Annotated in this window: 48 protein-coding genes (1 of these 48 only partly in view); 44 read left to right on the top strand and 4 right to left on the bottom strand. The window is 48.2% G+C overall.

Annotated elements, in window-relative coordinates; translation table 11 throughout:
- The 23 genes from fumC to A6049_RS06880 form a co-directional block, all read left to right on the top strand.
- On the top strand, window positions 1-214 hold the 3' end of the coding sequence (fumC, locus tag A6049_RS06990; RefSeq protein WP_063563935.1) for a class II fumarate hydratase. Its footprint begins 1,175 nt before the window's first position; 214 of the gene's 1,389 nt are visible here — the last part of the coding sequence; its start codon lies off the left edge, out of view; it ends in the stop codon at window positions 212-214.
- 179 nt (window positions 215-393) lie between these two features.
- On the top strand, window positions 394-3,138 hold the full coding sequence (locus tag A6049_RS06985; RefSeq protein ID WP_063563934.1) for a CHASE3 domain-containing protein: 2,745 nt from the start codon (window positions 394-396) through the stop codon (window positions 3,136-3,138).
- Between the two features lie 254 nt (window positions 3,139-3,392).
- A complete protein-coding gene (locus A6049_RS06980) occupies window positions 3,393-5,015 on the top strand; it encodes a PucR family transcriptional regulator (RefSeq protein WP_063563933.1) in 1,623 nt (540 codons plus the stop codon).
- A gap of 295 nt (window positions 5,016-5,310) precedes the next feature.
- Window positions 5,311-6,816: a factor-independent urate hydroxylase gene (gene pucL / locus A6049_RS06975; RefSeq protein WP_063563932.1), complete on the top strand. Its 1,506-nt coding sequence runs from the start codon at window positions 5,311-5,313 to the stop codon at window positions 6,814-6,816.
- Window positions 6,813-7,193 carry a hydroxyisourate hydrolase gene (gene uraH, locus A6049_RS06970; RefSeq protein WP_342671812.1) on the top strand — a complete coding sequence of 127 codons (381 nt, stop codon included), beginning with the start codon at window positions 6,813-6,815 and terminating at the stop codon, window positions 7,191-7,193. Before pucL ends, uraH begins: the two co-directional genes overlap by 4 nt.
- Window positions 7,194-7,233: 40 nt before the next feature.
- Window positions 7,234-8,649: an allantoinase AllB gene (gene allB, locus A6049_RS06965; RefSeq protein ID WP_063563930.1), complete on the top strand. Its 1,416-nt coding sequence runs from the start codon at window positions 7,234-7,236 to the stop codon at window positions 8,647-8,649.
- On the top strand, window positions 8,636-9,937 hold the full coding sequence (locus A6049_RS06960) for a Zn-dependent hydrolase (protein WP_063563929.1): 1,302 nt from the start codon (window positions 8,636-8,638) through the stop codon (window positions 9,935-9,937). Before allB ends, A6049_RS06960 begins: the two co-directional genes overlap by 14 nt.
- A gap of 6 nt (window positions 9,938-9,943) precedes the next feature.
- Entirely contained in the window at window positions 9,944-11,185 is a 1,242-nt protein-coding gene (locus A6049_RS06955) for a pyridoxal-phosphate-dependent aminotransferase family protein (RefSeq protein WP_063563928.1), read from the top strand.
- Complete coding sequence (gene ggt, locus A6049_RS06950; RefSeq protein WP_063563927.1) at window positions 11,179-12,777, top strand: gamma-glutamyltransferase; 1,599 nt, start codon at window positions 11,179-11,181, stop codon at window positions 12,775-12,777. The genes A6049_RS06955 and ggt overlap by 7 nt, the downstream gene beginning before the upstream one ends.
- 107 nt (window positions 12,778-12,884) lie before the next feature.
- Window positions 12,885-14,207, top strand: a complete 1,323-nt coding sequence (locus A6049_RS06945) for a 5'-deoxyadenosine deaminase (protein WP_063563926.1) — start codon at window positions 12,885-12,887, stop codon at window positions 14,205-14,207.
- Window positions 14,208-14,336: 129 nt separating this feature from the next.
- Window positions 14,337-15,512, top strand: a complete 1,176-nt coding sequence (locus A6049_RS06940) for an XdhC family protein (protein WP_063563925.1) — start codon at window positions 14,337-14,339, stop codon at window positions 15,510-15,512.
- Window positions 15,478-16,122, top strand: coding sequence for a nucleotidyltransferase family protein (locus A6049_RS06935; protein WP_063563924.1), 645 nt, complete (start codon window positions 15,478-15,480; stop codon window positions 16,120-16,122). Before A6049_RS06940 ends, A6049_RS06935 begins: the two co-directional genes overlap by 35 nt.
- Before the next feature lie 308 nt (window positions 16,123-16,430).
- A complete protein-coding gene (locus A6049_RS06930) occupies window positions 16,431-17,345 on the top strand; it encodes an FAD binding domain-containing protein (RefSeq protein WP_063563923.1) in 915 nt (304 codons plus the stop codon).
- 67 nt (window positions 17,346-17,412) lie between these two features.
- On the top strand, window positions 17,413-19,746 hold the full coding sequence (gene pucD, locus A6049_RS06925; RefSeq protein ID WP_063563922.1) for a xanthine dehydrogenase subunit D: 2,334 nt from the start codon (window positions 17,413-17,415) through the stop codon (window positions 19,744-19,746).
- Window positions 19,743-20,246, top strand: coding sequence for a (2Fe-2S)-binding protein (locus A6049_RS06920; protein WP_063563921.1), 504 nt, complete (start codon window positions 19,743-19,745; stop codon window positions 20,244-20,246). Before pucD ends, A6049_RS06920 begins: the two co-directional genes overlap by 4 nt.
- Window positions 20,247-20,486: 240 nt before the next feature.
- Complete coding sequence (locus A6049_RS06915; protein ID WP_063563920.1) at window positions 20,487-21,434, top strand: helix-turn-helix transcriptional regulator; 948 nt, start codon at window positions 20,487-20,489, stop codon at window positions 21,432-21,434.
- A gap of 66 nt (window positions 21,435-21,500) precedes the next feature.
- The gene (locus tag A6049_RS06910) at window positions 21,501-22,067 is read left to right on the top strand and encodes a DinB family protein (protein ID WP_063563919.1); all 567 of its coding nucleotides are present in this window, start codon (window positions 21,501-21,503) and stop codon (window positions 22,065-22,067) included.
- Window positions 22,064-22,615 carry an EVE domain-containing protein gene (locus A6049_RS06905; RefSeq protein ID WP_481852327.1) on the top strand — a complete coding sequence of 184 codons (552 nt, stop codon included), beginning with the start codon at window positions 22,064-22,066 and terminating at the stop codon, window positions 22,613-22,615. The genes A6049_RS06910 and A6049_RS06905 overlap by 4 nt, the downstream gene beginning before the upstream one ends.
- Window positions 22,616-23,290: 675 nt before the next feature.
- Window positions 23,291-24,367 carry a class II fructose-bisphosphatase gene (gene glpX, locus A6049_RS06900; protein ID WP_063563918.1) on the top strand — a complete coding sequence of 359 codons (1,077 nt, stop codon included), beginning with the start codon at window positions 23,291-23,293 and terminating at the stop codon, window positions 24,365-24,367.
- A gap of 260 nt (window positions 24,368-24,627) precedes the next feature.
- Window positions 24,628-25,674 carry a LacI family DNA-binding transcriptional regulator gene (locus A6049_RS06895; protein WP_205411993.1) on the top strand — a complete coding sequence of 349 codons (1,047 nt, stop codon included), beginning with the start codon at window positions 24,628-24,630 and terminating at the stop codon, window positions 25,672-25,674.
- 36 nt (window positions 25,675-25,710) lie between these two features.
- Complete coding sequence (locus A6049_RS06890) at window positions 25,711-26,883, top strand: Gfo/Idh/MocA family protein (RefSeq protein ID WP_063563916.1); 1,173 nt, start codon at window positions 25,711-25,713, stop codon at window positions 26,881-26,883.
- Between the two features lie 162 nt (window positions 26,884-27,045).
- Window positions 27,046-27,774 (top strand): ThuA domain-containing protein, encoded by a 729-nt coding sequence (locus tag A6049_RS06885; RefSeq protein WP_063563915.1) that lies wholly within the window; start codon window positions 27,046-27,048, stop codon window positions 27,772-27,774.
- A 113-nt stretch (window positions 27,775-27,887) separates the two neighbouring features.
- The gene (locus A6049_RS06880; protein WP_063563914.1) at window positions 27,888-28,994 is read left to right on the top strand and encodes a Gfo/Idh/MocA family protein; all 1,107 of its coding nucleotides are present in this window, start codon (window positions 27,888-27,890) and stop codon (window positions 28,992-28,994) included.
- Between the two features lie 76 nt (window positions 28,995-29,070).
- Here the strand turns inward: A6049_RS06880 and A6049_RS06875 are convergent, their stop codons facing one another.
- Together A6049_RS06875 and A6049_RS06870 are read right to left on the bottom strand one after the other, a co-directional pair.
- Complete coding sequence (locus A6049_RS06875) at window positions 29,071-29,889, bottom strand: SPL family radical SAM protein (RefSeq protein ID WP_063563913.1); 819 nt, start codon at window positions 29,887-29,889, stop codon at window positions 29,071-29,073.
- Complete coding sequence (locus A6049_RS06870; protein ID WP_342671813.1) at window positions 29,886-30,482, bottom strand: bifunctional transcriptional activator/DNA repair enzyme AdaA; 597 nt, start codon at window positions 30,480-30,482, stop codon at window positions 29,886-29,888. The genes A6049_RS06875 and A6049_RS06870 overlap by 4 nt, the downstream gene beginning before the upstream one ends.
- Window positions 30,483-30,656: 174 nt before the next feature.
- Between A6049_RS06870 and A6049_RS06865 the strand changes: the two genes are divergently transcribed.
- From A6049_RS06865 to A6049_RS06855, 3 genes are all read left to right on the top strand, one after another.
- Window positions 30,657-31,637, top strand: coding sequence for a Gfo/Idh/MocA family protein (locus A6049_RS06865; RefSeq protein WP_063563911.1), 981 nt, complete (start codon window positions 30,657-30,659; stop codon window positions 31,635-31,637).
- Between the two features lie 24 nt (window positions 31,638-31,661).
- Window positions 31,662-32,378 carry a class I SAM-dependent methyltransferase gene (locus tag A6049_RS06860; protein ID WP_063563910.1) on the top strand — a complete coding sequence of 239 codons (717 nt, stop codon included), beginning with the start codon at window positions 31,662-31,664 and terminating at the stop codon, window positions 32,376-32,378.
- Window positions 32,379-32,473: 95 nt separating this feature from the next.
- Window positions 32,474-33,367 (top strand): NAD-dependent epimerase/dehydratase family protein, encoded by an 894-nt coding sequence (locus tag A6049_RS06855; protein ID WP_063563909.1) that lies wholly within the window; start codon window positions 32,474-32,476, stop codon window positions 33,365-33,367.
- A gap of 139 nt (window positions 33,368-33,506) precedes the next feature.
- Here the strand turns inward: A6049_RS06855 and A6049_RS06850 are convergent, their stop codons facing one another.
- Window positions 33,507-34,517, bottom strand: a complete 1,011-nt coding sequence (locus A6049_RS06850; RefSeq protein WP_063563908.1) for a LacI family DNA-binding transcriptional regulator — start codon at window positions 34,515-34,517, stop codon at window positions 33,507-33,509.
- A 409-nt stretch (window positions 34,518-34,926) separates the two neighbouring features.
- Between A6049_RS06850 and A6049_RS06845 the strand changes: the two genes are divergently transcribed.
- The 13 genes from A6049_RS06845 to A6049_RS06785 all read left to right on the top strand — a co-directional run bounded on the left by A6049_RS06845 (window position 34,927) and on the right by A6049_RS06785 (window position 51,187).
- Complete coding sequence (locus tag A6049_RS06845) at window positions 34,927-36,717, top strand: L-fucose isomerase (protein ID WP_063563907.1); 1,791 nt, start codon at window positions 34,927-34,929, stop codon at window positions 36,715-36,717.
- A gap of 41 nt (window positions 36,718-36,758) precedes the next feature.
- Window positions 36,759-38,261 carry a rhamnulokinase gene (locus tag A6049_RS06840; protein ID WP_063563906.1) on the top strand — a complete coding sequence of 501 codons (1,503 nt, stop codon included), beginning with the start codon at window positions 36,759-36,761 and terminating at the stop codon, window positions 38,259-38,261.
- A gap of 53 nt (window positions 38,262-38,314) precedes the next feature.
- Complete coding sequence (locus A6049_RS06835) at window positions 38,315-38,977, top strand: class II aldolase/adducin family protein (protein ID WP_063563905.1); 663 nt, start codon at window positions 38,315-38,317, stop codon at window positions 38,975-38,977.
- A gap of 263 nt (window positions 38,978-39,240) precedes the next feature.
- Entirely contained in the window at window positions 39,241-39,993 is a 753-nt protein-coding gene (locus A6049_RS06830; RefSeq protein ID WP_090950051.1) for a FadR/GntR family transcriptional regulator, read from the top strand.
- Window positions 39,994-40,009: 16 nt separating this feature from the next.
- Window positions 40,010-42,055, top strand: a complete 2,046-nt coding sequence (locus tag A6049_RS06825) for a hydantoinase/oxoprolinase family protein (protein ID WP_095205996.1) — start codon at window positions 40,010-40,012, stop codon at window positions 42,053-42,055.
- Window positions 42,052-44,025, top strand: coding sequence for a hydantoinase B/oxoprolinase family protein (locus A6049_RS06820; RefSeq protein WP_063563902.1), 1,974 nt, complete (start codon window positions 42,052-42,054; stop codon window positions 44,023-44,025). Before A6049_RS06825 ends, A6049_RS06820 begins: the two co-directional genes overlap by 4 nt.
- Before the next feature lie 75 nt (window positions 44,026-44,100).
- Window positions 44,101-45,237, top strand: a complete 1,137-nt coding sequence (locus A6049_RS06815; RefSeq protein WP_063563901.1) for an ABC transporter substrate-binding protein — start codon at window positions 44,101-44,103, stop codon at window positions 45,235-45,237.
- A 71-nt stretch (window positions 45,238-45,308) separates the two neighbouring features.
- Window positions 45,309-46,442, top strand: coding sequence for an ABC transporter ATP-binding protein (locus A6049_RS06810; RefSeq protein WP_095205995.1), 1,134 nt, complete (start codon window positions 45,309-45,311; stop codon window positions 46,440-46,442).
- Complete coding sequence (locus A6049_RS06805; protein ID WP_063563900.1) at window positions 46,439-47,356, top strand: ABC transporter permease; 918 nt, start codon at window positions 46,439-46,441, stop codon at window positions 47,354-47,356. Before A6049_RS06810 ends, A6049_RS06805 begins: the two co-directional genes overlap by 4 nt.
- Complete coding sequence (locus tag A6049_RS06800) at window positions 47,349-48,188, top strand: ABC transporter permease (RefSeq protein ID WP_063563899.1); 840 nt, start codon at window positions 47,349-47,351, stop codon at window positions 48,186-48,188. Before A6049_RS06805 ends, A6049_RS06800 begins: the two co-directional genes overlap by 8 nt.
- Window positions 48,185-49,402 (top strand): M24 family metallopeptidase, encoded by a 1,218-nt coding sequence (locus tag A6049_RS06795; RefSeq protein WP_063563898.1) that lies wholly within the window; start codon window positions 48,185-48,187, stop codon window positions 49,400-49,402. The genes A6049_RS06800 and A6049_RS06795 overlap by 4 nt, the downstream gene beginning before the upstream one ends.
- A gap of 78 nt (window positions 49,403-49,480) precedes the next feature.
- Window positions 49,481-50,674, top strand: coding sequence for an MFS transporter (locus tag A6049_RS06790; protein ID WP_063563982.1), 1,194 nt, complete (start codon window positions 49,481-49,483; stop codon window positions 50,672-50,674).
- Between the two features lie 162 nt (window positions 50,675-50,836).
- Window positions 50,837-51,187: a hypothetical protein gene (locus A6049_RS06785; RefSeq protein ID WP_063563897.1), complete on the top strand. Its 351-nt coding sequence runs from the start codon at window positions 50,837-50,839 to the stop codon at window positions 51,185-51,187.
- Window positions 51,188-51,300: 113 nt separating this feature from the next.
- On the opposite strand, the gene A6049_RS06780 is transcribed toward A6049_RS06785, so the two are convergent.
- A complete protein-coding gene (locus A6049_RS06780) occupies window positions 51,301-51,927 on the bottom strand; it encodes an FMN-dependent NADH-azoreductase (protein ID WP_063563896.1) in 627 nt (208 codons plus the stop codon).
- Between the two features lie 184 nt (window positions 51,928-52,111).
- Between A6049_RS06780 and A6049_RS06775 the strand changes: the two genes are divergently transcribed.
- The 5 genes from A6049_RS06775 to deoD all read left to right on the top strand — a co-directional run bounded on the left by A6049_RS06775 (window position 52,112) and on the right by deoD (window position 57,479).
- A complete protein-coding gene (locus tag A6049_RS06775) occupies window positions 52,112-53,050 on the top strand; it encodes a sugar-binding transcriptional regulator (RefSeq protein WP_063563981.1) in 939 nt (312 codons plus the stop codon).
- A gap of 253 nt (window positions 53,051-53,303) precedes the next feature.
- Window positions 53,304-53,954: a deoxyribose-phosphate aldolase gene (gene deoC, locus A6049_RS06770; protein WP_063563980.1), complete on the top strand. Its 651-nt coding sequence runs from the start codon at window positions 53,304-53,306 to the stop codon at window positions 53,952-53,954.
- 273 nt (window positions 53,955-54,227) lie between these two features.
- Window positions 54,228-55,418, top strand: coding sequence for a NupC/NupG family nucleoside CNT transporter (locus tag A6049_RS06765; protein ID WP_053780590.1), 1,191 nt, complete (start codon window positions 54,228-54,230; stop codon window positions 55,416-55,418).
- Between the two features lie 31 nt (window positions 55,419-55,449).
- Window positions 55,450-56,628 carry a phosphopentomutase gene (gene deoB, locus A6049_RS06760; RefSeq protein WP_063563895.1) on the top strand — a complete coding sequence of 393 codons (1,179 nt, stop codon included), beginning with the start codon at window positions 55,450-55,452 and terminating at the stop codon, window positions 56,626-56,628.
- Window positions 56,629-56,771: 143 nt separating this feature from the next.
- Entirely contained in the window at window positions 56,772-57,479 is a 708-nt protein-coding gene (gene deoD / locus A6049_RS06755; RefSeq protein WP_063563894.1) for a purine-nucleoside phosphorylase, read from the top strand.
- The last annotated feature ends 192 nt before the right edge of the window (window positions 57,480-57,671 follow it).

Here is a 57,671-nt window from a genome sequence, read left to right as displayed (position 1 = left end):
CCTCAGTCAGATTGAACATAATCTGAATAACTCGCTTATGCTGGTTACCGCTCTTAATCCGCACATCGGTTATGAGAATGCAGCCAAAATTGCCAAGCTTGCACATAAGGAAGGACTGTCTCTGAAAGAAGCAACATTGCAGACAGGTCTACTTACAGAAGAGCAATTCGATCAGTATGTTGATCCAGCGAAAATGATTGCTCCGAAAGCCTAATCAATCATTATCATGCGAACTTCATTCTAATAAACAAGCGACCTGCATCCGCAGGTCGTTTTTTAGCTCATGAGGTTTCGTGAACTAATACTTGTCAGTCTATACGTATACATATAAACTACATATGCGACTGTTTTTTTAATCAATCGGAATTGTTTATTTCATTGGAGGTTTCTGCGTTGTCGAAAAAGAGAAGATTCACGATACGCTCCAAAATTCTATTGGGCTATCTAGTGGTTGTGTTGTTATTTGGTGCTGTTTTGCTGGTGTTATCTGCCCAAATTGATGCATCGCAGAAGGAAATCGATTTTATCAGCCACCACGACCTGGAAGTGCATAACCTGACCAACGCAATTGAGAAAAATGTTCTGAATATGGAAACAGGACAGCGGGGATTCATGATTACTGGGGAAGAAAGTTATTTGGAGCCATACACCCAAGCGATGACCCAATGGAACTCCAATTATGCCCAACTGTATGAGCTGGTTAGCGATAACCCATCCCAGCAGAAGAGCCTGGAGAACATCAAATCACATATTGTCCGCTGGATTGATGTTGCCGGAACAGCCTCGGTAGCCCTAAAAAGACAAGGGGATCAGGAGAAAGTTATTGATTTTTTCCATTCCGATCCGGGTAAAAGCGAAATTGATCTGTTACGGTCCCAGTTTGAAACCTTCCGCAACACAGAGATGGGCCTCACGGAGAGTCGGGTGACCGAGCTCGCCGAACGAAGCTCCACACTGCTTACAATTATGTACACCTTATGGGCTGTCGTTGCTGGACTATCTGTTGCCGCAGCGCTTGTCATTTCGGGTAATATCGTCAAAACCCTGCGTGAAGTCAAACAAACCATCACTGACATATCCCAAGGCGGCAATCTTACACAGCGTATTGTTGTCCGAACGCATGATGAAGTCGGTGATTTGGGCCAAGAGACCAATGTATTGCTGGACACGGTACAGGAACAGAATCGACTTAAGGATCAGGTCGCCAACATCGCCACGCTCCTACAGAACCCTACGAGCCTGGAGGGACTGTCACGCTTGTTCCTAAACCAGGTCGCGATCCTGTTGGAAGCCCCTTATGGCGTGTTATATGCGATGAAAGAGAATCGTCTCATTCGTGTAGCTGCGTATGCAGCAGATGGCGAGAAAGAGCGTTCCCTTGGTAAAGTGTCCGTTGCACCGGGTGAGGGATTAGTTGGTCAGAGTGCAATTGAGAAGCGGGTTCTGCAAATGAACGACTTGCCTCAAAATTATATTCGTATCTCATCGGGTCTTGGTGATGCGTCAGCTGCATCACTCACGGTAGCCCCTGTGGTATTTGAAGGTAAAACGATAGCTGTAATCGAACTGGCTTCCATGAAGCCAATCGAACCTAAGGAAACAAAGCTGCTAACCGAACTGATCGAAATCTTCGGGGTGTCGCTTCATTCCACCGTCACACGCATGGAATTACAGCATTTGTATGATGAATCCCAGGTACTGAATGAAGAATTGCAGACACAATCAGAGAAATTGCAGGCACAGACCGAAGAGATGGTGTCTCAGACGGAAGAGTTACATATGCAGACAGAAGAACTGCACATGTTGAACGAGCGTCTGGAACTGCAGAAAAATGCGGCTGAGACCTCTGCCAGTGAACTTGCAGAAGTAGCGGATCAGTTACGGACAAGCTCTGGTTACAAATCTGAGTTCCTGGCGAATATGTCGCATGAACTGCGTACTCCGCTGAACAGTATGCTGATTCTGTCCGAGATTTTGGCTGAGAACAAGCATCAGCACTTAAACAGTGAAGAACAGAAATATGCTTCGGTGATCCATGCATCAGGCAAGGACCTGTTGAATCTGATTAACGATATTCTCGATCTTTCCAAAGTGGAGGCCGGGGAGATGGAAGTGGACTTGGATGATGTCTATCTTGGAAGCCTGCCCGAAGCGATGAATCAATATTTCCTGAAAACGGCTGAGCAAAAAGGAATTGATTTCCGTATTCAGCTTCAAAGCCCTCTGCCGGAAACGATTTTTTCCGACGAGATGCGGTTACATCAGATTCTGAGAAATTTGCTTTCCAACGCATTCAAATTCACCAATGAAGGAGAAGTGGCCTTAACTATTTCCAGAGTGAGTCTGTCCAATCCTGAAGGGAACGGAGCAGAGACGGATGTTATAGCTTTCTCGGTTAGTGATACCGGAATTGGTATTTCGGAGAACAAACTGCTGCAGATCTTTGATGCGTTCAAACAGGCCGATGGAGCCACAGCTCGAAAATACGGTGGAACCGGACTGGGACTGTCGATCTCTCAATCCCTTGCCAATCTGTTGGGAGGATCAATCTCGGCAACGAGCCGCGAAGGACAAGGAAGTGTCTTCACCCTATTCCTCCCGCTTAGAAGGGAAGAGCCTGAGGTTATGCAGAACTCCAGATTGTTCTTGAATGAGGTTGCTGTGACTGCTCCTGAAATAAACAGTGCTTCAGGAATGAATTCAACCAAAATCGAGATGTTGCTGACTCCACTTGAAGAATCATTATTGAATGGTCGTCAGGTTCTCGTTGTCGATGATGATATTCGAAATGTTTATGCCTTGGCAAATGCCCTTGAGCAGTATGACATGAAAGTGATAACAGCTCAGAATGGCTACGAGTGTCTGGAGATGTTAGAGAGCGGAGAAGCGAATCCAGATATTATCTTGATGGATATCATGATGCCAGAGTTGGATGGGTATGAGACCACTCGCCAGATCCGTGATAGATTGAATCTCAAGAAGCTCCCTATTATTGCTTTGACTGCCAAAGCCATGAAAGAAGATCGTGATAAATGTATCGCGGCAGGAGCTTCGGATTATATTAGCAAACCGCTCAATATGAAAGAGGTACTCTCCCGCATGAAATTATGGCTGAGTCATGAAACATTGGGTATCTGATCTTTTCCGTTTGAAATTCAACAGTATTAACTCAAAAATAAAACCTATGCCAGTTGCGCAACGATTGCTGCAATTGTGTCATGGGTTTTATTTTTTTTCATGTAAGCTATTAAAATAAAAATGATGTTATAATACTTAACAACAATCAAGGTTTATTTCAATAAAATGGTTAAAACCAAGTGTGGAACTTTTGTTCAATTCCAAATAAGAGATATAAACGGCTTCATGCGTTATATATATGGGAGGTAATGTCCATGCAGCTCACGGTTAAAGAGGCTTTACAGGTATACCCGTTGTCTGAGGCCAAACTGGTTGCAGGTGGGGAAGGGACTTCGCGGATGATGAAATCCGTTAACGTCATGGACGCTCCAGATATAGCGGATTGGATCAAATCCGGAGAACTGCTGTTCACAACCGCATTTATTATGAAAGACAACGAGACCGATGCACTTCGTTTGATGCGCCGCCTGAACGAACGCGGTTGTGCTGGGCTTGGCATTAAATTGGGCCGCTTCTGGCAGGCCATTCCGCAAGGGATTATCGAGGAAGCAGATCGACTGCGGTTACCGCTACTGGAACTGCCGTTTCAGTTTACATTTTCCGACCAGATGAATGCGTTATTCAAGGCTGAACATGAACGCAGCAATCGTTTACTGCACGAGGTGGTGCAGAAACAAAAAAAATTGATGCAGTTTGCATTGCAGCAGCAACAGCATCGGAATGTATTTGCCGAACTAGCTACCGTGTTGAATTATCCACTTGCGGTTATTGGCTCCCGCGGACATGTGCTCTATGGTAGCGAAGGTATTGCGGGAGATGCTGTAGTACAAGGTTGGCCTTGGAAATCCGTCATGCACCGAGTGAAATGGAATCAGGGAAGCTGCCACCGGGTACCCATCAAGCAGAATGATGAAGAATACGGATTTTTGCTTGTCTTCACAGACTCGGCGCTGTCACTTAGAGCGGAGGAAGAATTGTTTCAGCAGGCTGCGGATGTCTTGGCATTCTATATGGATATGACCTATCGAGAACACATTAACCCCACCGTTCAGGATGAGATGCGTACGCTGTTAACCCAATATCTGGATAACAAAATGACGGTAGATGAACTCACCAAGCTCAGCGAGAATAAAGGCGTTCATCTGTTCCAGGGGACCTACCAATGCGTGTTGATTACGCTGGAACCGTCTGTTTTTGCAGAAGGAAAACTGCTGAAGCAGATCCACCGCGAGTTGCAGTACAATCCGCTTATGCAATTCACGGCCTCACAGCATTTTCAGATCGAAGATGGCATATTATCCATCTATACCTGTCCAACGGGGCGGGATTATGGAGAGGAATTATCAGCATTCCTGCTTAATCGATTCGGGGATGTTCTTGCAGCACAGGAAGCCAAGGGAGCATCTTCACCGCGTTTCTGGATCAGCAAAATGAAGCATGAGCCGAAGTCGCTACGCGAAGCCTATCAGGAATGTCTGGATACTCGCCAACTGGCTCGCCGATTCGGTATGAAGGATCGGGCTCTCCAGTTTGAGATGCTGGAATTCGCCTATGTGTTCCAACATGTTCCAGATAACATCATGGAGAATTACTGCAATAAAGTACTTGAGCCTTTACTGGCCAGGGACGGCGATCCCAATCAGGTACTGATGAATACGTTGGAATCTTTTATCGAGAATGACGGACTCATTAACGAAGCTGCGAAGCAACTATTTGTGCATCGGAATACCGTTACCTATCGGATGGAGAAAGTCGGAAGTTTGCTGCAAATGGACTTTAAGAAGACTAATGATTTGCTGAAATTAAAGCTCGTGTTCACCTTCCGTAAGTTTGTGCGGGACAAAACTACGGCTAGGCCGTATTCGCAGCATTATTAACTGAAGAGTGGACCTACTTAATACGTAAATACTTTTATGATCATAATCATTATCCAGAACAAGTGTTGTGCAGCATGACAATGAAACAGGCATGTCAGATAAAACCGTATTTCCCTTGAGGAAGTGCGGTTTTTTAGCTTTTCATTACATTTGAACAACCAAACCCCGTGCATTGCTAACAAATCACATAACTGATGTTATGTTATATTACAAAATTACGTAAATATTGTTGTCGCAGTATCGAGAGACACTTAAAATGAAAAACAACAATCCACAGAAGACCGGAGGTTCTAACATGGGCGACTTCATTAAACTCGTTAACAACTGGTCTATCACACAGTTCGTGCATACGTTTGGCGGACTATTCGAAGAATCACCTTGGGTGGCGGAGCGTTCCTGGCCTTCACGGCCATTTGACTCTTTTGAACACATGATGAATGTCATGAAGAACACAGTTCAGACATCCGATGAGAAGGTCAAGTTGCAGTTGCTTTGCAATCACCCGGATCTCGGTGCGCGGATCAGCATGAGCAGCAATTCTGTTCAAGAACAGGCTGGTGCAGGGCTTAATTCACTTTCGTCGGAGCAATATCACGAACTTAGTAAACTAAACAAAGAATATACAAGCCAATTTGGCTTTCCTTTTATATTGGCCGTGAAAGGTCACACAGCTCAGTCCATCCTGGAGTCCATGCGGAAGCGCAATGGGAGAGGAAGAGAGGAGGAATTCCAGACCGCCCTGAAGGAAGTGTTCAAGATTGCTTCCATTCGATTGGAACAGTGGCTGGTGCAGATTGGTCATGAACATGAGTTTGAATTTAAGCCATCCGAAGTAAAGCAACGGACCATGTATTACGGCAAAGGAGATGTAAGGATGTACCGCTCATACGCCAAACCGTTGACGGGTATTCAGCCCATCCCGGAATCTCCATTCACCGGACGGAATAATATCCTGTTCGGATTAAACATTAAAGTAGCCGTGCAAGGCGACGAATTTCTGCCTTCTTTTATTGAAGGAGATAACTCTCGCATCGTTGCAACGGATTCAATGAAGAATTTCATCCTGAAACATGCTGCGGATTACTACGGAGCTACGGTGGAGGGTTTTCTCGCTTACGTTAGCCGACGTTTTCTGGAGACATATCCGCAGATGACCAAAGTGCAAATGACGGCAGATCAGATTCCTTTTGAAGATGTGCCTGTTCGCAGAGAAGGAAGCCTTCGTGCAAGCGAGCTGGTATTCCGTTATTCCCAGAATGATCGCGCGACGGCTGCAATTGAAGCGCAGCGAAAAGGAAATCAGGTTGAACTGAACAATCATTTCAGTGGTGTCGCAGATATCAGGCTGATTAAGGTCAAAGGCAGTGAATTTGCCGGTTTCGTCAAGGATGAGCACACCACCTTACCCGAGACATGGGACCGTCCACTGTTCATTTTCCTGAATATCAATTGGCGTTACGAAGACCCGAGAGATGGCATGGACGATCAGCGCGGACGTTATGTAGCGGCGGAGCAGGTAAGAGATGTAGCTGCAGCCGTGTTCCATGCGTGTCGTTCGGCATCCATTCAGCATCTAATTTATCAGATTGGACTAAGGCTATTGCGACGATTTGGACAGCTCAGTGAGGTTTCATTTGAATCCAACAATCGGACATGGGAAACGGTGCTGGAGGAAGTAAAAGAAGGAGAAGGCAAAGTATTCACCGAGGCCAGGCCTCCTTATGGGTTTCAGGGTTTCTCAATGACAAGGGATGATCTAGAGGCTGACCAGAGGGGCTCGAAGAGAGAAGGTGAGGCATGATGTCGGTAGCTGGAGGACGGATTACTACGCATGTGCTGGATACTTCCAAGGGCGTTCCGGCCGCAGGCGTGCGGGTTGAACTTTTTGTATTACACAGGAATGGCGAGAAGGAAAGCAAAATGAAAGTTGCTGAATCGTTGACCAATGCCGATGGGCGTCTGGATGCACCTTTGCTTGAAGGCGGGAAGCTTGAGCAAGCGGTCTACGAGCTTCATTTCAACGTTGAGGGATATTACGCACAGCGATCTCTTGAAGAATTAGGGCAGGTATTATGGACGGTTGTGCCGATCCGGTTTGCCGTATCCGATGCTTCAAGTCACTACCACATTCCTCTGTTGATTGCGCCTGGAGGTTACAGTACATACCGGGGAAGCTGAAATATACGAATCCAGTTCTGATCAGAGGAGGGTCATCCATATGACAAGATTAGATACGATCATCCGGGGGGCCCGGGTTGTGTTGAGAGATAGCGTGGAAGAACTGGATATTGGGATTACTGGTGAACAAATATCAGCTTTGTCCTCACACCTGGTGGGTGATGAAGATACTGAAATAATAGAAGCAATTGGCCTCACAGTGATGCCGGGGGCTGTGGACATACATGTTCACTTTAATGAACCTGGACTCGCGAGCTGGGAGGGTTTCAAATCGGGATCCGCATCACTGGCTGCTGGTGGAATTACGACGTATGTCGATATGCCGCTTAATGGTGTCCCTCCAACGATTAGACCGGAGGCTTGGGAGTCGAAAATGAAAGCAGCCGACGGTCAATCCTATGTTGATTATGCGTTCTGGGGAGGACTTGTTCCCGGCAATCGGGCCGAGCTTGCACCTTTGGCCGATATGGGTGCGGCCGGATTCAAGGCATTTATGTCCGAACCTGGCGGAGAAGGGGAAGACATCTTCGCCAGAGCGGATGACGATACACTTTTGAATGGCATGTACGAGATTGCAAAGCTAAACCATGTACTGGCGCTTCATGCGGAAGACGAAGCGATGGTTGCTGAACTTGGGGCAAGGAGTATTGCAGATGGACGAATCGGCCCGATTAATTACGTGCAATCTCGCCCAGCAGAAGCAGAGGTTCGGGCGGTGTCACGAGCGCTGCAATATGGGGAGCAAACCGGATGTGCACTTCATTTTGTTCATATCAGTACACGGGAAGCGCTTGATCTGATTGCAGAGGCAAAACAGCGCGGGCTGGATGTAACTTCTGAAACATGTCCACATTACCTGACTCTGACAGATGAGGATGTTGTCCGGTTGGGAGCTGTAGCGAAGTGTGCGCCGCCATTGCGGAGTCAGGTTGAGCAAGATCAGTTATGGGATGCGCTGGCAGCAGGTCTGATTGATGTTATTGCATCCGACCACTCACCCTGTCCGCCATCGATGAAACAATCTGATAATTTCTTTGAAATCTGGGGTGGCATCTCGGGTGCGCAAAGTACGCTGCTGCTCATGTTGGAGGAAGGACATCTTCAGCGAAATGTAGCCCTTCCTTTGCTGGGAAGAGTCCTGGCCCTGCAACCTGCCAGAAGGCTTGGATTGGAGAACAAAGGTGAGATCGCCATCGGCAAGGACGCGGATCTGGTACTGATTGATTGGGAGAAGAGTACCACCTTAAATACGGATGATCTGCACTACACACATAAACAGAGTCCTTATGTGGGACGCACGTTTTTCTCCAGCATTGTAGATGTGTTCTGCCGGGGCACACGAGTATACAGTTCAAAAACAGGATTATCGGATGAACCTTTAGGACGGTTTATCCGTGCTAACTCATCTGTTCCGGTTGGTGTTGAAGGAACGGAGGGGTATCATGACGGACTTTGAAGTACACACGTCTTCCGGTACGGAACGTCCCACCCAGGCTTTGCCGCAATTGGAGCAGGTGCAGCTGCAAGGCATGCTTGACTGGTTGTCTACATATGGCGCTGATCCCCAGGGAGGTGTGACACGTCTTTTGTACGACCAAGCATGGTGTAAGGCACAGCATGCGCTAGCGGCAAAAATGCAGGAGAACGGGTTGGCTCCTGAATTTGATCAATCGGGCAACCTGTATGGAACTCTGCACGGTACGGGTTCAGGAACAGGAATGAAAGAGGCGCCGATTGTTACGGGTTCCCATATCGATACAGTGGTACATGGTGGGAAGTATGACGGTGCGTATGGCGTAGTTGCAGGTATGCTCGCGCTAGAGTATCTACAGAAAAATTTTGGGGCACCGAAACGAACGGTTCAAGTCGTGTCCCTATGTGAAGAAGAAGGTAGTCGATTCCCCTTCGCTTATTGGGGATCACGGAGTATAACGGGGGTAAGCGGGCTGGAAGACGTTCAGCATTTGAAGGATCAAGAAGGCATTACCTTTGCAGAGGCGATACGTGATGCAGGCTTTGGACCAGATAGCAGCTATAGATCAGCTTCACACACATATGTTGCGTTTATCGAGCTTCATATCGAGCAAGGTCAGGTCCTTGAACGATTGGGCCATTCAATTGGTATTGTATCGGATATTGTAGGCCAGAAGCGCTTTAGCATTACAGTCAGTGGCGAAGCCAATCATGCCGGAACTACACCGATGTCCTGGCGCAAGGATGCACTTGCAGGTGCAGCCGAGATGATTACAGCCGTAAGACGCATTGCGCTTGAAGCGGGAGAACCACTTGTAGCCACAGTCGGACGAATAACAGCTGATCCGGGCGTCGGTAACGTCGTTGCATCCCGAGCCGTATTCTCGCTCGATATCCGGCATATCAGGCAAGAGAGCATCGATCGATGCTGGCAGCATATGCTGCAGGAATTTAGCCGAATCGCAGCCGAGCAGCAGCTCGGACTGAACTGGGATGAGCACTTGTCTGTCACGCCTACTCCGATGAACGAACAGATGACGTCAGACATTCGAGATATATGTGAAGTGGAGCAGTTATCCTATATGCACATGCCAAGCGGCGCAGGACATGATTCGCAGATCTTTCAGCCGGCTTGTCCCACGGCGATGATCTTTGTCCCCAGCCAGGATGGCATTAGCCATAATCCCCTTGAATATACAGCTGAAGAGGACCTGATGAAAGGTTTCCGGGTTCTCGTCCAGTTACTCTATAAATACGGTTACGGGAGTTGAGTGAAGATGTCCAACTATAAAGAATTGTCCCCGTCCTTGCGGACGATCATGACACCGGGGCCAGCTGAAGTCGATCCAAGAGTGCTGAGGGCATTATCCTTCCCGATCCTGGGGCAGTTTGATCCGGAGTTCACTTCCCTGATGAATGAGACGATGGCCATGCTGCGTGAACTATACATCACAGATAATGAGTGGTGTTATCCGGTAGATGGCACATCCCGCTCAGGTATTGAAGCCGTGCTGGTCAGTCTGATTCAACCGGGGGACAAGGTGCTGGTTCCCATCTATGGACGCTTCGGACATCTGCTGGTTGAAATTTCGGAACGTTGTGGTGCCGAGGTTGTTTTTTTTGAAACAGAATGGGGAACGGTTTTTGATCCCGAAGAGGTAATCAAGGCGATTCATGCCCATAAGCCGAGTTTGGTCGCGATGGTTCACGGCGAGACATCAACCGGGCAAATGCAGCCTCTCGCCGAGATTGGCAAAGCCTGCCGCGAACTTGATATTTTACTTGTCGTCGATGCTGTTGCCACAATCGGCGGTACACCTGTGGAGACGGATGCATGGTATCTGGACGCGGTGATGGGTGGAACGCAGAAGTGTTTGTCCGTTCCATCCGGGATGGCGCCATTAACGTATAACAGTCGTGTGGAGAAGAAGCTGATGAGCCGCAAAACCGTCGAACGAGGGCTCAGGGATGCAACAAGTGCTCGGGCTGAAGGGCGCACGATTGCCAGTAATTATTTTGACCTGAGCCAATTGCAGGACTATTGGAGCTCGGCACGGTTGAACCATCATACGGAGGCTACTTCGATGCTCTACGGTCTTCACGAAGGACTGCGAATTTTGCTTCAGGAAGGACTGGATGCCCGTTTTCAGAGACATCGGATCAATGAACGAGCGTTAGTAGCGGGAATCCAGGGCATGGGGCTCAAACTGTATGGAGACATGTCCAGTAAACTTCCGGTGGTCACTTGTATCGAAATACCCGATGGTATGGATGGTGAGTCGGTACGCAGCATGCTTCTGAACGATTTCAGTATTGAGATTGCCAGCTCATTTGGACCACTGAAAGGCAAGATTTGGCGTATTGGTACGATGGGATTCAGCTGCCAGCGCAAAAATGTACTTCATGTGCTGGGCGCACTGGAAGCTGTCCTGTTGCGTCATCGTCACGCCTTGCCAGCAGGCGAGGCCGTACAGGCAGCGCTGGATGTGTATGCCGGGAAGGAGGGCGTCTTATGTTGAACCAGATGCCGATATCCAGGGAGGTGATGGTTACCTCCCCCCATTATTTGGCGAGTACGGTTGGCAGCGCAATCCTCCAGCAAGGTGGTAACGCTTATGATGCTGCTGTTGCTGTAAGTGCCGCACTGGGCGTAGTCTACCCACACATGACAGGACTTGGCGGAGATGCTTTCTTTCTGATTCACGACGGAGCAAGTGGTGACATAACTGCTTACAACGGAAGCGGTCGTTCAGCAGCAGGCATTCATGCGGACACGTTCAAAGCGATGGGGATGAGCGCCATTCCTCAGCGAGGTGTGCTTAGTGCGATTACCGTTCCTGGAATGGTAGATGCATGGTGGGAAGTCTGGTCCCGCTATGGGAAGTTAAAGTGGGAACAGTTACTTGAACCAGCTGTGCTATATGCAGAGAAAGGATGCCCTGTATCCCGAAATCTGCGCCTGTGGCTGGAACGTGATGAGGATTTCATTATGGGGCATACACCGCTGCGAGCGGTATTTGCCCCTTTTGGTACACTTTTGCAGGAAGGCGATCTACTCTTGCAGCCTGAGCTTGCCTCTTCCATTCGCCTGATTCAGGCAGGTGGACGTGATGTTTTTTATACCGGGGAACTGGCGGAGCAGCTAACTTCGGCTATTCGTGAGGATGGCGGCATGCTTGCCCCAGCGGATTTCGCAGCTCACAAGGGAGAGTGGGTGAAGCCGATCACTACCGATTACCGTGGCTATCAAGTTCACCAGATGCCGCCCAATTCACAGGGCTTCTCGATGCTGATGATGTTGAATATGCTGGAACATATTGATCTCTCTTCCGTTGCGCGGACGTCCCCCGAGTTTTATCATCTGATGGCTGAAGTGGTCAAAAAGGCTTTTCGTGACCGTGATCGTTATCTCACAGACCCGGATTTCAGGGATATTCCGCTGGGAAATTTGTTGTCCAAGGTTTATGGAAATGAATTATGGAACGAGATTCAGTCCGCTCCACCTGCTGTGGCACAGCCTTTTCTGTCCAAAATGATGGGTCAGGATACGGCTTATGCGGCGGTTGTGGACAATGAAGGCAATGCCGTCTCGTTTATCCAGAGCCTGTACTTTGATTTTGGCGCTGCTTATGTGCCCGGGGATACGGGTGTGATCATGCAGAACCGCGGTTCCTTTTTCTCACTTGATCCGAAGGACGCTAACGTATTGGAACCAAATAAACGCTCATTCCACACCCTAATGCCGGGTCTTGTCACTCGTAACGGGAAACCTTATATGCTCGTAGGTACGCAGGGCGGTGAGGGCCAACCTCAGACACAGTTATCAGTTCTTACGGGTGTGCTGGACTATGGTCTGAACATTCAGGAAGCCATTGGGTTACCGCGTTGGGTGTATGGGCGTACCTGGGGCGAGGAAGGCGACACGATGAGAGTGGAGAACCGCTATCATGACGACGTATGTGACACGCTTACCCGGTGGGGACATAACGTCGAAGCCAGAGCGCCTTGGGACGGGATTATGGGGCAGTCACAAGGGATTGTCATCCGTGAAGATGGCATGATTAGCGGGGCAGCAGATCCCAGGGGAGATGGCATGGCTATCGGGTGGTAGCGTGATTTATGTAAAGCATCATGCATAGATCCAAAGAAGATCATCTTAACTGTGCAGGATCAGAATTAATAAAATTACGCAGATAGATACGGATAGGGGAGATTATCATGGGAACGATCCTGCTAAAAGGTGCACAACTCGTCACAATGAATGCAGAAGAGGATGTATTTACGGGAGATTTGCTGATCGAGGACAATAAAATCAAAGAAATTGCAGAGCATATCGATGTTCAGGCAGATCAGGTCATTGATGCTCGAGGCAAAGTGCTGCTTCCAGGTTTTATCCAAACGCATATTCATCTGTGTCAGACCTTGTTCCGTGGACGTGCGGACGATCTGGAGCTGATGGATTGGCTTCGCCAACGCATCTGGCCGCTTGAGGCAGCGCATGATGAAGAGTCTGTCTATTACTCGGCGATGCTCGGCTTGGGCGAATTGATTTCCAGCGGGACAACAACCATTTTGGATATGGAGACCGTGCATCATACCGATTCGGCTTTTCAGGCGATGGCACAGAGCGGCATTCGGGTGATTTCCGGTAAAGTGATGATGGATCACGGGGATGAAGTTCCTGAACCGCTGCGTGAAAATACGGCTACCTCGCTGCAACAAAGTGTCGATTTGCTGGAGAAATGGAATGGATTCGGCGGTGGCCGTATTCAGTATGCGTTTTGTCCACGCTTCGTCGTCTCGTGCACCGAAGAATTATTGGTTGAGGTGCGTGACCTGTCGAATAAGTACCATGTGAAAGTGCACACCCATGCCTCCGAAAATCGTGGCGAGATCGAACTGGTAGAACACGAGCGTGGCATGCGCAACATTGTCTATCTGGATCATATCGGTCTAGCTACCCCAAGACTGGTGCTTGCCCACTGTGTGTGGCTGAGTGAGGAAGAGAAGGAGATTATTCGCAAACGCGGGGTAAAAGTCACCCACTGCCCTGGATCGAATATGAAACTGTCCTCAGGTATAGCGGATATTCCTGATCTGCTGAATCGCCAGATTGCGGTAGGGATTGGTGCCGATGGTGCGCCGTGCAACAACAATCTGGATATGTTCCAGGAAATGCGCCTGACCGCGCTCATTCAAAAGGTGCCTCACGGTCCAACAGTGATGGACGCCCGTACGGTGCTTCGTATGGCGACGATGGGTGGAGCAGAAGTGCTCGGAATGTCCAAGGAAATCGGCAGTCTGGAAGTGGGTAAAAAAGCAGATATATTGCTGCTGGATCTGGATGATTTTCATACGTACCCTTCCTATGAGACTGATGTGTATTCCCGTGTAGTCTATTCCGCAACTCGCAGCTGTGTAGACACCGTTATTATTGATGGAAGCATCGTGCTCCAAAACCGGAAGATTCAAACGATTGATCGTGGCATTGTGCTTCGTGAATCGGATAAAAGTATTGCAAGATTGATGAAACGCATCTAATCGAACGCAGCCGTATGAAACTCACCCAATGAACTATCTGAGCAAAAGTTGGACATTCAATATACGCTAGGAAGGTCCAGAATCACTTCTTCGGATTCGGATTCAAATCCCTGAAAGGATGGAGACGCGATGGAAATGCATGATCTGTGTGCAATTGCAGGGCGGGAACCGCGCTGTGTTCTCGCAACAGCGGTTAAGGTAGAAGGTCATGCTTACCGTAAGCAAGGAGTCTCTATGCTTTTGACCGAAGAAGGTGTGGTGTATGGCAGTATCAGTCCAGGTTGTCTGGAGAGCGATCTGCAGGCTAGGGTGGACCGTGTGCTGGATACACAGCAGTTGGAATTCGTGGAGTATGATATGCGTCCGGAAGATGATTTGTCCTGGGGGGAAACGATTGGCTGCGGCGGGTTAATTATAGTGCTGCTAGAGCCGGTATGTGCTGAACTCAGGTCGATCTTGTCTCAAATGCATACGTATTTTCAATCTGGCTCAGCTGTGGAGCTAACCCGTTCATTCTACGATCAATACACGCGAATTCATTATGTGATTCAGCTCGCTGAGGATGCGGAAAGCCAGACATCGTTATCCCCTTCTCCAGTTGCCAAGGGAGCTTCTCTAGGTCCAATAAACACATTGATTACAGAGGATACACCGCGACTATCGTTAGTTGTTATTCATTCGTCTGAAGCTGACGCTGTCGCATCTAATTCTGGAGAGAATGATCTTCAGAGGCATGGAATGAACGAGGCAGAGAGGTGGGATATCCCTTTACAGATCTCCGCAAAATATGTGCCCAAACCCCGTCTGATTATCCTTGGAGCCGGAAATGATGTGATCCCGGTCGCCCGTCTGGGCAAATCAGCAGGATTTCGTGTGGTTGTAGCGGATTGGAGAGAAACCTTTTGCACCACTGAACGCTTTCCGGGTGTTGAGTTTGTTCGCGGTTTCCCAAGTCAGATCATACCTGTACTGGATATCCAAAGCGGGGATTATATCGTATTGATGAGTCATCAGTTTCCGAGAGAACGGGAATTTCTTGAATTACTTGAGGATCGAGATTATGCATATATCGGTATTATGGGCTCCAGAACACGGACAGCACGTTTGCTGAACGATCTCCCTCCACTAAAACAGTTGCATTCACCCGTTGGCTTGACCATTGGTGCCGATGGACCGGAAGAGATTGCAATCAGCATCGCAGCAGAACTTATTGCCTGTAAAAGAGCAGCTGTTGCCGCAGAGCGTCGCAAAGTACAGAGGGGGATTGCACATGCGACTGACGGGCATCGTGCTAGCGGCAGGTAAGAGCAGCCGAATGGGGCGGGATAAACTGTCTATCGTCATGCCTGATGGAAGATGTTTGGCCGCATGGACATTGGAAGCTGCCTTGAAATCCGATTTGGAGAAAGTTATCTGTGTGGTCAAACCCGAGGATTCATTAGCGTGGATCCCCTCCATGTGGCTCAATGCAGCATCATATGGTTGTACTCCAGATACGAGCACGAGGCTTCAGATTGCAATCTGTATCGACTATGCATACGGTATCGCCATGTCCCTTCACTGTGGCATTCTGTCTGCTATAGCATACAAGCCAGAAGGTGTGATGATAATTTTGGCAGATCAGCCGCTATTGCAGGCACAAGATATTAACAGGGTTGCTGAGTCGTTAGCCTCCAACAAACTGTGTGATTATGCAGCAGCTACCAATGGCGGTGGAGGCAAGCCTCCGGTCGCCTTTCGTGAACATATGCTGGGGCCTCTTTTGTCGCTTAGCGGAGATGAGGGAGCGCGAAAAATCATGCGCAATCCCAAATATGCAGGCAAGCATGTATCTTTGTCTGAATTTAGCTTTTGGGATGCGGATACCGAACCAGAGCTGGAACGTATTTTGGATTATGTGAATGGCATAAGATGAATGAAAATCAAGGCAGAAGGAGCGATTCCTTGTGTATTATTTCTCGCAGTAATGAGGTCAGCCAGACCATCTGGTTGGCCTCTTTATTGTTTTGATCTAATTGGTTATGAAATGGCTTGTGTTAGCTTATCGCAGTAAACAATGCATCAGGCACAAATCAAAGAGTCTATTTATACATTTATCCAAAATGATGTGAAGATAATTGACCTTATTGTTGCAGTCCCATATGATTTGAAGAATTATTTGGATCATTCGTTCATATCCAACGTCCCGCAGACAGATTCCAGATAGAGAAGGGAGATGGAAGGATGGTCATGTCGGCATATGGGTCTGGAGCACAACCAACGGTTTGGCAGCCCGTTAATCTAGATGAGCTTCAAGCTTTAAAGAGTGAACTGTCCGGGAAGTATTGTTTTGCAGCAGGGGCCACATTATTGCGTACTCAGTGGGAGGGCGGCCTTGTTCCTGTACCTGAGCATATGATCAGCCTTGCCCGTATTCCAGGTGCAAGCGGCGTATATGTGGGTGGAGATGAGCTGGTCATTGGAGCACTGACGCGATTAAGTCATTGTGCCACAGACGTTCATCTGCAACAGCTGCCCTTATTACAGTCTGCAATGAATGCTATCGCTGCTCCTTCTATCCGGAATGTGGCGACAATTGGCGGAAACATTGTATCGGGAGTCGGTGACTCGATCCCTGCACTCCTTGTCTACGATGCACAGCTGTACTGGATGACGGACAACGGCATGGAGATGCGAAGTCTTTCGTCTTGGCTGAACGGTGGTCGTGACGGCAGTCGCAATCCGAATGATGTGTTAATTTCCATTCATATTCCGATGAAACATACGCCTTTCCCTGATGTCACCAGCGAGCGGGCATCTGCGACGCGTGAAATTTCATTTTACCGCAAGCTGGGTCGGCGGGAGACCTTTACAGCATCGCTGGTGACGATTGCATTTCACGGAGAAGTGGATGCAGATGGCCGCTGGAATAAAATAGCGATCGCTGCAGGTGGAGGTTCAGGCATGGCCATGCGACTTACGGAGTCGGAAAAGCTGCTTCTTGGCGGGGAGACTTCAGTTATGCAAGCTTCATCTTTAGCTGCCTCGGTTATGGCGGAATTCGTGACTTATAGCGATGCATTCGCTACAGAAGAGTACCGCAAACAAACGGCAGGTAATATGCTCGGTGCCGGACTCTGGGAAGCACTTCGCTCATAAAAGAAAACCATTTTGGAGAAGCAAAGTGTGAGACCAACAGCTTCTGAAGGGAGAAAGGAGAGAGAACATGCTGTTAAATCGGGATAGTAGTGGGAAACGCTGGCATCTGCGGCCAGATGGTATAGGCAAAGTAACAGGACAGCTTCAATATCTGACAGACATGACGCTGCCCAATATGATCCACGGAAGGGTCCTTCGAAGCTCTTACCCTTATGCCAGCATATTGTCTATCGATACTACCAAAGCGGAAGCTATGAAAGGTGTATTTGCTGTACTCACCGCCAAAGATGTACCCGGTTTGAACCTGTTTGGCATTGCAACTCCGGATCAGCCTGTATTTTGCGAGCATGTCGTTCGTTATGTCGGTGACGCCATTGCCGCAGTTGCTGCGGACTCCCCGGAACGTGCAGCGCTCGCGCTGGATTCCATCCGGGTTGAGTATGAAGAATGGATTCCGCTGGACAGCCCAGAGGCTGCACTGGCACCCGGTGCACCTGAGCTCCATGAACATTGTCCCGGCAATGTGCTGCACCGTACCGAAATCAAACGAGGCAATGTAGATGAGGGCTTTGCTGCATGCGAACATATTGTGAGTGAGACTTATTATACCCCTCGCCAGATGCATGCCTATATGGAGACGGAAGGCGGGTTATTTGTTCCTGATGAAAGTGGGAGACTCCATGTCTACGCGGCGACACAGCATGGTTACAAGGACAGGATGCAGCTTGCCCGAATCATTGGCTGTTCCGAAGAAGATATTCGGGTGGTCTCGTCTCCAATAGGAGGTTCTTTTGGCGGGAAAGATGAGCTGAATGTACAGCCTTATGGGGCACTGCTTGCTTTAAGGTCCGGACGTCCTGTGAAAATGCATAATTCACGCAAAGAATCCGTACGTGCAGGATTAAAGCGTCATCCGATGAAAATTGAAATGCAGACCGGAATCAGCCGTGAAGGCATGATCCAGGCTCACCGAGTCCGCATTACCGCAGACACCGGAGCATATGCGACGCTAGGGGCACCTGTCCTGAATTTTTGCACAGAACACTGTCTCGGGCCATATTCTATTCCCCACGTAGATGTGGAGGGCGTCTCGGTGTATACGAATAATGGGGTGTCGGGAGAGTTTCGTGGATTTGGCGGGAATCAGGCAATCTTTGCAATGGAGGGTCAGATGGATCGACTCGCCGAGATTATGGATATGGACCCCTGGGAGTTTCGGAGACGCAACATGAGGGGAAAGACCGATCCTGGGCCATTGAATCAACAGATTCTGGTCACAGATGGACTGTCGCAAGTATGGGAGGCGATGGATCGTTCGGAGTTATGGCAAAAGCATCAGTATCCCCCGGCAGATCTTGCTCTACCTCCCTGGATTAAACGTGGAGTAGGTGCAGCCATCGCGATGCACGGAGCAGGGCTTGGTTATGGCATTCCCGATCCGGCGGGCGGGCGTCTATCTCTGAATGCCGAAGGTAAGATTGAAGTGGCATTCAGCTACGAAGAATTCGGTCAGGGACTTATTGCTACGCTGGAAATGATGCTCTGCGATCTGTTCTACTGCTCAACATCCGATCTAAGCATAATCATTGGGGATACGGATCGAGTGCCACACAGTGGTTCAAGCACCGCTTCGCGTTCAACGACGATGGCCTGGATGGCTCTTCAGCGATTACAGACACCATTCCGCTCCAAAATCTTATCGGTGGCTTCTGCATTATCAGGAATTCCGACTGACGAACTGATTACTGGAATTGAGGGAGTATGGCGCAAGGTACAGCATTCTCCAGAAGTTACAGCGAATGAACCGACGATGAATTCCAGAGTTGTTGTTTCTTACGTTGATCTGGCGAAGCATGGAAAAGAGGAAGAATGGATTTTTGATACTCAATTTGAATATCCGACCACGCCGGACAATGTTGTGGGTGGGCATTATCTATATACGTATGCGGCAGTAGCGGCAGAAGTGGAGGTAAACACGCTAACCGGAGAAGCCAAATTGCTAGATACGAGGCATGTGGTTGCTGCTGGCCCTGTCATCAATCCAATGGGATTCATCGGGCAGATCGAAGGTGGAAGTGTAATGGCTCTGGGTTTTACATTGACCGAGGATGCCGTGATGCAAGACAGTCGCTATATGACAACCAATTTGGACACCTACCTGATTCCGACGATTCGCGACATTCACACCAACCTGGACGTAGAGGCAATTGAAGATCTGCCAGAGGGAGATCCGTTTGGACCACGGGGGATTGGCGAGATTGGTTCGGTGGCGCTTGCTCCGGCCATCACCGCTGCGATTCACCAGGCTACAGGGGTGTGGGTTAATCGTTTGCCGATTCCGCGCGATCAACTGATCAAACCACTGTGCGTCTCGCTTCAGAAAGGAGTGGGTTCATCATGACTGAACCTTTGAGCAATTTCTGGACAGCCGTTGTGAATGGCGAGGAGAAACAATTGCACATCACCCAGACAACCCGTCTTGTGGATGTACTGCGCTCGCATTTGAATCTAACCGGAACAAAAGTTTCCTGCGAAGTTGGCCGATGTGGTGCTTGTATGATACTGATGGATGGAGAGCCGGTCAATTCCTGTCTCGTTATGGCTTATCAATGTGTTGGCAGTGAAATAACAACAATTGAAGGGTTACATGGTGAAGAAGAAGGGAAGTTGCACCCAATTCAGCAGGCTTTTGTGGAAGAAGGCGGCTTCCAATGCGGGTATTGTACACCCGGGATGGTGATTTCCACTAAGGCTCTCTTGGACCGCAATCCGCAGCCAAGTCAGGAACAGATCGAAACGGGATTATGCGGTAATCTGTGCCGCTGTACTGGATATGGAGGGATTCTTCGTGCAGTAAGGAAGGTAATCGATGAGCACGATAGGAGGGGTTCTACCCAATGATCATGGAAGTAGTGAGGTCCGAGCTTTCTCTGAATTTCAATATCATAAAAGTTTTTATAGACCAACCTATGTTCTGCGGGTTGGTCTTTGTTGTTTAATGAAACACCTTACGAAAATGGGTCGACGCGGCCATAATGAAGACTTGTTCGTCAGTATGCTTTTCAATTGTCCATATGTTACTTATAATAGATGTCCAATGAAGATGAATACAATTAGTATTACACACAAGGAGGTGTGTTCTTGAACAAATCGGATCGTATGCTGGCCATCGTACTTGAACTGCAACGAGGGAAGGTTCAACGTGCGGAAGATTTAGCCCTCTTGTTTGAAACAAGTGTCCGAACCATATACAGGGACATTCAGGCGTTATGTGAGGCAGGAGTTCCTGTGGTGGGAGAACCCGGAGTAGGATATTCTCTTATGGAAGGATACTTTTTGCCTCCGGTCAGCTTGACAGCTGAAGAAGCGGTTACACTTCTAATCGGACTTGATTTTGTTGAACAGCGCTTCGATAACTACTACAAGAGTACATCCCTTACGTCCCGTTCCAAAATTGAAGCAATCCTGCCCGTGCCTCTTCGGGAAGAGGTGGGACAGATACAACAGGGTATCCGTTTACTTCGTTCACCGGACAGTGATACACACGAGCGAGAGATCGAACATATGGGAATCATCCGAAAGGCAATGCAGCATAAACTCAAAATCCGGTTTCATTACCATAAGCCTGGAACGGTTAATGAAACCGTACAAAAGACCGTTCGTATGTCATCCCCTTACGGGATGCTTTGGATGCAAGGCTCATGGATGCTGATTGCCCGATGTGATTTGCGACAGGAGATTCGTCATTTTCGTATATCCCGCATGAGCGACCTAGAGATTAGTACAGATCCATTCGATCTTCCTCCAGGTTTTAATATTCATAGCTACTCACCACCTGACAACCGTGATGTTCATGTCCGTGTATGGTTTCATGGTCGAATTGCAGATAGAGTGATTGAAGCGAATAATTACTACATGGAGAAAGCAGAACTGCAAACAGATGGATTATACGCAGATTTTCGTGTAAGGCATCCAGAAGATGTACTGCGTTGGATACTTGGCTGGGGAGCCTCGGCTCTGGTCTTGGAGCCCGAATCATTAAGAATTCGAATTCGCGAGGAAGCAAGCAATCTCCTTAAACACTACTGACATAACGCTGTCAGTAGTGTTTGTGTATGATCGGTTTATAACCGATTGAAGGAGTTGTGTATTTGTATGGAAACGACAATAACAAGGAACAACGAAGAGATTCGACGTGATTTTGAACTGACGCTGGAACGTTATTTGCAGGAACTGGATCTGATGAGCGATGCTCAGTTAAGCTACAAACCCAGTGAGATTGAGTGGTCGATAGGCCAGATGTACCAGCATTTAATTCAGTCTGCGATGAAAATGCATTTAGCCAATATTCAACTTTGTATAAGCGCAGACGAGGACTCGGGCAAGAAGAGAAACCAGGGCAAAACAGAAACAGGTGAAGCTGTTTTTGCGCAAGCAAGTTTTCCTCCGATACGTATCCACGTTCCTGATTCTCCTGAGTATACTCCACTACAACCGGATGGAAGAGAATCAATAATTCAAGGATTTAATGAGGTAAGGGATGAAATGCGGAGATTGGAAGTGCTGTTGGAAGAAACAACACAGGAATGTACGTTGGCACATCCAAGCTTTGGTGGTTTGAATGCAGAGGAATGGTTTGCATTGGTCGAAATGCATTATCGTCATCATTTCTTGCAGCTTGAGCGTCTGAAGAAGGCATGGGAAGAACAGGTGCAGAGATGAATGAACAGGAAAAGGAAAAGCATGATTTGATGGCTACCAGCAAAGGAATTATGCAGATTCATACGAGTGAACTCCTGGCTTCTCAGTTAGAAGTTGAGGCTGAATCTGAAAAAGGAAACCGATACTGGATCGGCGTTGTGTCTGCATCACATGTGGAAAAAGGGGTGGAAGGGGGCTTCGCCCAGCTCTGTCACGGCAAGGTAGCTTCTCTGCGCAAAATGAATGCAGGAGACTGGCTGATCTATTATTCGCCGCGAACAAGCATGAAAGGAGGCAAGGTACTTCAAGCATTCACCGCCATAGGGCGCATAATAGACGATCAGGTGTACACGTACCATGTGTCAGATTCCTTTGTCCCGTATCGGAGGAATGTTCAGTATTATCCTTGTCAGCAGGTGAAGATCGCTGATCTGCTGGACCAACTGATCCTTACTCGGGGACAGACACGTTGGGGATATCATTTTAGATATGGTCATTTGCAGATTCAAAAAGAGGATTTTCTGAAAATTGCACTTGCCATGTTGGGGGCTGAGGCAGAAACCTGCTAACCTACATAGTTTGAGCAAAGAGTCAGATCTTATTTATGTGACACAAAGCTGAGGAAAAAATAGACCTTTTGAGGGGAAATAAAAATAATCGAATTTTCAACAACGTAATAATTATTATGTAAACTTATTATTTTCGATGACCTCCATAAGCTGTATCTATATTGCTAACCATGTTTAAGGGGCGGATACAGCTGGATTTAGGTGAATTTCCAGTTCAAATCTTTGAATAAAAAACCTCTTTTAAATGGTCTTCAATATTGTTCCTTTAAGAGTACAGGACGGTTGTAGGGTCTTATTATAAATCGTTTTCGAAGAACTTGAGAACGGATGAAATTCCTCTCTATAATTGCAACTTATATGTTTATAAACCATTGTTATACGAAATTTTAACTCTGATTTATTCCTGAGAAACACTCAACGCAATGAATATAGAATATCGAAAAATATAAGATGAAATATACTGCTTCAGACCAGATATAATCCGGTGGATAAGACTCGTAAAATGGCATGTTCAAAGCTGTGTAAATGTGTTCATTTATCGATGAGGGACAGAATGGGGTGATTTCTCAAAATCGGGTTATTACTCCCGTTTTAGATCAATTTCATATGGATTTGCGATGGATTTAGTACCGCTTTCAATGTATGCTTTTGGAAACTGGAAAGGAAGTGGGAAAAATGGAACGCGAACTGGCGTTGGAAATTGTCCGAGTAACAGAATTGGCTGCGTTAGCTTCAGCACCCTGGATGGGGCGGGGCGACAAGAATAGTGCAGATGAGGCGGCTACTTTGGCTATGCGCGCCATGTTCGATTCCGTGTCTATTCGCGGCACGGTGGTAATCGGTGAAGGAGAAATGGATGAAGCACCCATGTTGTATATCGGCGAGGAAGTCGGCAACGCTGAGGGCCCCGAGGTTGATGTGGCTGTAGATCCTTTGGAAGGTACAGAGATCGTAGCCAAGGGCCTGAACAACGCTTTATCGGTTATTGCAGTGGCGGGAAAAGGCAACCTGCTCCACGCACCGGATATGTACATGGAGAAGTTGGCTGTAGGGCCTGCTCTGGTGGGCAAGGTCAGTATCGAAGATCCGGTTGAGGTGACATTGGAGAAAGCCGCTGAAGCATTGAACAAAAACATCTCAGATCTGACAGTCATGATTCTGGACCGTGTACGACATGAAAGTACGATCAAGACATTGCGCAAAGTTGGTGTGCGGATCAAGTTCCTCAGCGATGGTGATGTTGCAGGTGCGATGGCACCTGCGTTCCCAGAGGCAGGTATTGATCTGTATGTCGGATCAGGAGGAGCACCGGAAGGTGTGCTTGCTGCAGCCGCCTTATCCTGCCTGGGAGGCGAGATTCAAGGTCGCCTGATGCCTGCGAACGCAGACGAATTCCAGCGCTGCTTGCAAATGGGAATCGACAATCCTTACAAAGTATTAACGATGCAGGATATGATCGGCACGGAAGATGTTATTTTTGCAGCAACTGGTGTTACCCCTGGTGAGATTCTTGGGGGAGTGCGTTACCTCGCAGATGATCGGGCAGAGACCGATTCCATTGTCATGCGTGCCAAAACCAAAACGATTCGTTTCATCCGTTCTCAGCATTTCCTTCCTAATAAGGAAGTGTTGCACAAAGTGCGGCAGCTTCAATCTACACCTGAGCCTTCAGATCGCATTCAAAGTAATGTCACTATTATGGAACAGGCTGAGTTCAGTCAATCATCTGTTGGTAACGGTGTGACGACCTGATATAGGTCTGCACTGTAGTTGGTCTGCCCCAACATGAGTCCATGTGAAAGCATGTGAATCAGAAGGTACTATAGGACAAGTTACAAGAAAATATAGTAAGCAAGAGGTGGGGAATTTGTTTACACAAATCCTCATCTTTTTTTGTGTTAAAAGCATTGACAACGGTTACAACACATGAGAAGATGTACGCGCGTACATAATCATTTGATACACTGCATCGGTTTGGCAGGTGTTCAGGAAACATGAAGGAGGTGAGATCCATGGCATCCCGTAAAGAAGTGGCTGATCTTGCCGGTGTTTCGGAAGCTACAGTATCCCGAGTTCTTAATGGCGTTGGTCCTATTAAAGAGGAAACCCGTCGTAAGGTTATTGAAGCTTCCGAGCAGTTGGGTTACGTCCCCAGCGCACTGGCCCGCAGCTTTGCGAGAAGTAAAAGCGGTAACCTTGGCGTGGTGTTGCCCTACGTCCCGAAAGCACACTTGTTCTCGGCGTATTTCTTCTCGGAAATGCTGAGTGGCATTGGGAGCAAAGCCAGGGACAACGGCATGGACCTGCTGGTCATGTTCAGGACACCGGGTGAAGTGATGAATTATACGGATCTGTTCCGCCGTCAGAAAGTGGATGCTTGCATTATTCTCGGCGCACGAGATGAACATGGGGAACTGGCAGCCATGCAGAGGCTTCAGCAGGAAGGACATCCCTTTTGCATTATGAGCCAGCACTTTGCAGGTGAATCATTCATGGAAGTGGATGCCGATCATGTGGAGGGCAGCAGGCTGGCAATCCGTCACCTTACCGATCAGGGCTACCGGAATATCGCCTTTCTTAATGGTCCGGATAGTTATTCCAACAGTCAGGAGCGGCTTCAGGGCGTTCATATCGGACTGAATGAAGCCGGAATGAATATGGATTCCAGTCTGTTGCTGGAGGGGAACTATGGCAGACGAAGCGGGGTGGAGGCAGCTGCCACCATTGCAGCCCGGCTTAACGAGATTGACGCTGTATTTGCTGCGAATGACCGGATGGCAATCGGTGTTATGCATGGTTTGCGTGAGCGTGGGATCAAGGTTCAGGATTTCCCAGCGTTTGTAGGTTATGATGACTCCGATGCGGCCGAGATGGCGGTTCCGCCGCTGAGCAGCGTCAGGGTTCCCTTTTATGAAATGGGAGAACTGGCCGCATCCAAACTTATTCATGGATCACTGGGAGCAACAGCTTCAACAGTGAATTCCGAAGTTCCCTCAGAAACAGCAAGGCAGTTGTTGCCTACAGAGCTGATCATCCGTGCCTCTTCAATCCGTAATTAATACATTGCTAGTTATATTCCAAAGGAGGAAGTGACCATGTCAAAGCGTCTTCGTGTCGGAATGGTTGGATACAAATTTATGGGGAAAGCCCACAGCAACGCTTATCGCAGTCTGCCGATGTTTTTCCCGTCTGCCCCGCTGCAGCCGGAGATGTCTGTAATCTGTGGACGGAACGAGCAGGGAGTTCAGGAGGCTGCCAGTCAGTTCGGCTGGTCTGAAAGTATAACGGACTGGCGCGAGCTGGTGCGGCGTGATGATATCGATCTGATCGATATTAACGCTCCAAGTGATGCCCATAAGGAAATAGCACTGGAAGCCGCTCGTCAGGGTAAACATCTGTTCTGTGAAAAGCCGCTGGCTTTGTCGCTAGCTGATTCGCGTGAAATGCTCCAGGCTGCTGAAGAAGCAGGAGTTGCGCACATGGTCGGATTCAACTACCGTTTCTCTCCAGCGGTGCAGCTGGCTAAAGAGTTGGTGCAAAGCGGACGCCTAGGCAAAATCTATCATTTCCGTGCGTTTTTCCTTCAGGATTGGATCATGGACCCTTCGTTCCCGCTGGTATGGCGTCTGCAAAAGGAAGTAGCCGGTTCCGGCTCACATGGCGATCTTGGCGCACACCTAATTGATCTTGCACGTTTCCTGGTGGGTGAATTCAAGGAAGTAATCGGGATGAGCGAAACGTTCATTAAAGAGCGGCCGCTGGCTTCGGAAATGACCGGACTTAGTGCCAAAGGCAGTTCGAACGCAGATGCTCCGAAGGGCGAAGTAACGGTAGATGATGCCACGTTGTTCCTGGCACGCTTTGCAGATGGTGCGCTCGGAAGCTTCGAGGCTACACGCTTTGCAGCAGGTCATCGCAGTACCAACTCCTTTGAGATCAACGGCAGTCTGGGCAGCGTTCGGTTTGATTTTGAACGGATGAATGAACTGGAAGTGTATTTTACGAAGGACGATGAAGATGTGCAGGGCTTCCGCCGTGTTCTGGCGACTGATCCGGCACACAAATATGCTGAGGCGTGGTGGCCTGCGGGACATACGATTGGATTCGAGCACACGTTCACACATGAAATGCTGGAACTGGTGACCGCGATCTCCGAAGGACGGCAGCCTGAACCAAGTTTCCACGATGGGGTTGCCTGTCAAGCGGTATTAGAAGCTGTTGAACGTTCCGTTACAGAGCGTCGCTGGGTGTCGCTAGAAGAAATGTAAGCATTAAACCACTGAATTGTGAAGTGGACATCATGTTGGCACTCATTTGAAATAAATAAGCTAGATTTAAGCTAGGATGTTGGCCTCGGAGAGGTCTTGAGTTTGCATAAGGTCCGATAGAGAATGACAATAACTTAACTTCCGGAAAGCGAGTGATGGGTGATGAGCAAAGCACTAATCGTATGGGGCGGCTGGGATGGACATGAACCAGAGCAGGTAGCAGCGATTTTTGAACGCATTTTGAAGGAAGAACAATTCGAGGTTGAAGTCTCAGATACACTGGAAGCTTATGCGGATGCAGAGAAACTGCTGGGCCTGGATCTGATCGTTCCGTTGTGGACAATGGGACAGATTGAACAGGAACTAGTCAATAACGTATCTGCGGCTGTTCAGAGCGGCGTGGGTCTTGCGGGTCTTCACGGCGGGATGTGTGATGCGTTCCGTAACAACGTCGACTGGCAGTTCATGACGGGTGGGCAGTGGGTTGCGCATCCAGGGAACGACGGCGTGGAGTACACGGTAAACATGAAACGTGGTTCCAGTCCGCTCTTGGATCATATTGAAGATTTCCAGGTGAAAAGTGAACAGTATTACCTGCACGTGGATCCTGCAGTAGAAGTGCTGGCAACGACACGCTTCCCAATTGTTAACGGTCCGCATGCAGCGAATGGCCCAGTAGATATGCCAGTCGTTTGGACCAAACGCTGGGGTGCAGGCCGCGTGTTCTACAACTCGCTCGGACACCATGCAGATATCGTGGAGATGAAACAAGTTACTGAAATGATGCGTAGTGGTTTCAAATGGACTGCCGCAGGCAAAGCACTTGCGCAAAGCCGCAAGGACGCAGTGGCTGAAGTTTACACAGGAATGGCTGATAACCAAAATCACTAATTTAATTTAAACCTAATTCATATCCGTTGAGATAAATATATTGACCCACATAAAGCGGTGTTGAGTTGTTTTGGAAGCGCTATATCAATTAGGAACACGAAGGGAGTCCACGCATGAAAACAATGAAAGTAGGCATTATTGGCTGCGGTAAAATCAGTGGTATTTATATGGAGAACTGTCACCGATTTGAGGTGCTTGATCTTGTAGCGGTTGCAGATCTAGATCGGAACAGGGCAGAGGAGCAGGCGGCTACTTATCATGTTCCTAACGTATACACGGTAGATGAAATTTTGGCAGACCCTGAGATCGACTTGATTATCAATCTGACAATCCCTGCCGTTCATGCGGATGTATGCTTGAGAGCGCTCGAAGCAGGCAAACATGTCTACGTGGAAAAACCACTCGCAGTCACACGTGAAGAGGGTCAGGCGGTCCTGGAAACGGCTAAGCGCAAAGGGCTGCTGGTAGGCTGTGCGCCAGAGACGTTCTTTGGTTCAGGCATTCAGACGGCACTCAAAGTGGTAGAGGATGGTGTCATTGGCAAACCTGTGGCCGCTACCGCATTCATGATGAGCCGTGGGCATGAGCATTGGCATCCAGATCCGGAGTTCTACTATGCAGCCGGTGGCGGGCCGATGTTTGATATGGGGCCCTATTACCTGACTGCGCTCGTACAATTGCTGGGACCAATCAAGTCCATTGCTGGCATGACGGGCAAAGCGATGGAACAGCGGACGATCACGAGTGAGAAAAAGCGGGGTCAGAGCATCCCTGTTGAAATTCCGACGCATGTAGCCGGATTGTTGCAATTTGAGCAGGGAGCTATCGGCACGCTGATTACGAGTTTTGACGTATTTGGCGGAAGTGTGTTGCCACCGATTGAAGTATACGGCACGCATGGAACACTACAGGTTCCTGATCCAAACACATTCGGTGGTCCAGTTCGTTACCGCTTGCTAGGTGATGAGGAATGGACTGAGGTACCGCTTCTGCCAGGATATCAGGAAAATACACGTGGCATCGGTGTTGCAGATATGGCTTATGCCGTGGGCAGCGGACGTGCTCATAGAGCAAGTGGAGAGCTGGCCTACCATGTGCTTGAAGCGATGTGGGCGTTCCATGATTCTTCGGATGAGCAGACTTTTTATAAAATGGATAGCACATGTCAGCGCCCAGCTGCACTGCCGGCAGATCTTCCATTATACACACTTGATCAATAATCGATTAAGTTAGAAGTATAGCCCTGACTCCCGATACGTGGGAAGCAGGGCTATTTTCAATTTATATCAAGCATGATTAGGGTTCGAATCCTGCCTGGCTAATCCATATTTCATGTTCCTCAAAATGCGCCTTCATTCGCTCGACTACCATTTTGTATGCCTCAGGACTGAACCAATCTTCCTTGCCCACTTGTTCGTAAAGTGGCTTCATGCCAAGTCTCCGGGTTCGCTTGCCCTCACTGCCATCTCCCATAAAGTAATCATCAATGCATATACGATCAACAAGCGGCCTCAGAATGGCTGCAAAGCTTTCGCTGCTGGGCAATACTGGCGCAATAGCAGCTTGTGTGGGGATACCGGCATCTTGCAGTTGTTCCAGGGCACGCAATCTGCCCGCGATTGGCGGAGCTGAAGGACTGAACTGCTTGCGGATATCATCCAGATCCGTTTCCACGGTCATGCTAACCCGGACCCGGTCACCCAACTTTTTCAGCAGATCGATATCTCGGGTCACCAATGGGCTTCGGGTTTGAACCAATATAAAATCGGGTGGATGCTCAGCCATGACTTCTAGCAAAGACCGCGTGATTTGCTCCTTATATTCAACGGGCTGATACGGGTCTGTACTGGATGACATAAAAATAGTGACTTTACCTTTCGATTTCGCACGCTTCAGCTCCTTGGCAAACACATTGGCGGCTTCCTGTTTCACATCAACCCAGCTGCCCCATGGCTCTTTGCGAAATAAAGATACGGGCATTTGCCTTACATAACAGTAGGAACAGCCAAAGGCGCAGCCTGTGTATGGATTCAGCGTATGCGTATAACCATTAAGGAACCCAGTTCCTTTGTTCAGCAACGTTTTGGGTACTTTGTATACTAAGCTGGTCTTCATAATTGATCACGCCTTTGTTCACGATAATTGGCAGGTGTACATCCTGTATGTTTTCGAAATACAGTAATAAAATACGCCGGATTGGCTATGCCAACCTGTCGACCGATATCTGTGACGGTAAGCCGGGTGCTTTCAAGCAATTTCCGGGCTTCAGTGACTCTTTTTTCCTGAATATACTCCACCGGAGTTAGGCCGGTAATCCGTTTGAACACCCGATGCAGATGATACGGACTACCGTGACTCACATTTGCAAGAATATCAAGTGTAAGGGGCTCGGCATAATGATGTTCAATATAGTCTGTTACAACGGAAATCCATTCCTGGTCGGGGACTCGCTCGCCCGTTGGTTTGCACCGTTTGCATGGACGGAAATGTCGCGCCAAAGCTTCTTCAGGATTGTTAAATATAGAGACATTCTCATATTTGGGTGCTTTCGACTTGCAGGAAGGTCGGCAAAAGATGCCTGTTGTTTTGACACCATAATAGAATTCCCCATCAAAGTTGCTATCGTTGTGGATAATGGCATTCCACTGTTTGTCATCTATAGGAACTGAATCTGATTGATAGGAATTGTGACTTTCCAAAAGAATCACCTCAAGTCTCATTATACCCCTGATTTATGGGAATCGACGAAGTTTCAAACAAAAAAGCAAGATATCAATATGTTGGAAATGGACATCCCTTCAATCTGGTTGAAATATAGGCTACAATGTACAGGATGGCAAGCTGTTTAATTGTGAAATTTATTTACGAAAGAGGTAGATTGAATGGTTCGTTTTGGAGTGGTAGGTACCAACTGGATTACAGAGAGACTTCTTGAGGCCGCTGCACAAGTCGAAGGATTCGAATTGACCGCCGTGTACTCAAGAACTGAAGATAAAGCTAATGCATTTGCAGATCAATATCAGGCTGCGCTTCGATTTACTAGCCTCGAAGAGATGGCTACGAGTGATGGGCTCGATGCCGTGTACATTGCTACACCGAATACCTTTCATGCGGAGCAGGCAGAGTTGTTTTTGAGAAACGGCAAACATGTACTGTGCGAGAAGCCTTTGGCCGCCAATGGAGCAGAGGTCCGTCGTATGATTGATACAGCGAAAGAACATGGAGTTCTGCTCATGGAGGCCATGAAATCGACCCTTGTTCCCTCGTTCAAAATGGTTCAATCTCACCTACATAAAATTGGCCCGGTACGTAAATATGTGGCGAGCTATTGCCAGTACTCTTCCCGGTACGACAAGTATAAGGAAGGAATCGTCCTGAATGCGTTCAAACCCGATCTTGCTAATGGAGCGTTAATGGATCTTGGTGTGTATTGTCTCTATCCATTGATTACGTTGTTTGGCGAGCCTAAACAAGTTCAGTCCCAGGCATTGATGCTGGAATCAGGGGTAGATGGACAAGGCAGTGTTATTCTGAATTATGATGAGATGGAAGCGGTAGTGACGTACTCCAAAATCTCCAATTCTCACGTTCCAAGTGAAATTATGGGCGAACGCGGCAGCCTCCTCATTGACAAAATTGGTTCACCGGAACATGCGGAGATACGCTACAATGATGGTACGGTGGAAAAACTCACTGCCGAGCAAATTTACCCGTCGATGTATTATGAGGTGGAGGAGTTTGTCAATCTGATTCAGCAGGGCAAAAAGGAATCGGATATGAACACGTATGAACGTTCCTACGTTACCATGCAGGTGATGGATCAGATCCGGCAGCAGATTGGTCTTGTTTTTCCTAATGATTAATTCTGGAAAGTGAGCTGAGACGAGATGAGCAGAGATGAGCAGAAGAGCAGAGTAGCCGGCCTGGAGCTGGCACAGATTATTTTTATCGGGCGAACCTTCGAGGAATATATGAAGATGTTCAACCTGACCGTGGAAGAAATTAAAGGTAAGTCCATTCTCGATTGTCCGGGTGGGGCTTGTTCATTCAGTAGCCATGCGCGAGAGTGGGGTGCAGATCCCATGGCAGCGGATATCGCCTATGAACATGAGATCAGCCAACTGGAAGTGAAGGGACTTCAGGATATTGAACATACGATGAAACAAATGGAACACGTACAAGACAAATATAGATGGGATGATTTCGGTTCGATTCAAGGCTTGAAAGAAGAACGTAGACGTGCAATCACAGACTGTGTAGCGGATATGAAACGTTTCCCTGACCGTTATGTGGCTTCTGTACTGCCGGAGTTACCTTTTGCCGATGAACAATTCGACCTAACATTGTCAGCACATTTCCTGTTTACGTATGCAGATCGCCTGAATACCGAATTCCATCTACAGACGATCCTTGAGCTGTTGCGAGTAACCAAGCGGGAGCTGCGTATCTTCCCAACAGTAGACTTGTCTGGCAAACGTTATGAGCACATGGATGAACTAAAGGCTATACTGGAAGAGCGCGGTTATATTACTTCTGAAGAGAAAACTTCATACGAATTCCAGCGGGGAGCACACACGATGCTCCATATTGTGAAATCCCGGTAAACATACCTGAATTGCAACAGCACAGACAGCACTTCATTCATATGGAGGTTTTAATAAGATACGCATGACCAGAACAGGTTAGGAGGTTTTATCGGATGAAAAAAGTACTTATACTTGGTGGGACACGGTTCTTTGGCAAACGTCTGGTTGATCATTTGCTGTGGGAAGGAAAGTCTCAGATCACAGTCGCAACTCGCGGCAAAACGGATGTAGACTTTGGGCCTGAGGTCAACCGGATTAAAATGGATCGTGAAGACCCGAAATCTCTTGCCGAGGTTGCCCAGACCGACATGTGGGATATTGTCTATGACAACATCTGCTACTCGCCAGATGCCGCGAAGTCGGCTTGTGAAGCTTTTGCGGGACGTACCCAAAGATACATTTTGACATCAACGCTCTCGGTATATGGAGATCCCAAACCTGGATTTACCGAATCCGATTTCGATCCGTACACCTACCCGGTGCAATACGGAAGCCACGAAGATTTCTCCTATGGCGAGGGTAAACGTCTAGCGGAAGCTGTGTTTTTCCAGGAGGCGGATTTCCCAGTGGCGGCGATGCGCATTCCAATTGTACTCGGGATTGATGATTACACGCGAAGACTTCATTTTCATATTGAACATGTGCAAAAAGGAAAACCTATCGGCATGCCCAATCCGAACGCCGAGATTGGATTTATCAATTCCACCGAAGCCGCGAGATTTCTCGCTTGGCTTGGACATTCATCCATTACAGGACCTGTGAATGCAGCGTCCAAAGGGACGATAACACTTTCCGCCATGATGCATCTGATCGAAACGGTAACAGGCATGCAATCACAGGTATTGACCGAAACGATCAAAGAAGACATGTCACCCTTTGGAATTTCGGAATCCTGGACAATGGATACATCCAAAGCAGAGCAGGCGGGATATACATTCGAAGCATTAATGGATTGGTTCCCGGGTCTAGTTCGAGAAGTCGCTCTGGCACTTCAATCTGAAGGCTAGAATCCATATATATAAGAGGTACATTTCATAAAAAAACAGGACGCAATTCAGAGATATATTCTCCGATGCGTCCTGTTTGTATTTGCTTCAACAAAACAGTTTCTCTCAAGTCAGGGTTGGTCTACGACTGATTTTCCTTTTATTCGCAAGGTACAGAGGCCGAAGCGCGAATACGCAGCTCCGATGGCATAATGACGGTCTGTGGTTCCTCAGGAGCCTTGCCTTCAATTCGGTCAATCAGCATTTGCATGCCGATGGCACCAAAATCATAGGCAGGCTGTGCAGCAACCGTGAGAAAGGGATCAAAGGCAGAAGCCAAATCCAGGTCATCAAAACAGACGACCGAGATGTCTTCAGGCACACGCAGCCCCCGTTTACGTAAAAGTCGAATGACGCCAATGGCGAGCATGTTGTTTGCTGCAAATATGGCTGTAGGTTTGTGCTGATGTGCAAGCAAACTGTCGATACCCACTTCATCGCTGAAATCCCGGTAGCCTGTTCGAAGGATTAATCCTTCATCAAAGGGCAGCTGGGCTTCCCGGAGTCCCTCCATGTATCCTTCTTCTCGCAGCCGCGCAGTCGAAACCTCGGAAGAACCATTAACCAGAGCAATGCAGCGGTGTCCCAGATTCGTCAGATATCGAATCAATTGAAGCGCACCGTCTCGGCTGTCCCCAGCGATAACGTCAGATGTGATTCCCGGAACAGTTCGGTCCAAAATAACAAACGGAATGCTGCGTTCCTGCAGCTGCTTCAAGTGACTCAGCGATCGGTCCCCTGCAGGTGCAAACAGCACACCATCGACGCGAGTCGACAGAATGGTTTCCACATAATTTTTCTCCTTGTCGTAATCCTCGTCGCTATTGCTGAACAAGAGGCGATAACCACGCAGATTTGCAGCGTCCTCAGCCCCCCGGGCCAGCGTTGTATAGAAGGGGTTCGTAATATCCGTAATCAGCAGTGACAGCATATGAGTCCGTTGCAGCACAAGACTGCGCGCATTCGAGTTGGGTATGTAACCAAGTTCTTCGATGACCTGTTGTACACGCTCGCGTGTAGCCGGACTAATACGACCTGTTTGATTAATGACTTTGGAGACGGTCATGGCGGAGACGTTGGCTTTTTTGGCAATATCATAAATGGTAATCAATAGGATCTAACCTTTCCGCAACATAGTCTTTCCATTCTATAGGATAATGCCGATTGACAGCAAGATAGGCTCATGCTATCTTAGGGTTACCGATAACCCTAATCATAAAAAAAGTTGATTTATTTCAGTCTCACCGCTCTTCATTTTGCTCACATCGCTTCCTTCACACTCCATAATAGGACAGCATAACGGAGTCAATAATATAGAGCGGTTTATTAAACTAATTATTTGTAAACGCATTCATAATGAGAAAAAGAACTGACCGTTGGCATGCAATGCTAATGTGTTACCTCGGGTATCGGTGAAGAGAAGGAACAGAATCCCTAATTTGCCCCAACAAAATACACACGGACAAGTCACAAGTAATTCGTACCTATTCTATGAAACCATTGAAGGAGGACGTTTTAGTATGACACATCAGGATTATCGTTATAAACAGGCATTTCCCAAGATTGGTATTCGTCCCACGATTGACGGAAGACGCAAGGGTGTTCGTGAATCATTGGAAGAGCAGACGATGCGCATGGCGACGTCCGTTGCCGAGCTGCTCGCAACAGAACTTCGGTATCCCGATGGTTCGCCGGTAGAATGCGTCGTTGCCGAGTCCTGTATTGGCGGTGTGAACGAGGCAGCGGCAGCAGCGGAACTATTCAGTCGCTCCAACGTGGGCGTGACCATTACAGTTACACCATGCTGGTGTTATGGAACAGAAACGATGGATATGTCTCCTTCTATTCCTACAGCTATCTGGGGCTTTAATGGAACCGAACGTCCGGGTGCAGTATATCTGGCAGCAGTGCTCTCTGCCCATGCACAGAAGGGGATTCCGGCTTTTGGTATCTATGGCGAGGATGTGCAGGATGGAGGAGATACGACGATTCCTGATGACGTTCGTGAGAAATTGCTTCGCTTCAGCCGTGCTGGTCTTGCCGCTGCAACATTGAAGGGACGTGCTTATCTGTCTATCGGCTCGGTATCCATGGGTATTGCCGGCTCCATCGTGAACGATTCTTTTTTCCAGGAGTATCTGGGCATGCGGAACGAATATGTGGATATGAGTGAACTGACTCGTCGTATAGAAGAAGAAATCTACGATCCTGAGGAGTATAAGCTGGCGCTAGCATGGGTGAAGGAGAACTGTAGTGAAGGACCGGACAACAATCCTGCCCATCTGCAGACAGACCGCAAACGCAAAGAGTATGAATGGGAAACGGTTGTGAAAATGACGCAGATCGTACGTGACCTGATGGCTGGCAATCCGAAGCTTGCGGAGCTGGGATTCACTGAAGAATCTATGGGCCACCACGCGATTGTCTCCGGATTTCAGGGACAACGACAGTGGACGGATCATTCACCCAACGGAGATTTTCTGGAATCCATCCTGAATTCTTCCTTTGACTGGAATGGCAAACGCTCGCCTTATCTGGTGGCAACAGAGAACGACAGCCTGAATGGTGTGTCGATGTTATTTGGTTCCCTGCTTACACATACCGCGCAGATCTTCGCAGATGTACGCACCTATTGGAGCCCGGATTCGGTAAAACGCGTGACAGGGCACCAGCTGGAAGGAAACGCAAAGGACGGTATTTTGCATCTGATCAACTCCGGTTCTGCGGCATTGGATGGTACAGGGCAACAATCAAGAGCGGGTGAGCCTGTGCTCAAGCCTTTCTGGGAAATTACAGACGAAGAGGTTCAGGACTGCCTGAAAGCCACCTCATGGCGGCCGGCATCCGTGGAATATTTCCGGGGCGGCGGCTATTCGGCTGATTTCCTGACCAAGGGCGGCATGCCTGTTACGATGACGCGTCTCAATTTGGTTAAAGGACTAGGGCCAGTACTGCAAGTGGCTCAAGGTTACACCGTCGACCTGCCTGAGGATGTGCACGATACGCTGGATCAGCGGACAGATCCGACTTGGCCTTCCACCTGGTTTGCACCTGTTCTGACGGGCTCAGGGGCTTTTACTTCGGTCTATGAAGTAATGAATCAATGGGGCGCGAACCATGGCTCCATCTCTTATGGACATATCGGAGGGGATTTGCTAACACTGGCCTCCATGCTTCGTATCCCAGTGAGTATGCATAATGTACCGGAATCCGAGATTTTCCGTCCACGTGCCTGGGGACTGTTCGGCACAAGTGAACCGGAAAGTGCCGATTACCGGGCATGCAGCGTCTTTGGACCGTTGTATCGTTAACATCCAAACGGCTTGACGCGGAAGCGAAGGAGGCATGAGAGATGGGAACTCAGGCAACACATGTGCTTGCTGCCGATTACGGCGCCGGAAGTGGCCGGGTGGTCCGTGGGACTTTTGACGGAAGTAAGCTTTCATTAGAGGAAGTGCATCGATTCAGTAACGATCCTGTACTCCTGGGGGATGGATTGTACTGGGATTTCCTGCGACTTTTCCACGAACTGAAACAAGGGATTGTAAAGGGCATGCAAGGCATCTCCCAACCGGTCCATTCCATTGCTGTGGATACGTGGGGAGTCGACTATGGATTAGTGGACGGGGAGGGAAGATTATGCTTCAACCCCCGTCATTATCGGGAATCGCGTAATGCGAAGTGGATGGAAGAAGCCCTGCACATGGTGAATGAAGAAGAGCTATATTCCATGTCCGGTGTCCTGTCACAACAGATAAATACCGTATTTCAACTACTTGGAAGTGTGCGCGAGCACTCGGAAGCTCTGCGGCCAGATGTGCGCATGTTATTGATGCCGGATTTGTTTAATTATTATCTATCTGGTCAGCAGGCCTGCGAATACACAATTGCCAGTACAAGCGGACTATTGCATGCCGGAGAGGTCCGTTGGAATGAACAATTAATTGGCCGACTGGGTATCCCGGAGACGTTATTCCCACCACTCGTACAGCCAGGCACGGTGCTGGGGCAGTTAACGGATGACTTGTGTGCAGAGTTGAAGATTGAACCGATGCAAGTGATATCTGTAGGTTCACATGATACAGCATCTGCATTGGCAGCCATTCCTGCGACAGATTCGGAATTTGCCTTTATTAGCTGTGGCACCTGGTCTCTCATGGGCGTGGAACGCGACCGTCCTGTATTGGATAATCGTAGTCGTCAACTAGGGTTCACCAATGAGGGCACGGTAAATGGCAAAGTGCGAACCTTGAAGAATCGCTCAGGCCTGTGGTTATTACAGGAGTGCAAACGGCAGTGGGAACGGGAGAATCAACGTTTTACCCATGAGGAACTGGTCCAGTTCGCTGCTTCGGCAACCGCTCATCAATGTTATGTATCGCCCGGTGATGGGGTGTATTTGGCACCAGGCGACATGCCAGAGCGAATCCGGCAACAGTGCAGTGTTAGCGAGCAAGCAATACCTGAAACGACCGGAGCCATTGTACGTTGTATTCTCGAAAGTTTGGCACTGGAGTTCAGACAGACTCTGGATGAACTGGAGCTAATTACAGGCACTCGGCCACGGGTGATTCATATGGTCGGTGGAGGTGTGCATAATCGCTTATTGTGTCAATTTACGGCGAATGCAGCAGGGATTCCGGTGATAGCGGGTCCTGCCGAGGCAACTTCAGCCGGAAATTGCATGCTGCAATTTCTGGCACATGGCGAAGTGAGCAGCTTGTCCGAGGTGCGAGAAGTTATGGCTTCTTCCTTTTCTCCCGAAACCTATGAGCCAGAAGACACCGCAAGATGGCAGGAAGCCTACGTAAGATACCAAAACCTGAATCAAACATTGGCGAGCAAATCCAATTAGATGAGCATTTTGTAAAATGCTTAAAAAGAAAAATCAAAGGAGTGGAGCAGAACATGTCTGAACAACAGGTAAGGGAAGAATTGACCAAATATGCCCGCAGAGCGGTTGCTCAGGGACTGGTGGTTGGACCTGGGGGGAATCTGAGCGCCCGTTTCGAAGGAACGATGCTTCTTTCGCCGAGTGGTTACGCACTAGAGGATCTGGAACCTGACGAATGGATCGCGATTGATATTGCGACAGGAGAGACACGTGCCGGATCAACACGCCCTTCCTCCGAGGTGTTGATGCATCTGTATAGCTATCGGGTCAACCCTGACATTCAAGCCATTGTGCATACACATCCGGCATACACCATCGCCCTGAGTCTCGTTTTCGATGAATTGCCTCATTTGTTCCCTGATCAGTCGGCACTGGTAGGCGATATTGGCTTTGTCCCTTATGTTCTGCCCACAACCAAACTTCTTGCTGATGCGGTGGCTGCCAAGGTTGAAGAGCACACAGCGCTTATTCTGGTTAACCACGGATTGGTCACGACAGGTAAAAACCTGCGCGAAGCCTACTACCGCACCCAGGTGGTGGAGGAAAGCGCCAAGGTGTACATGATCGCCAAGGCAGCAGGGGAGCCTAAAGTGCTTACTGCGGAAGAATACAAGGAGATCCAATCTCTTGAAAGTGAAGCCTACCGCGTACAGCTGCTGCAACAACTCAAGTCATAAATGAATATTTATAATTAAACGAAATTTAAAGGTTATCTCAACAAAGAGCAGATTACGTCCTCCAGAAAAATAATCTGGAATACAGGATGTGAATTGCTCTTTTTTTATTTTGGATCAAACGGGGAGTACATGGTGAGAAAAATAATACATAGTAATTGGGTAAGAATTATTGAAATTATTGTCGATTGAAGGTATACTGTCGTTAATCATCAGTGAGTAACAACAAAAAAACTACAATTATTTATATATGAGGAGTGAATTTAGTGGGTCCTGAGCTAAACGAATTGGAGTTGGAATACGAACTGCTGAAGCAGCTTCGGGACGCGAGCGCTCCCATCGGGGCCAGCACGTTGGTTCATACCCTGGGCAAAACGTACGGTCTAAGTCAGGCTACAATCGGAAGAAGACTTATGGAGATGGACGTTGAAGGTTTCACGATACTGGAGGGCCGGAGGGGAAGGGTTCTGACCGAACAGGGGCTGGAACGAATCAAGATTCTGGAGAAGGATTTACAGCAAAAAAGTGTAAATTCCCAGCTCATTCAGATGCTGAACCATTCCGGTGAAAAGGCTCTGCTTGATGTCCTTGTAGCTAGAAGGGCTCTGGAACGGGAAATTGCTTCCCTGGCAGCACAACGAGCCTCCAAAGAATACATAGTGCTACTGGAAGCCTCTATTGCTACCCAGCATCAATTGCTTTCCCAGAATATTATTCCTTACGAGGAGGACCGGGAATTTCACAGGCTACTGGCTTATGCGGCTCAAAACCAGATTCTGCTGCATGCGGTTGAACTCGTCTGGGAGACAAGCCGTGATTTCCTGGAAACAGCTTATATTAGGCAAAGAGTAGGTAGCGAACTGGTCGTGGACCACCAGCGGATTCTTGAGGCAGTAGCAGCAGGCTCCCCGGAACAGGCTGAAGCTGCAATGGTGAATCATATTAACCAGATGATTGAGGATGTCAAACGATATTTTGCCATGCAGAACCTTAATATAACTTCGGATGAGACCCGGTGATAAAGGAGTTGAACTTGTGAAAACAATTTATCGATTAGGTATAGATATCGGAGGCACATTCACGGATGCCCTGGTTATGGACAATCATGGCAGGGTGATTGCGGCACTGAAAACGCCATCGATTGCAGCAGCTCCGGAACAGGCGATTTTTAATGCACTTGATCAGCTCAAGGAAAGCGGAGTCGATCTTCATGAGATCGATCTGTTTGTGCACGGAACAACACTTGGGGTTAACACCCTAATTGAGCGTAACGGCGCAGTTACAGGTCTGTTGGTCACCAAAGGGTTCCGGGATATTCTCGAGATTCGGAGGCTACGACTCGAGGATACAACCAATCTGTATGGTGACAAGACCGATGCGCTTGTTCCGAGACATCTCGTTAAGGAAGTGGATGAGCGAGCACTTGCGAGCGGTAGCATACTTCAACCACTGGATCAGAAGCAACTGCTTCAAGCGGTGGACGAGCTGGTGGAAGAGGGGGTTGCTGCCTTGGCGATCAGTTTTTTGCACGCTTATGTCAATCCTGCTCATGAGCAGCTTGCGGAAGAGTTAATCAGGGAACGTCATCCGCACCTGTTTCTCTGCAGAAGCAGTGCCATTTGGCCGCAGCAGCGTGAATTCGAACGTACACTCGCCACAGCCATGAATGCATATGTTGGGGAACGCATGGGATCATACTTTCTTCGTCTGCAAGAAGGAATTGGCGCTTACGGTCTGAAAGCCAATCTGCTGTCCACAATGTCCAATGGTGGAATCATGACGGCGGCCAGAGCGGCCAAAGAGCCTGTACGTACTCTTCTGTCCGGTCCTGCTTCCGGCGTAATCGCCGCAACCCATATTGCCGAGCAGGCCGGCATCCATCAAGTCATCACGTTTGACATGGGCGGGACAAGCGTTGATGTTGCCCTCATCGATAAAGAGCCTGCCTATTCTACCGAGAATAAGGTTGGGGATTTTCCAGTCATCATTCCCGCTGTGGATGTAACCGCGATTGGAGCGGGTGGGGGCTCAATTGCCTGGCTCGATTCCGTAGGGGTACTCAAGGTGGGACCACGAAGCGCAGGAGCCAATCCAGGTCCAGCCTCCTATCATCGTGGGGGAGAAGAGCCTACAACAACGGATGCTTATCTGCAACTGGGCATTTTGCAAGCTGATCGATTCCTTGGCGGACAGATGAATCTTTACCCCGAGCTTGCAGAACGTGCTCTGGGCAATCTTGGCGAACGGCTTGGACTAAGTCCCACGCAAACTGCACAGGCCATTCTTGATGTGGCCACCGCCAATATGTATGCCCAGTTCTCTCCGCTCATGGCACGCAAGGGGGTTGATCCCCGGGACTTTACGCTGCTCGCCTATGGTGGAGCTGGGCCGATGCATGCTTTTCTCATGGCGCGTGAAGTGGGCATCCGCCGAGTGCTGATCCCGCCATCTCCAGGAACACTTTGTGCCATGGGCTGCACGGTTGCCAACCTTCGCAATGATTTCGTTCATACCTTGCACAAAAGCAGTCACACGCTTGAGCCTGGTGAGTTAGCGAATCTATACACCAGACTGGAGCATCAAGGGCGTAGTTGGGTTGAAGAGGAAGCCCGCGGCGGAGTGAAACTGGAACATATCTATTGCTTATACAGCGCCGACATGCGTTACGAAGGTCAGGCCTTTGATTTGGAGGTTACGCTCACATCCGAAGAAATCGCCGATCCTGAGAAAGCAAGGATCAAATTCCATATGTACTACCAAAATGTGTTTGGCATCAGCCAGCCGGAAGCTGATGTGATGTTCGTTAGTCTGAGAGCGACCATTGTTGGCATTCTGCCCACCCAAAGCACAGCATCTCCGGCAGAGTTGCCATTCGATGAGAGTGAAGCAGAAGAACGGATCATCACTTTTGACCACGAACAGCGAATAGCAAAAGTTCTAAAGAGGGGACAGATCCCACTGGATATGCCCATTCTTGGGCCCGTTATTGTGGAGGAATATGATACAACCATTTTCATCCCGCCTGGGTTTACGGTATACCGGGATGGTAACGGTAATGTGATTGGGGAGGTGGAGCAATGATTGGCGACAAGGTTTTTCTTGAAATTTTCAACAACCGGATTCAGGCTGCGGTGGAGGAAATGGCCAATGTCGTGCTGCGCACGGGATTCACCGCTTTTGTTAAAGAAACGGGCGATTTTGGAACCTACCTCTTGTCACCATCCGGGGAAACGTTTGGGTCGCCATTAGAGACGGGTTACAATCTGTCCCTTGGCATCCCTGCTGCGGCGACCATAAACAGCATTACAGACTGGAAGGAAGGCGATCTGGTCATCTGCAATGATCCTTATTCCACCAAAGGCATGGTGACACATCTACCGGATGTTCATCTGATCAAGCCCTATTTTCACAAAGGGGAAATCATCGCATACGGCATGTGCTTCGTTCATTCTTCCGATGTAGGTGGTAAGGTACCGGGGAGCGTATCTCCAAGCGCCTACGATATTCATATGGAAGGCATTCGAATTGCGCCAGTCAAGCTGTATGAAGCAGGCGTTCTTAATGAGCAGATACTGCGCATGTTTCTGGACAATAGCCGCATTCCGGAGCAAAACCTCGGTGATCTCAAGGCACTGATGGCAGCCTTGAATCGGGGGGAGCAGCGACTAGAGGAGCTTATCGGCCGCTACGGTGTAGAGAGGATTCAACAGGGTATTGAGCAATTGCTGGAATACGCTGAGTTGAAGGCACGCGCCATCGTACAGGAGATCCCGGATGGTTCGTATGAGTTCTGGGACTATCTGGAGAAAGGTCCTGGCGGTTATCCTATCCGGTTACGCTGCAAAATGACAATCGCGGGCAGTGATATTCATCTGGACTTTAGCGGCACCGACCCTCAGGTCAGAGCTTCGTTCAATATTCCTACCCACAATCAGCAGGGGCATTACATGTTGGTTCCCGCACTCATTCGTTATTTCCGTACGCTCGATCCAACAATTCCATGGAATTCGGGCATGATTCGCATGGTTCGAAATTATGCACCACCGGCTTCAGTTCTCAACCCGGAGCCGATGGCAGCGGTTGGCGCACGAGCAGCTACCTTTATTCGGCTAATGGATGTCATCACAGGTGCTCTTGGAAAAGCTCAGGCAAGTAAGGTTCCCGCCGCAGGAGCCGGACAGGCATGCATCGTTATGATGGCGATGACAGATGCGTCAGATGGCAAAAAAAAGGTTGGCGTGATCCAGCCGATATGTGGCGGTTCAGGAGCAAGACCGATGAAGGACGGAATTGATGGCATGGATTTTGCCGTGGGTCATCTTCGAAACATTCCTGCGGAAACAGTAGAATCCGAAATGCCTGTGCTCATAGAGCATTATGGCCTTCGTGCTGATTCTGCTGGTGCTGGAACCTTCCGTGGTGGAAGCGGAATCGACCTGTGTGTCAAAATTCTTACACCAGATACCGTAATGACCGCCAGAAATATGGAGCGTATGGAGTTTCATCCGTGGGGCAGGCTTGGCGGAGGTGTTGGTACCCATGGGGAAGCGATTCTCAATGCTGGACGTGCAAGTGAACACCATCTGGGAAGAATTGATGAGTTGCTGCTCCAACCCGGAGAGACGGTGACGTTCCTGTCACAGGGCGGAGGTGGATATGGCGATCCATTTGATCGGGATCCAATGCTGGTTCTGGAGGATGTTAGAAGAGGACTGGTATCGACGGAAAAAGCTCTTGAACTGTATGGTGTCGTCATAGAAGGCCGGAACCTGAACGTGAGTGAGACCAGACAGTTGCGGGCCAAGCGGGAACGGCAGCAGGAAGAATTCGATTATGGCTGGACAAGGAAACAGTTCGAGGCCATATGGACTGACGAGATGCAAGTATCGCTGAATCAGGCGCTGCTGAATGTTCCGCTGGCACTCAGAGACTACCTGAAGCGTCAGACCATGGGAGCCGTGGAGGAGAAGCAAACTGCGACCGTATCCGTATCTCCACATGAGATATCAGGCATTATGGAAGGATTGCGTCAGAAAATAGGATTGCCTTGATAAGGTACATGAAGGAAAAACGAATTAATTTTTGTCAAATTCATAAAACCAACTAAATCGATGGGGGAAATTCTCATGTTTAAATCAAACAAGAAACGCTTTCTCAGTCTCGCCTCACTGACACTGGCGGGTACACTGGTTCTCTCTGCATGCGGTGGAGCAAGTAGCTCCAGCAATACAGCAGGAGGATCCGATTCTTCTGGAGGAAGCGGAGACAAGGTTAAACTGACCATGTTTATCTGGGCTGGCTCCAATCAGGATGTCGTTCCAAAAGAAGTCGTTGCAAATTACGTCAAAGAGCATCCAAATGTTGAAGTTACTTTTGAAGAATCATCCAATGCAGTCATGTATCCGAAAATGGTCGCTGGCAAGCAGGCTGATCCCAACAATCCAGTTGTCAACTTTGGTTACTTCAACGCAGATGCGACGGCAAAAGGCTTGAACGATGATATGTGGGAGCCACTGGATACAAGCATCGTGACCAATATCAAGGATATCCCCGAGCAATTCCACAAGCCTGACAACAAGGGTGTCGTGTGGGGAGTTTCGAGCTTCGCGCTTGTCTATAACAAAGACCTTGTAAAAACACCGCCAACAAGCTGGAATGATCTGTGGGATAACGAGGAATTCAAAGGGAAAACGGCACTTTGGGACTACATGTTCTATTCCTATATCTCTCCACTTCTTGCAGTCAAAGGACAGGAGCTTGGCGCATCGTATGAGAATCCGGAGCCAGCATTCCAGTTCTGGGCAGATCACAGTGACCAGATCGGCACATTGGTTACATCCAATGACCAGTTGAAGGCTCTTCTGGAGTCGGGAGATGCTCTGATTGCTCCTTTCAGTGCACAGGTTGCACAGACATGGATTGACGGCGGTTCTCCACTCGCTGTAGCGTATCCGAGCGAAGGAGCCATTTCCTTCCCGTACACACTTCAGGTTGTGAAGGGGTCAACACCTGAGCAGACACGTGTAGCCAACGAAATTATCAACGAGCTGCTGAGCGCAGAGGCGCTGTCACAATATGCAGAAGCAACAGGTACACCGGTAACCAGCACGACTGCTGCCGTTCCGGACAAATACAAGGACGATCCTTCCTTCTCCGTGGAAACACAGAGCAACGGGATTAGTCCTGACTGGGATGTTCTTGCTCAAAACAGCTCTTCCTGGAAGGAGCTATGGGACCGACTCGTCAAAACCAAACTTCAATAAATGATGGTTTTCAGACAAACCACGATAACGGGTTCTATTTCGAACCCGTTATGGACGGGAGGGAAACAGAGATGAGCAGTGAACAAGAACTCATTTCCATTGAAACAAGAGAAGTCACAAAGACCTACGGAGAGCGAGCAGCGGTTAACCATGTGTCACTACAGGTGAAGAAGGGAGAATTCGTTTCCCTGTTAGGTCCGAGTGGCTGTGGCAAAACAACACTGCTGCGGATGCTTGGCGGACTTGAGCAGCCGGATCAGGGGTTCATTATGCTGGGAGGTCGGGATGTAACCGGCATCCCGGCCTACGGACGCAACAGCAACATGATTTTTCAGCAGCTTGCGCTATTCCCACATATGGACGTATTCAACAACATCGCCTATGGGCTCAAGGTGAAGAAGTTACCGAAAGCCGATATCAGGAAGCAGGTACACGAAATGCTTGAGCTGGTACAGCTCGGAGATTATGGCAGACGAGCTGTTTCCCAGTTATCCGGGGGGCAGGCTCAACGCGTAGCCATTGCTCGCGCGTTAATCAACAGACCCGAAGTTTTGCTGCTCGATGAGCCACTTTCCGCACTGGATATGCAGCTGCGTCTGGATATGCAGCGCGAACTGAAACGCATACAACGAGAGTTCGGCGGTACGTTCATCTTTGTAACGCATGATCAGAATGAAGCCATGAACATGTCAGATCGGATCGGCGTCATGCGCGCTGGCAAGCTGCTGCAATATGCTACGCCTGATGAAATCTATGAAAGACCGGCAGACAGCTTCGTGGCCAAGTTCATCGGCGATACCAATCTTCTGGCAACAACGGTGCTTGGACAGGATACGAATGGAATCCGGGTTGAATGCTTCGGGTATTCGCTGCTGGTGAAGACAAATGAGAACACCCCGGTTGCCCTAATAGGTGACCGGCACTCGTTGTCCATTCGCAACGAATATATTCGACTTGGAGAGGATGCGAACCCTTGCCTGAACAAGCTGGATGGACGTGTCATAGAAGCAGTGTATGGCGGGGCAAATATTCGTTACACGATCCAGATTGCTGAGGGGTTTCTGGTTCAGGCCAGTGTACTGCATCAGCGAGGAGCCTCACGTTTTAGCCCGGGGGAGCCAATCCAGATTGGCTTTGATCCGGAGGACGCGCTCTTGTTATCCGAACCTTTGCTGCTTAATCCGGTACAGGAGGAAGGGATATGAATCGGGTTACGGATCGGATCGTGAATCTGTATTCATCCAAAAACCGCCGGTGGATTACCCAGTTGCTTCTTCTGCTACCCGCTCTGACCCTGATGGGCATCGTGTATCTGGGTGGTCTGCTCATCTTTGGCAGGTACAGCTTTGATATCTATGAAAATGGCAAGCTCATCCGGGGCTGGGAGTGGGATGCCTATCATGCTTTTCTGTCCGATCCGTACTATTGGAAGCTGATAGGCACCACATTTCGCGTTGCCTTCAAGGTCACGCTATGGAGCCTGCTGCTTGCATACCCGCTAGCTTATTGTATTGCCGGCCTGAAGAAACCGGGCATGAAGCAATTGTTGCTGCTGCTTACGTTTCTTCCGCTGCTGGTCAGCGCGGTTGTTCGATCCTATGGCTGGCAGCTGCTGCTATCCAAACAGGGGTTCATGAACTGGCTGTTCATACGGCTGGGAATCACGGATGAAGGCTTCAGTATGATATATAACGAGACTGGTGTGGTTGTCGCTCTTGTTCATATTTTTCTGCCGTTCATGGTCTTTCCGATCCTGAATGTATTGTCGCAAAGTGACGCTTCGCTAAAAGCGGCTGCACAGGATCTGGGAGCAGGAAGCTGGCGGACATTCCTCACGATTACCCTGCCTTTATCAGCGAGAGGTATTGCTAGCGGGGTACAGATTGTATTCACGCTATGCCTCACGGCCTTTACAACGCCCCAACTGATTGGCGGAGGCAGAGTCATGACACTGCCGGTATTTATTTATCAGCGAACACTGGATACCAACTGGCCGATGGCTGCGGTAGCAAGTATATTCTTGCTCGTTTCTTCCATCATCGTTTCACTTTTGGTCAATAAAGGAGCCGAAATGCTGATGTTCCGTCGTTCCAGGAAGGGAGAGCAGGCTTATGGTTAAGTCGAAAAGGTTCACTAAATTGCTGCTCTATATATTTGCAGGGGCTGTAGCAGTTTATTTGCTGTTGCCACTGTTCATGATCCTATTGACATCAGTAGGTTCCGGATCGGCCAGTAAATTCCCGCCGGAAGGTCTTACCCTGAAGTGGTATGCGAATCTGGGAGAGCAGACTCAATTTCTCGTTGCATTCAAGAACAGTCTGATTGCCTCCACTGGAGCGGTATTGCTGGCGCTGATTACCGGAACACTTGCGGCGCTGGCTATCGTACATTACCCTTTCCCGGGTGCTGGCATCTTAAGAGCCTTTTTTGTATCCCCAATGGTTATGCCGAAAATTACGCTTGGTATTGCGTATCTAATTTTGTTCTCCAAAATGCATATTGCAGGCGGATTGTTCGCTCTTATTTTGGGTGAAGCGGTCATCGTGCTTCCATTCGTGCTAACGCTTGTAGGCAGTGCATTGGCCAACCTGCAGCCCGCACACCGAGAGGCGGCAGCAGACCTTGGAGCAGGGCCACTGCGTATCTTTTTTACAATCACATTGCCACAGCTTAGACTATCTCTGCTCCTTTCAGGGTCAATCGCATTTGTCTTCACTTTTGATCAGGTAGAGGCTGCACTACTGCTGCTTCGTCAGGACAGCTACACCCTGCCAATACAACTGTTTCTTTATATGGAAAAGTGGCAGGACCCGACGATCGCTGTTGTATCTGTCGTACTTATCGCTTTTGCACTGGCCTTGTTCATGATCATCAAGCTGGTACTGCGCTCAGTACCTGGACTTGAGAGTTTGTTTGGGGGCAGGAAAAACAAAAGGAGGTCTGAATCATGAACAATTCAAATCATATATCCCACAGCTCGGGTCTCAACCGGGACCGGGCGGAGGACGTAATGAAAACTCAGGGACTTCGTGCCTTGATCGCAACAACTCCGGAAAATATTCACTATGTCATCGGCTCCCAGCTACGCGCAAGCAACTGGACAATGCAGATTTACGCCATTCTACCTGCCGACCGATCCGCTCGGCCATGTATCGTCATTCCGACGAATCGTTTGGGCGTTGTGGCCCAATTCGGTATCACTGGAGTAGATATATTTGCCTACAGTGACTTCTTCGTGGAAGGCTCGATCGAAGGCAAACCTTCTACGGATGACATTGATCTGTTCTACTCTCTGCTACAAACGACAGTCATTCATCCAGGGCCGATAGAAGCGCTTAAAGCTGCACTGAAACAACTCGACATCGAGAATCAACCGATTGGAATCGATGAGATGCGAATCGCTCCTGAACTTTTGGCACGGATCACGGAGGATGCGCCTCAAGGAGCAGTTGTTCACGCGTACAAGCTATTTCGCCAAATCCGCTTGGTTAAGACGCCTTTCGAAATCGAGCAGCTCCGACAGGCTGCCCAAGTCAATGAACGGATTGAGCAAGAGCTGATTGATCTGATCGCAGCCGGTGTTCATGAGAAGCAGCTTGCCGACCATTATCGGCTATCTGTGATGAAAGCAGGTGGGACTCCTGCAATGACTGCGGTAGGAGCGGGTCCGCGCAGTGCGCTGCCGCTCATCGAAAATTATTTTCATACCATCGAGTCAGGCGATCAGATCCGCTTTGATCTGTGCTTGCAACTGGAAGGATACTGGGGAGATACAGGGCGTACCGTTGTGGCAGGAGAGCCAACTCCCTGGATGAAAAAACATTTTAATGCAGTAAAAAGTGGATGGGAGACGGCACTTGAAACCGTACGCCCTGGCGTCAAGGCTTCCGACGTCTTTCATGCGGCTGTGTCTCGCGTGCAACGTGAGGGAATTCCGCATTACCGACGTCAGCATGTTGGTCATGCCATTGGCTTGGAACTGTATGACGACATGACCCTCTCTTCCGGCGACCAGCGCATACTGGAGCCCGGCATGGTGCTGTGTGTAGAGGTACCTTATTATGAGCTCGGCGCTGGTGGCTTCCAAATCGAGGACACGGTTGTTGTAACTCCAGATGGATATGAGTTTTTGACTCATATGGAGCGTAAACTGTTCATCAAATAACGATTAATGGAAGGCTTCAGCCAAGCGATCAGTCAGCAGCCGATCATGGAGCTTTCCTACCGAGAAAGTTGGAATATCATGATTCAGCAGGGAACTAAGACGTTTCGTAACATTAGCCTTGCGCTGTTTGCCGGAGGTTTTGTAACTTTTGCGTTACTTTACAGCCTCCAGCCCCTGATGCCCGAGATTAGCGAGGCATTTGCGATCTCGCCTGCACATTCCAGTCTTACCCTCTCAGTTACGACGATTGCCATGGCACTGACCATGTTGTTTATCGGTTCCTTATCTGATTCATTGGGAAGACGATTTATTATGACAGCAGCTTTAGTTGTTTCATCTATTATTGCTATGATTAGCGCGTTTAGCCCTGGATTTACCGAGTTGCTTCTACTTCGAATTCTCCAGGGAGTTGCACTTGCCGGGCTGCCCGCGACAGCCATGACATATCTGTCTGAAGAGATTGAGCCTACCAGTCTAGGGTATGCCATGGGCCTCTATATCAGCGGAAATTCGATCGGGGGTATGGCTGGTCGTTTTATCAGCGGCGTGATCACAGACTGGTTCAGTTGGCGTGCTGCAATTGGTTTTATCGGTATTCTTGGCCTATGTGCGGCTGTTATTTTCTGGCTTGTCATCCCGCCATCCCGCCATTTTGTCAAAGCGACTCCTGGATTCAAAAAGATCATTCCGCTTTTGTGGTCACAGTGTCGGAATCCACGTCTACTTTGCCTATATGGATTGGGATTTCTTCTGATGGGGGGCTTCGTGACGTTATTCAACTACATTGGATTTGAATTGACAGGAGAACCTTATCATCTTAGCCAGTCCATCGTCGGTAGCCTTTTTGTCGTGTACCTTATGGGTACGTTGAGCAGTACCTGGATGGGCAGGCTTGCAGATCGGTATGGAAGATCGAATGTCCTTGGAATCGCGCTAGGTATTATACTGGCCGGTGCAGTCTGTACCATTCACCCCGAACTTTGGGTCAAAATAATTGGACTTGCCCTGTTTGCCTTTGGTTTCTTTGGCGGACATTCCATCGCCAGCAGCTGGGTTGGACTCGTGGCGGATCAGCATAAATCCCAGGCCAATGCCTTGTATTTGTTTTTCTACTACGTGGGATCAAGTGTCAGCGGAACTGGAGGGGGACTACTTTACAGCCATCTGGGTTGGATTGGCATTGTGAGCATGATTGGTCTGTATGTGGTAATCGGCTTTATATTGTGTCGGTTGCTTATAGAAAGGGTACAAGAACATAAGCTTACTTTTTAGCTAAACATAGATCGAAAGTTCGGTAATAAGAAGCACTCATTTTGACCCATAATCACCCAATAGTCCCTAATACAATAACTAACTTTTTTCGACAAGTATTGCATATCCCGAAATACCGAGTATAATACTGGGTAAATAGATGCAAAGGGGATGCAATAAACGATGAAAACACATGCTGAACTGAACTCACTTCTTGTTGACGATTATCTGGATCTCCTGAACATAGCGAAACAGCTAGGTGATGAGGAGTGGAAAGAGGCCATTCTGCAAGCATTGAAAGAAGAAGTGGATGCTAATCATCATCTGGATTCAACCGAGGTTAGACAGGATCTTTGGAGTCAATTTGAAGGTATTAACGAACAGATGCATGATCTGTTAATGCAACTAAAAAATGCCGAGGGTCCCGAAGAGAAAGAACAGATTATTGAAGCCATTTGGGGACTGAAAGTGGACCGCCATGCCATTACTCGCAAACTTGAAACCATGAGCCGTGCCAGCGCTGGACATCAATAAAGCTCTAACGTTTATTATAAAATAATAAAAACCCGCATGCCGCCCTATGGAATTAATAATTCATGGGTTGGCATGCGGGTTTTGTGTTTGTTGCTGTATTTGTTTAGTAAGGGTTAAAACTGTTTAGCGAGTGTACGTGCCTCTTCAATGGCTTGCTGTTTGATCTCATCTGCCCGTTCCTTATATTGGTTATGTCCTTCCACAAAAATGCCTTCAAGCTTCGGAACACCCAGGAAAGACATGATAATGCTCAGGTAACGATGACCAGATTCCATCTGAGCCGCAGGCCCTTCGGAATAAATGCCGCCACGAGCCTGAATATGCAGTGCCTTTTTGTTGGAAAGCAATCCAACCGGGCCTTGTTCCGTATAACGGAACGTTTTACCAGCCACGCAGATGGAGTCGATATAAGCCTTCATAATTGGAGGAAAAGAGAAGTTCCACATCGGTGTCACAAAAACATATTTGTCAGCAGAGGCGAATTGATCCGATAATTCATTCAAACGTTGAACCTTAGCCTTTTCTTCAGAAGTCAATTCGCTGCCGGATTGAAGTTTCCCCCAACCACTGAATACATCTGCATCAATATGAGGAATATCCGAGCGATACAAATCCAGATGAATAACCTCATCCGAGGAATGGCTTTCACGATATGCATCCACAAACGCTTTACCTGCAGCCATGCTGAAGGAAGTTTCATGATCATGAGGATGGGCAGTAATATACAATAATGTAGACATACGGTTCTTCCTCTCTATGATGTTTTTTGCCAAAAAGGGCCCACATTAATAAGCGACCGATGTAGTATGCATCGTTTATAACGTTTTATACCTGGATAGTGACCTGGTACTCAATCATGTATAATACAATGGTGTAAGGTGAATCGAACGATAATAGGAATGAGTGAGATGAGCGCATATGGGAATGGATCTGGAGAAGCAACGATTAAGCATTGAAGCAGCGAAATTGTATTATCAGTCGGATTACAGCCAGCAGGATATTGCGGTCAGGCTGGGCGTGTCACGTCCAACGGTATCTCGGTTACTTCAGTATGCGAAAGATCGCGGTTACGTTCGCATTGAAATTATGGACCCGCTGGAGGATATCGACATTATCGCCGGGGAACTCAAGGCCAAGTATAATCTGGATACTGCGCTTGTATGTTTTGCCCCGTTGAAGAGTGATGAAGAAATTTTGAAACATATTAGCAAAAGAGCAGCAGATTACTTACAAGATACGGTGCAAGATGCGGACATTATTGGGGTAACCTGGGGGACAACCATGAACGCCGTAGCCCGTCAGCTTCGTCCCAAGCAAGTCAAAGGCGTGGAAGTGGTTCAACTTAAGGGAGGCGTAAGTCATTCCCACGTGAATACGTATGCGGCAGAAATTGTTCATTTATTTGCGGAAGCTTTCCATACGGTTCCCCGATATTTGCCTTTGCCCGTGATCTTCGACAACATCGAAGTCAAAAAAATGGTAGAAGCAGACCGACATATTGGCAGGATCGTGGAACTTGGCCGACAGGCGAATATTGCCATGTTTACCGTAGGTACAGTGAAGGAAGATGCACTTTTGTTCAGACTAGGGTACTTTAATGATGAAGAACAGCAATTGCTGATGCATTCAGGTGCAGGTGACATTTGTTCACGTTTTTTTGACGCCGAGGGCCGCTTGATCAGTGATGAGATTAACAACAGAACCGTCGGAATTGACCTGGCCGAGCTGCGAAATAAGGAAAAATCGATTCTCGTGGCCGGGGGAAAACGTAAAATAGAAGCCATTCATGCTGCGCTCAAAGGTCATTACGCCAACATTTTGGTAACAGATCAATACACAGCTCAGGCTTTGCTCCGATTATAATTCAATGGATGACAACATCTGCCACGCGACATGGGCGGATGTTTTGCTTTCTTAGACAGAAGCTATACTGTACGATTTCATCTTGGTGAGGGAAGCCTTTTGTTTAATGAAGTTTCCATGGAATGTGTTAAGATTTCAATGATGAACAAAAGTTCATATTGATTTTTACATATGTTCATGTTAGGGTAGGGATATAGAAAATAACTAGTTCAGATAAGGGGAGATTTAATTGACTACACCACAATTAGCCAAAATGATAGATCATACCTTGCTTCGTGCAGATGCAACACAAAGTGAAATGGCCAAATTGACCGAAGAAGCGAAACAATATCAATTTGCTTCTGTATGTGTTAACCCAGGCTGGGTTGCTTATGCTGCTGAACAACTTCAAGGTACTGGCGTAGATATTTGTACCGTTATTGGTTTCCCTCTGGGAGCTTCCACTTCCGAGACCAAAGCATTCGAAACTAAAGACGCGATTGCTAAAGGTGCTACTGAGGTGGATATGGTCATCAACATTAGTGCTTTGAAAGATGGTAAAGATGACGTTGTTGAACAGGATATCCGTGCAGTTGTTGAAGCAGCAGCGGGTAAAGCTTTGGTGAAAGTCATTATTGAAACTTGTCTGTTGACGGATGAAGAGAAAGTACGTGCATGTCAGGCAGCAGTAAAAGCTGGAGCTGATTTTGTCAAAACGTCCACAGGTTTCTCTACGGGTGGAGCAACACCAGAAGACATCGCTTTGATGCGTCGTACCGTAGGTCCAGATGTAGGCGTTAAAGCTTCCGGCGGCGTGCGTAGTCTGGAAGACATGCAAAAAATGATCGATGCAGGAGCAACTCGGATTGGCGCAAGTTCCGGTGTGAAAATCATGCAAGGCGAACAATCTACATCTAATTATTAAATCGTGAGTAACTTAGCTCGATAAATTCAACTAGATGGAATGCTTGGATGCTTTAAAAGGGTTTAACTTGTTCTTCATATCTATAAATGGATGTGGAGAACAAGTTTTAAAGCTGATCCAAATTTTCTATATTTTTAATTAAAACAGAATCATAAAAAACCGAATTTATTGTAAGCGCTTCAACCGTTTTCTGAAAGGTTAATTCATCACATATATGGGAAACCTTTGAGCTGAATGATCATCCGGCTTAACTACCTTCAAAGGAGAGATAGAATGAAATTCCTAATTGCCCTTCTTGGTATACTTGTTGTCTTTGGACTAGCTTATCTGGTCAGCAACGGTAAGAAGAAGATCCGATATCGTCCACTAATTATCATGATTGTTTTGCAAGTTATATTGGGATACGCATTGTTGAACACAGAAATCGGGACGTTTTTGATTGGCGGTTTCGCGACTGTATTTGAAAGTTTGCTTGGCTATGCAAATGACGGTATCTCATTTGTATTCGGTGGCTTGACTACCGTTGGTGCAGACAGTGGGGGCGCGCCGTTTTTCCTCAGTGTATTGATGCCGATCGTCGTCATCTCAGCGCTCATTGGGATATTGCAGTATATCCGAATCTTACCTTTTGTTATAAAATATATTGGTCTGGTATTAAGCAAAGTCAACGGAATGGGCAAACTGGAATCATATAACGCGGTTGCTTCGGCTGTATTGGGGCAATCTGAAGTGTTCATTTCTGTGAAAAAACAAATTGGGTTGCTGCCGAAACATCGGCTGTACACCTTGTGTGCCTCGGCGATGTCCACGGTATCGATGTCGATTGTCGGTGCCTATATGTCCATGATTGATCCGAAATATGTGGTTACGGCACTTGTGCTGAATCTGTTTGGCGGTTTTATCATTGCTTCCATCGTGAATCCTTATGAGGTTTCCGAGGAAGAAGATATATTGGAAGTACAGGAAGAGGAAAAACAATCCTTCTTCGAAATGTTGGGCGAGTACATTTTGGATGGTTTCAAAGTTGCCATCGTCGTAGCAGCAATGTTAATCGGTTTTGTTGCTTTGATTGCACTGGTTAACGGGATCTTCAGTGCAGTGCTCGGCATTTCGTTCCAGGAACTGCTTGGTTATGTGTTTGCACCATTTGCCTTCATTATGGGTGTTCCGTGGAAAGAAGCGATTCAAGCAGGAAGTATTATGGCTACCAAAATGGTATCCAACGAATTCGTTGCCATGCTTGATCTGACCAAACAGACTACATTGTCTGCCAGAACAACAGGTATCGTATCCGTCTTCCTCGTATCGTTCGCCAACTTCTCCTCGATCGGTATTATTGCCGGTGCGGTGAAGGGACTTCATGAGAAACAAGGTAATGTGGTGGCCCGCTTCGGTCTGAAACTGCTTTACGGTGCATCGCTTGTCAGCGTGCTGTCTGCGATCATCGCCGGACTGTTCTTGTAAAAGCCGGATTATTGGAAGGAGTGCTTAAGTTATGTCAACATTCAAAAGAGTACATCTGATCGTTATGGATTCAGTGGGAATTGGTGAAGCGCCGGATGCAGCGGAATTCGATGATTTCGATGTCGACACCTTTGGTCACATTGCACGTGAACGCGGAGGATTGAAGATGCCGCATATGGCCAGTCTTGGCCTGTCCAATATTAAGGACATTGAAGGTGTGCCTGTAGCGGATGCACCAAAAGCCTTTTACACCAAAATGCAGGAAGCATCCAGAGGAAAAGACACCATGACGGGTCACTGGGAACTGATGGGCCTGTACATTGATACGCCATTCCGTGTGTTCGCAGACGGGTTTCCGGATGAATTGATTCAGCGCATTGAGGAAAAAACAGGCCGTAAAGTGATCGGTAACAAACCGGCCAGCGGCACGGAAATTCTGGATGAGCTGGGTGCAGAGCATGTTGAAACTGGCGCGCTCATCGTATACACATCCGCGGATTCGGTTTTGCAAATTGCGGCACATGAGGACGTTGTACCATTGAAGGAACTGTATGAGATCTGTGAGTTCTGCCGTGAAATTACACTTGAAGATCCGTATATGCTGGGCCGCATTATTGCACGTCCATTTGTAGGTGAAGCGGGTGACTGGAAGCGTACAGCTAACCGTCATGATTACGCGCTCAAACCTTTTGGCCGTACCGTGATGAATGAACTTAAAGATGGTGGATTTGACGTGATCGCTTTGGGTAAAATCGCAGATATCTACGATGGCGAAGGTGTAACCAAGTCTGTACGTACCGTCTCCAACATGGATGGCATGGACAAACTGTCCGAAACGATGGATGAGGCGTTCACTGGACTCAGCTTCCTGAACCTGGTTGACTTCGATGCCCTGTTCGGTCACCGTCGTGATCCACAAGGTTATGCTCAAGCACTTGAAGAGTATGATGCTCGTCTGCCAGAGATCTTCAGCAAAATGACAGACGATGATCTGCTGCTCATCACAGCTGACCATGGTAATGACCCAACCTACCGCGGAACGGACCATACACGTGAGTATGTGCCACTGCTTGTGTATTCTCCACGCTTCAGTGGGGGCAAAAAGCTTGAACTGCGCAGTACGTTTGCGGATGTTGGAGCAACAGTAGCTGAGAACTTCGGAGTGAAACTGCCTGAATATGGCACAAGCTTCCTGAAGGATTTGAAATAGTCAACATTTTTATCTTTAACTGAACTTGGGGAAAGCCATTCTCTTGAAACATAAAGTTGGACAGGATAACCACGGGGACAGCTTCGGCTGTTCCGGTTCCTGGCCTTCATTCAATCATATGGATAACTGGAGGAGATTTAATCATGAGTACACATATTGGAGCTAAACCCGGAGATATCGCAGAAACAATCCTTTTGCCAGGAGATCCATTGCGTGCAAAATTTATTGCAGATACGTACCTTGAAGATGTCGTTTGTTACAACGAAGTTCGAGGAATGCTCGGATTCACGGGTACATATCAAGGACACCGTATCTCGGTGCAAGGCTCGGGCATGGGGATTCCATCGTTCAGCATCTATGCTAACGAACTGATCAGTGAATACGGTGTAAAAAACCTGATTCGTGTCGGAACTTGCGGAGGTATGCAAGAACATGTACGTGTTCGTGATGTTATCCTTGCTCAAGCTTCATGTACCGATTCCAGCATGAACAAACTCGTATTTGGTGGATATGACTTCTCCCCGATCGCGTCGTTCTCCCTGCTGAAAGAAGCCTATGACCGCGCAACTGCCAAAGGCATGAAAATCCATGTAGGTAACGTGTTCAGTTCCGATTCCTTCTATCGTGATGACCGTTCCGTGACTGAGAAATTGATGCAGCACGGCGTACTGGGCGTTGAGATGGAAACAACTGCACTGTACACACTCGCAGCCAAATTTGGCGTAAATGCACTCACGATCCTGACTGTAAGTGACCACTTGCTGACAGGTGAAGAGACTTCCGCCGAAGAGCGCCAAAAAACGTTCAACGACATGATGGTCGTAGCACTGGATACAGCAATTACGCTGTAAAAATCACTTAATTTATCAATATCAATTGATTTTGATCGAAACTTTTGTTTCAAGCACGTAGTGGAGGACCCGGAATCGATTCTAAAGAAGCGAAGCGTTCGCCTTTGTCTCCAAATTTCAACCTTATAAAAGGTTATTCAAAGAAATTTGGAGACAACAGCGATCGAAAGAACGATCCGGGTCCGTAACGGA

This window comes from Paenibacillus sp. O199, assembly GCF_001636635.1.
Classification (GTDB): domain Bacteria; phylum Bacillota; class Bacilli; order Paenibacillales; family Paenibacillaceae; genus Paenibacillus; species Paenibacillus marchantiae.
This window is presented reverse-complemented; position numbering and strand designations above follow the sequence as displayed.

Excerpts from the sequence above, each read along its gene's own strand:
- A6049_RS06980 (WP_063563933.1), top strand. The coding sequence starts at position 3,393 with ATGCAGCTCACGGTTAAAGAGGCTTTACAGGTATACCCGTTGTCTGAG.
- pucL (WP_063563932.1), top strand. The coding sequence starts at position 5,311 with ATGGGCGACTTCATTAAACTCGTTAACAACTGGTCTATCACACAGTTC.
- uraH (WP_342671812.1), top strand. The coding sequence starts at position 6,813 with ATGATGTCGGTAGCTGGAGGACGGATTACTACGCATGTGCTGGATACT.
- allB (WP_063563930.1), top strand. The coding sequence starts at position 7,234 with ATGACAAGATTAGATACGATCATCCGGGGGGCCCGGGTTGTGTTGAGA.
- A6049_RS06960 (WP_063563929.1), top strand. The coding sequence starts at position 8,636 with ATGACGGACTTTGAAGTACACACGTCTTCCGGTACGGAACGTCCCACC.
- A6049_RS06955 (WP_063563928.1), top strand. The coding sequence starts at position 9,944 with ATGTCCAACTATAAAGAATTGTCCCCGTCCTTGCGGACGATCATGACA.
- ggt (WP_063563927.1), top strand. The coding sequence starts at position 11,179 with ATGTTGAACCAGATGCCGATATCCAGGGAGGTGATGGTTACCTCCCCC.
- A6049_RS06945 (WP_063563926.1), top strand. The coding sequence starts at position 12,885 with ATGGGAACGATCCTGCTAAAAGGTGCACAACTCGTCACAATGAATGCA.
- A6049_RS06940 (WP_063563925.1), top strand. The coding sequence starts at position 14,337 with ATGGAAATGCATGATCTGTGTGCAATTGCAGGGCGGGAACCGCGCTGT.
- A6049_RS06935 (WP_063563924.1), top strand. The coding sequence starts at position 15,478 with ATGCGACTGACGGGCATCGTGCTAGCGGCAGGTAAGAGCAGCCGAATG.
- A6049_RS06930 (WP_063563923.1), top strand. The coding sequence starts at position 16,431 with ATGGTCATGTCGGCATATGGGTCTGGAGCACAACCAACGGTTTGGCAG.
- pucD (WP_063563922.1), top strand. The coding sequence starts at position 17,413 with ATGCTGTTAAATCGGGATAGTAGTGGGAAACGCTGGCATCTGCGGCCA.
- A6049_RS06920 (WP_063563921.1), top strand. The coding sequence starts at position 19,743 with ATGACTGAACCTTTGAGCAATTTCTGGACAGCCGTTGTGAATGGCGAG.
- A6049_RS06910 (WP_063563919.1), top strand. The coding sequence starts at position 21,501 with ATGGAAACGACAATAACAAGGAACAACGAAGAGATTCGACGTGATTTT.
- A6049_RS06905 (WP_481852327.1), top strand. The coding sequence starts at position 22,064 with ATGAATGAACAGGAAAAGGAAAAGCATGATTTGATGGCTACCAGCAAA.
- glpX (WP_063563918.1), top strand. The coding sequence starts at position 23,291 with ATGGAACGCGAACTGGCGTTGGAAATTGTCCGAGTAACAGAATTGGCT.
- A6049_RS06895 (WP_205411993.1), top strand. The coding sequence starts at position 24,628 with ATGGCATCCCGTAAAGAAGTGGCTGATCTTGCCGGTGTTTCGGAAGCT.
- A6049_RS06890 (WP_063563916.1), top strand. The coding sequence starts at position 25,711 with ATGTCAAAGCGTCTTCGTGTCGGAATGGTTGGATACAAATTTATGGGG.
- A6049_RS06885 (WP_063563915.1), top strand. The coding sequence starts at position 27,046 with ATGAGCAAAGCACTAATCGTATGGGGCGGCTGGGATGGACATGAACCA.
- A6049_RS06880 (WP_063563914.1), top strand. The coding sequence starts at position 27,888 with ATGAAAACAATGAAAGTAGGCATTATTGGCTGCGGTAAAATCAGTGGT.
- A6049_RS06875 (WP_063563913.1), bottom strand. The coding sequence starts at position 29,889 with ATGAAGACCAGCTTAGTATACAAAGTACCCAAAACGTTGCTGAACAAA.
- A6049_RS06865 (WP_063563911.1), top strand. The coding sequence starts at position 30,657 with ATGGTTCGTTTTGGAGTGGTAGGTACCAACTGGATTACAGAGAGACTT.
- A6049_RS06860 (WP_063563910.1), top strand. The coding sequence starts at position 31,662 with ATGAGCAGAGATGAGCAGAAGAGCAGAGTAGCCGGCCTGGAGCTGGCA.
- A6049_RS06855 (WP_063563909.1), top strand. The coding sequence starts at position 32,474 with ATGAAAAAAGTACTTATACTTGGTGGGACACGGTTCTTTGGCAAACGT.
- A6049_RS06845 (WP_063563907.1), top strand. The coding sequence starts at position 34,927 with ATGACACATCAGGATTATCGTTATAAACAGGCATTTCCCAAGATTGGT.
- A6049_RS06840 (WP_063563906.1), top strand. The coding sequence starts at position 36,759 with ATGGGAACTCAGGCAACACATGTGCTTGCTGCCGATTACGGCGCCGGA.
- A6049_RS06835 (WP_063563905.1), top strand. The coding sequence starts at position 38,315 with ATGTCTGAACAACAGGTAAGGGAAGAATTGACCAAATATGCCCGCAGA.
- A6049_RS06820 (WP_063563902.1), top strand. The coding sequence starts at position 42,052 with ATGATTGGCGACAAGGTTTTTCTTGAAATTTTCAACAACCGGATTCAG.
- A6049_RS06815 (WP_063563901.1), top strand. The coding sequence starts at position 44,101 with ATGTTTAAATCAAACAAGAAACGCTTTCTCAGTCTCGCCTCACTGACA.
- A6049_RS06810 (WP_095205995.1), top strand. The coding sequence starts at position 45,309 with ATGAGCAGTGAACAAGAACTCATTTCCATTGAAACAAGAGAAGTCACA.
- A6049_RS06805 (WP_063563900.1), top strand. The coding sequence starts at position 46,439 with ATGAATCGGGTTACGGATCGGATCGTGAATCTGTATTCATCCAAAAAC.
- A6049_RS06800 (WP_063563899.1), top strand. The coding sequence starts at position 47,349 with ATGGTTAAGTCGAAAAGGTTCACTAAATTGCTGCTCTATATATTTGCA.
- A6049_RS06795 (WP_063563898.1), top strand. The coding sequence starts at position 48,185 with ATGAACAATTCAAATCATATATCCCACAGCTCGGGTCTCAACCGGGAC.
- A6049_RS06790 (WP_063563982.1), top strand. The coding sequence starts at position 49,481 with ATGATTCAGCAGGGAACTAAGACGTTTCGTAACATTAGCCTTGCGCTG.
- A6049_RS06785 (WP_063563897.1), top strand. The coding sequence starts at position 50,837 with ATGAAAACACATGCTGAACTGAACTCACTTCTTGTTGACGATTATCTG.
- A6049_RS06780 (WP_063563896.1), bottom strand. The coding sequence starts at position 51,927 with ATGTCTACATTATTGTATATTACTGCCCATCCTCATGATCATGAAACT.
- A6049_RS06775 (WP_063563981.1), top strand. The coding sequence starts at position 52,112 with ATGGATCTGGAGAAGCAACGATTAAGCATTGAAGCAGCGAAATTGTAT.
- deoC (WP_063563980.1), top strand. The coding sequence starts at position 53,304 with ATGATAGATCATACCTTGCTTCGTGCAGATGCAACACAAAGTGAAATG.
- A6049_RS06765 (WP_053780590.1), top strand. The coding sequence starts at position 54,228 with ATGAAATTCCTAATTGCCCTTCTTGGTATACTTGTTGTCTTTGGACTA.
- deoB (WP_063563895.1), top strand. The coding sequence starts at position 55,450 with ATGTCAACATTCAAAAGAGTACATCTGATCGTTATGGATTCAGTGGGA.
- deoD (WP_063563894.1), top strand. The coding sequence starts at position 56,772 with ATGAGTACACATATTGGAGCTAAACCCGGAGATATCGCAGAAACAATC.